The sequence below is a fragment of the Arthrobacter sp. 10L430 genome (genome assembly GCF_056395245.1).
Genome location: NZ_JBFTJD010000002.1, coordinates 286,357 through 344,027, shown reverse-complemented (window position 1 = coordinate 344,027; position 57,671 = coordinate 286,357). Strand labels below are relative to the sequence as shown.

General features: G+C 66.4%; 46 protein-coding genes and 1 tRNA gene (1 of these 47 running past the window's edge). 27 read left to right on the top strand and 20 right to left on the bottom strand.

What is annotated here, in order from left to right:
- Positions 1–176: 176 nt before the first annotated feature.
- A complete protein-coding gene (locus tag AC1DDG_RS03720; RefSeq protein WP_476874981.1) occupies positions 177–1,619 on the top strand; it encodes a PhoH family protein in 1,443 nt (480 codons plus the stop codon).
- A 275-nt stretch (positions 1,620–1,894) separates the two neighbouring features.
- Here the strand turns inward: AC1DDG_RS03720 and AC1DDG_RS03715 are convergent, their stop codons facing one another.
- From AC1DDG_RS03715 to AC1DDG_RS03705, 3 genes are all read right to left on the bottom strand, one after another.
- Positions 1,895–2,539, bottom strand: a complete 645-nt coding sequence (locus AC1DDG_RS03715; protein ID WP_476874980.1) for a GNAT family N-acetyltransferase — start codon at positions 2,537–2,539, stop codon at positions 1,895–1,897.
- A gap of 116 nt (positions 2,540–2,655) precedes the next feature.
- Complete coding sequence (locus tag AC1DDG_RS03710) at positions 2,656–3,198, bottom strand: hypothetical protein (protein WP_476874979.1); 543 nt, start codon at positions 3,196–3,198, stop codon at positions 2,656–2,658.
- Positions 3,199–3,272: 74 nt separating this feature from the next.
- Positions 3,273–4,082, bottom strand: coding sequence for a hypothetical protein (locus AC1DDG_RS03705; protein WP_476874978.1), 810 nt, complete (start codon positions 4,080–4,082; stop codon positions 3,273–3,275).
- A gap of 58 nt (positions 4,083–4,140) precedes the next feature.
- Here AC1DDG_RS03705 and AC1DDG_RS03700 point away from each other — a divergent pair, with 58 nt between their 5' ends.
- On the top strand, positions 4,141–4,698 hold the full coding sequence (locus AC1DDG_RS03700) for a prepilin peptidase (protein ID WP_476874977.1): 558 nt from the start codon (positions 4,141–4,143) through the stop codon (positions 4,696–4,698).
- A 97-nt stretch (positions 4,699–4,795) separates the two neighbouring features.
- On the opposite strand, the gene AC1DDG_RS03695 is transcribed toward AC1DDG_RS03700, so the two are convergent.
- A complete protein-coding gene (locus AC1DDG_RS03695; protein WP_476874976.1) occupies positions 4,796–6,556 on the bottom strand; it encodes an MDR family MFS transporter in 1,761 nt (586 codons plus the stop codon).
- Positions 6,553–7,245, bottom strand: coding sequence for a TetR/AcrR family transcriptional regulator (locus tag AC1DDG_RS03690; protein WP_476874975.1), 693 nt, complete (start codon positions 7,243–7,245; stop codon positions 6,553–6,555). Before AC1DDG_RS03690 ends, AC1DDG_RS03695 begins: the two co-directional genes overlap by 4 nt.
- Positions 7,246–7,382: 137 nt before the next feature.
- Here AC1DDG_RS03690 and AC1DDG_RS03685 point away from each other — a divergent pair, with 137 nt between their 5' ends.
- Positions 7,383–8,051 (top strand): VWA domain-containing protein, encoded by a 669-nt coding sequence (locus tag AC1DDG_RS03685; RefSeq protein WP_476874974.1) that lies wholly within the window; start codon positions 7,383–7,385, stop codon positions 8,049–8,051.
- Positions 8,052–8,147: 96 nt separating this feature from the next.
- On the opposite strand, the gene AC1DDG_RS03680 is transcribed toward AC1DDG_RS03685, so the two are convergent.
- The 3 genes from AC1DDG_RS03680 to AC1DDG_RS03670 all read right to left on the bottom strand — a co-directional run bounded on the left by AC1DDG_RS03680 (position 8,148) and on the right by AC1DDG_RS03670 (position 10,977).
- On the bottom strand, positions 8,148–9,569 hold the full coding sequence (locus tag AC1DDG_RS03680; RefSeq protein ID WP_230117169.1) for a class II fumarate hydratase: 1,422 nt from the start codon (positions 9,567–9,569) through the stop codon (positions 8,148–8,150).
- Positions 9,570–9,656: 87 nt separating this feature from the next.
- Entirely contained in the window at positions 9,657–10,271 is a 615-nt protein-coding gene (locus AC1DDG_RS03675) for a carbonic anhydrase (RefSeq protein ID WP_230117170.1), read from the bottom strand.
- 10 nt (positions 10,272–10,281) lie between these two features.
- Entirely contained in the window at positions 10,282–10,977 is a 696-nt protein-coding gene (locus AC1DDG_RS03670; protein ID WP_230117192.1) for a DUF4245 domain-containing protein, read from the bottom strand.
- A 193-nt stretch (positions 10,978–11,170) separates the two neighbouring features.
- On the opposite strand from AC1DDG_RS03670, the gene glpX reads away from it, so the two are divergent.
- On the top strand, positions 11,171–12,193 hold the full coding sequence (gene glpX, locus AC1DDG_RS03665; RefSeq protein WP_230117193.1) for a class II fructose-bisphosphatase: 1,023 nt from the start codon (positions 11,171–11,173) through the stop codon (positions 12,191–12,193).
- A 24-nt stretch (positions 12,194–12,217) separates the two neighbouring features.
- Here the strand turns inward: glpX and AC1DDG_RS03660 are convergent, their stop codons facing one another.
- The 5 genes from AC1DDG_RS03660 to AC1DDG_RS03640 are packed head-to-tail and all read right to left on the bottom strand — an operon-like array spanning position 12,218 to position 17,845.
- Positions 12,218–13,177: a lipid II:glycine glycyltransferase FemX gene (locus tag AC1DDG_RS03660; RefSeq protein WP_230117171.1), complete on the bottom strand. Its 960-nt coding sequence runs from the start codon at positions 13,175–13,177 to the stop codon at positions 12,218–12,220.
- A gap of 5 nt (positions 13,178–13,182) precedes the next feature.
- Positions 13,183–14,433, bottom strand: a complete 1,251-nt coding sequence (gene manA, locus AC1DDG_RS03655) for a mannose-6-phosphate isomerase, class I (RefSeq protein ID WP_230117172.1) — start codon at positions 14,431–14,433, stop codon at positions 13,183–13,185.
- A 35-nt stretch (positions 14,434–14,468) separates the two neighbouring features.
- Entirely contained in the window at positions 14,469–16,103 is a 1,635-nt protein-coding gene (locus tag AC1DDG_RS03650; protein WP_230117173.1) for an LCP family protein, read from the bottom strand.
- A 9-nt stretch (positions 16,104–16,112) separates the two neighbouring features.
- Complete coding sequence (gene purE / locus AC1DDG_RS03645) at positions 16,113–16,700, bottom strand: 5-(carboxyamino)imidazole ribonucleotide mutase (protein ID WP_230117174.1); 588 nt, start codon at positions 16,698–16,700, stop codon at positions 16,113–16,115.
- On the bottom strand, positions 16,697–17,845 hold the full coding sequence (locus AC1DDG_RS03640; protein WP_230117194.1) for a 5-(carboxyamino)imidazole ribonucleotide synthase: 1,149 nt from the start codon (positions 17,843–17,845) through the stop codon (positions 16,697–16,699). Before AC1DDG_RS03640 ends, purE begins: the two co-directional genes overlap by 4 nt.
- A gap of 244 nt (positions 17,846–18,089) precedes the next feature.
- On the opposite strand from AC1DDG_RS03640, the gene AC1DDG_RS03635 reads away from it, so the two are divergent.
- The gene (locus AC1DDG_RS03635) at positions 18,090–18,656 is read left to right on the top strand and encodes a GtrA family protein (RefSeq protein ID WP_230117175.1); all 567 of its coding nucleotides are present in this window, start codon (positions 18,090–18,092) and stop codon (positions 18,654–18,656) included.
- Positions 18,657–18,704: 48 nt separating this feature from the next.
- Here the strand turns inward: AC1DDG_RS03635 and AC1DDG_RS03630 are convergent, their stop codons facing one another.
- Positions 18,705–19,403 (bottom strand): TIGR03089 family protein, encoded by a 699-nt coding sequence (locus AC1DDG_RS03630; RefSeq protein WP_230117176.1) that lies wholly within the window; start codon positions 19,401–19,403, stop codon positions 18,705–18,707.
- Positions 19,404–19,813: 410 nt separating this feature from the next.
- Here AC1DDG_RS03630 and AC1DDG_RS03625 point away from each other — a divergent pair, with 410 nt between their 5' ends.
- Genes AC1DDG_RS03625 through AC1DDG_RS03615 form a run of 3 tightly spaced genes read left to right on the top strand, consistent with a single transcriptional unit; the run spans position 19,814 to position 25,525 of the window.
- Entirely contained in the window at positions 19,814–20,356 is a 543-nt protein-coding gene (locus AC1DDG_RS03625) for a WhiB family transcriptional regulator (protein ID WP_230117177.1), read from the top strand.
- Between the two features lie 29 nt (positions 20,357–20,385).
- Positions 20,386–23,751, top strand: a complete 3,366-nt coding sequence (locus AC1DDG_RS03620) for a glycosyltransferase family 2 protein (RefSeq protein ID WP_230117178.1) — start codon at positions 20,386–20,388, stop codon at positions 23,749–23,751.
- Positions 23,744–25,525, top strand: a complete 1,782-nt coding sequence (locus AC1DDG_RS03615; protein ID WP_230117179.1) for a DUF5719 family protein — start codon at positions 23,744–23,746, stop codon at positions 25,523–25,525. Before AC1DDG_RS03620 ends, AC1DDG_RS03615 begins: the two co-directional genes overlap by 8 nt.
- A 39-nt stretch (positions 25,526–25,564) precedes the next feature.
- On the opposite strand, the gene AC1DDG_RS03610 is transcribed toward AC1DDG_RS03615, so the two are convergent.
- Positions 25,565–26,077, bottom strand: coding sequence for a metallopeptidase family protein (locus tag AC1DDG_RS03610; RefSeq protein WP_230117180.1), 513 nt, complete (start codon positions 26,075–26,077; stop codon positions 25,565–25,567).
- Between the two features lie 120 nt (positions 26,078–26,197).
- Between AC1DDG_RS03610 and AC1DDG_RS03605 the strand changes: the two genes are divergently transcribed.
- The 5 genes from AC1DDG_RS03605 to AC1DDG_RS03585 all read left to right on the top strand — a co-directional run bounded on the left by AC1DDG_RS03605 (position 26,198) and on the right by AC1DDG_RS03585 (position 31,382).
- On the top strand, positions 26,198–26,587 hold the full coding sequence (locus AC1DDG_RS03605; RefSeq protein ID WP_253073894.1) for a DUF3499 domain-containing protein: 390 nt from the start codon (positions 26,198–26,200) through the stop codon (positions 26,585–26,587).
- Positions 26,588–26,663: 76 nt separating this feature from the next.
- Positions 26,664–26,975 (top strand): Trm112 family protein, encoded by a 312-nt coding sequence (locus AC1DDG_RS03600; RefSeq protein WP_476874973.1) that lies wholly within the window; start codon positions 26,664–26,666, stop codon positions 26,973–26,975.
- 53 nt (positions 26,976–27,028) lie between these two features.
- Positions 27,029–28,516, top strand: coding sequence for an adenosylhomocysteinase (ahcY, locus tag AC1DDG_RS03595; RefSeq protein WP_476874972.1), 1,488 nt, complete (start codon positions 27,029–27,031; stop codon positions 28,514–28,516).
- Positions 28,517–28,723: 207 nt separating this feature from the next.
- The gene (locus AC1DDG_RS03590) at positions 28,724–29,956 is read left to right on the top strand and encodes a L,D-transpeptidase (protein ID WP_230119856.1); all 1,233 of its coding nucleotides are present in this window, start codon (positions 28,724–28,726) and stop codon (positions 29,954–29,956) included.
- 175 nt (positions 29,957–30,131) lie between these two features.
- Positions 30,132–31,382, top strand: coding sequence for a TIGR01906 family membrane protein (locus tag AC1DDG_RS03585; protein WP_476874971.1), 1,251 nt, complete (start codon positions 30,132–30,134; stop codon positions 31,380–31,382).
- A gap of 53 nt (positions 31,383–31,435) precedes the next feature.
- Here the strand turns inward: AC1DDG_RS03585 and AC1DDG_RS03580 are convergent, their stop codons facing one another.
- Positions 31,436–33,139 carry a dolichyl-phosphate-mannose--protein mannosyltransferase gene (locus AC1DDG_RS03580; protein WP_230119854.1) on the bottom strand — a complete coding sequence of 568 codons (1,704 nt, stop codon included), beginning with the start codon at positions 33,137–33,139 and terminating at the stop codon, positions 31,436–31,438.
- Between the two features lie 201 nt (positions 33,140–33,340).
- On the opposite strand from AC1DDG_RS03580, the gene rsmI reads away from it, so the two are divergent.
- Together rsmI and AC1DDG_RS03570 are read left to right on the top strand one after the other, a co-directional pair.
- On the top strand, positions 33,341–34,186 hold the full coding sequence (rsmI, locus tag AC1DDG_RS03575; RefSeq protein ID WP_476875024.1) for a 16S rRNA (cytidine(1402)-2'-O)-methyltransferase: 846 nt from the start codon (positions 33,341–33,343) through the stop codon (positions 34,184–34,186).
- A 191-nt stretch (positions 34,187–34,377) separates the two neighbouring features.
- Positions 34,378–35,877, top strand: a complete 1,500-nt coding sequence (locus AC1DDG_RS03570; protein WP_230119853.1) for an NAD-dependent succinate-semialdehyde dehydrogenase — start codon at positions 34,378–34,380, stop codon at positions 35,875–35,877.
- Here the strand turns inward: AC1DDG_RS03570 and AC1DDG_RS03565 are convergent.
- The 3 genes from AC1DDG_RS03565 to AC1DDG_RS03555 are packed head-to-tail and all read right to left on the bottom strand — an operon-like array spanning position 35,874 to position 41,032.
- Positions 35,874–38,444 carry a transglutaminase TgpA family protein gene (locus AC1DDG_RS03565; protein ID WP_476874970.1) on the bottom strand — a complete coding sequence of 857 codons (2,571 nt, stop codon included), beginning with the start codon at positions 38,442–38,444 and terminating at the stop codon, positions 35,874–35,876. The genes AC1DDG_RS03570 and AC1DDG_RS03565 overlap by 4 nt on opposite strands.
- Positions 38,441–39,868, bottom strand: a complete 1,428-nt coding sequence (locus AC1DDG_RS03560) for a DUF58 domain-containing protein (RefSeq protein ID WP_230119851.1) — start codon at positions 39,866–39,868, stop codon at positions 38,441–38,443. The genes AC1DDG_RS03565 and AC1DDG_RS03560 overlap by 4 nt, the downstream gene beginning before the upstream one ends.
- Before the next feature lie 12 nt (positions 39,869–39,880).
- The gene (locus AC1DDG_RS03555; protein ID WP_230119850.1) at positions 39,881–41,032 is read right to left on the bottom strand and encodes an AAA family ATPase; all 1,152 of its coding nucleotides are present in this window, start codon (positions 41,030–41,032) and stop codon (positions 39,881–39,883) included.
- A 213-nt stretch (positions 41,033–41,245) separates the two neighbouring features.
- On the opposite strand from AC1DDG_RS03555, the gene AC1DDG_RS03550 reads away from it, so the two are divergent.
- The 5 genes from AC1DDG_RS03550 to AC1DDG_RS03530 all read left to right on the top strand — a co-directional run bounded on the left by AC1DDG_RS03550 (position 41,246) and on the right by AC1DDG_RS03530 (position 47,523).
- On the top strand, positions 41,246–42,133 hold the full coding sequence (locus AC1DDG_RS03550) for a TatD family hydrolase (RefSeq protein ID WP_230119849.1): 888 nt from the start codon (positions 41,246–41,248) through the stop codon (positions 42,131–42,133).
- Positions 42,134–42,394: 261 nt separating this feature from the next.
- Positions 42,395–43,585 carry a resuscitation-promoting factor gene (locus AC1DDG_RS03545; RefSeq protein WP_230119848.1) on the top strand — a complete coding sequence of 397 codons (1,191 nt, stop codon included), beginning with the start codon at positions 42,395–42,397 and terminating at the stop codon, positions 43,583–43,585.
- Positions 43,586–43,696: 111 nt separating this feature from the next.
- The gene (rsmA, locus tag AC1DDG_RS03540) at positions 43,697–44,584 is read left to right on the top strand and encodes a 16S rRNA (adenine(1518)-N(6)/adenine(1519)-N(6))-dimethyltransferase RsmA (RefSeq protein ID WP_230119847.1); all 888 of its coding nucleotides are present in this window, start codon (positions 43,697–43,699) and stop codon (positions 44,582–44,584) included.
- A 97-nt stretch (positions 44,585–44,681) separates the two neighbouring features.
- Complete coding sequence (locus AC1DDG_RS03535; RefSeq protein ID WP_476874969.1) at positions 44,682–45,644, top strand: 4-(cytidine 5'-diphospho)-2-C-methyl-D-erythritol kinase; 963 nt, start codon at positions 44,682–44,684, stop codon at positions 45,642–45,644.
- 49 nt (positions 45,645–45,693) lie between these two features.
- Entirely contained in the window at positions 45,694–47,523 is a 1,830-nt protein-coding gene (locus AC1DDG_RS03530; protein WP_230119845.1) for an ABC-F family ATP-binding cassette domain-containing protein, read from the top strand.
- Positions 47,524–47,859: 336 nt separating this feature from the next.
- Here AC1DDG_RS03530 and AC1DDG_RS03525 read toward each other — a convergent pair whose 3' ends face one another.
- On the bottom strand, positions 47,860–48,504 hold the full coding sequence (locus AC1DDG_RS03525) for a TetR/AcrR family transcriptional regulator (protein ID WP_354962168.1): 645 nt from the start codon (positions 48,502–48,504) through the stop codon (positions 47,860–47,862).
- A gap of 213 nt (positions 48,505–48,717) precedes the next feature.
- On the opposite strand from AC1DDG_RS03525, the gene AC1DDG_RS03520 reads away from it, so the two are divergent.
- The 7 genes from AC1DDG_RS03520 to AC1DDG_RS03490 all read left to right on the top strand — a co-directional run.
- Positions 48,718–48,789: transfer RNA gene (locus AC1DDG_RS03520), tRNA-Gln, on the top strand.
- A gap of 109 nt (positions 48,790–48,898) precedes the next feature.
- Entirely contained in the window at positions 48,899–50,392 is a 1,494-nt protein-coding gene (gene glmU, locus AC1DDG_RS03515) for a bifunctional UDP-N-acetylglucosamine diphosphorylase/glucosamine-1-phosphate N-acetyltransferase GlmU (RefSeq protein ID WP_230119844.1), read from the top strand.
- The gene (locus tag AC1DDG_RS03510) at positions 50,389–51,369 is read left to right on the top strand and encodes a ribose-phosphate diphosphokinase (protein ID WP_230119843.1); all 981 of its coding nucleotides are present in this window, start codon (positions 50,389–50,391) and stop codon (positions 51,367–51,369) included. Before glmU ends, AC1DDG_RS03510 begins: the two co-directional genes overlap by 4 nt.
- A 283-nt stretch (positions 51,370–51,652) precedes the next feature.
- Entirely contained in the window at positions 51,653–52,252 is a 600-nt protein-coding gene (locus AC1DDG_RS03505; RefSeq protein ID WP_230119842.1) for a 50S ribosomal protein L25/general stress protein Ctc, read from the top strand.
- 100 nt (positions 52,253–52,352) lie between these two features.
- Positions 52,353–52,937 (top strand): aminoacyl-tRNA hydrolase, encoded by a 585-nt coding sequence (gene pth / locus AC1DDG_RS03500; RefSeq protein ID WP_230119841.1) that lies wholly within the window; start codon positions 52,353–52,355, stop codon positions 52,935–52,937.
- Positions 52,938–53,163: 226 nt separating this feature from the next.
- Complete coding sequence (locus tag AC1DDG_RS03495) at positions 53,164–55,902, top strand: LuxR C-terminal-related transcriptional regulator (RefSeq protein ID WP_476874968.1); 2,739 nt, start codon at positions 53,164–53,166, stop codon at positions 55,900–55,902.
- On the top strand, positions 55,880–57,671 hold the 5' portion of the coding sequence (locus AC1DDG_RS03490) for a LuxR C-terminal-related transcriptional regulator (protein ID WP_476874967.1). It continues 953 nt past the right edge of the window; 1,792 of the gene's 2,745 nt are visible here — the first part of the coding sequence; its start codon is at positions 55,880–55,882; its stop codon lies beyond the right edge, outside the window. The genes AC1DDG_RS03495 and AC1DDG_RS03490 overlap by 23 nt, the downstream gene beginning before the upstream one ends.

Genomic DNA, 57,671 nt, shown 5'->3' with positions numbered 1-57,671 from the left:
TAGTCGGAGGAGATTTACGTTAAAACCATCAGCAGGCAAACCGCCGGCTGATCGGGGAGGCCAGTACATGGAGCGGAATTTTCGCACCGGTTGTATGGGAGGCCGAGCCGGCCTCTTTTGGCCGAGCCGCCTCACCAATAACAATTCCGGGCATGTGCCCCGGGGCTGGAGTCGATGTGGCTAATTCTGAACAACTGCCCGAAGTCATCACGGACCAGGGTGAGAAGGCTACCTCTCGCGCCAAGCGAGCAATTTCAAAGACCGGTGCGGCCACGAAAGACGCCGCGGCCGGTCTTGCTGTTTCCGGCCCAAGGTCAGAATCCCAGCCCGCCGTCTCGACGTTCGTCATTGACACCTCGGTGTTGCTGTCCGATCCCCGCGCCCTGCTCCGCTTTGCGGAGCACGAGGTCATCGTGCCCATCGTGGTCATCACCGAGCTGGAAGGGAAGCGGCACGATCCCGAGCTGGGCTACTTTGCCCGGACAGCCCTCCGTCTCCTTGATGACCTGCGCGTCCAGCATGGCGGGCTCGACCGGCCCATCCCGCTGGGAGACGCCGGCGGGATACTCATGGTGGAGCTGAATCACATCTCGTCCGAAGTGCTGCCGGCCGGTTTCCGCGGCGGTGACAACGACAGCCGCATCCTCGCCGTCGCCAAGAACCTCGCCAACGAGGGCCGCCACGTCACCGTGGTGTCCAAGGACCTTCCCATGCGGGTCAAGGCTTCGGCCATGGGTCTTCTCGCCGATGAGTACCGCAACGAGCTGGTCAAGGATTCGGGCTGGACCGGCGTCGCGGAAGTTGACGCCAGCGAGGAGGAGATTTCCACGCTCTACGGCCACGAGCCGGTCTTCATTCCCGCCGCCGCCGAGATGCCGGTCAACACCGGTCTCGTGCTGCTCTCCAACAGGGGCTCGGCACTGGGACGGGTAGGCCCGGACAAGCAGGTCCGCCTCGTGAAAGGCGACCGGGACGTCTTCGGCCTCCACGGACGCTCCGCCGAACAGCGGCTCGCCATCGACCTGCTGATGGACCCGGCGGTAGGCATTGTGTCGATCGGCGGCCGCGCCGGCACCGGCAAGTCAGCCCTCGCCCTGTGCGCAGGACTGGAGGCCGTGCTGGAGCGCCGGGAGCACCGCAAGGTGATCGTCTTCCGCCCGCTCTACGCCGTCGGTGGCCAGGAACTGGGCTACCTGCCGGGCTCTGAGGCGGAGAAGATGAACCCGTGGGCACAGGCCGTCTTCGATACCCTCGGCGCCCTCGTCAGCCAGGAAGTCGTGGAGGAAGTCATGGACCGCGGCATGCTGGAGGTCATGCCGCTAACTCACATCCGCGGCCGTTCCCTGCATGACGCCTTCGTGATCGTGGACGAGGCACAGTCCCTGGAGAAGAACGTGCTGCTCACCGTGATGAGCCGCATCGGGCAGAACTCGAAGATCGTCCTCACCCACGACGTCGCCCAGCGTGACAACCTGCGGGTCGGCCGGCACGACGGCGTTGCCGCCGTCGTCGAGATCCTCAAGGGCCACCCGCTCTTCGGCCACATCACCCTCACCCGTTCCGAGCGCTCGCCCATCGCCGCGCTGGTGACGGAGCTGCTGGAAGGGGCTGAGATCTAACCTGCGTGCCCGAGGGCCGCGGCCGGGTTCGCCGGGCCACGGCCCTTCGCCGTCGCGAACGCAACCGCGCGGGGTCACCTCCGCGCGGCTGTCGCGTCCCGCCGTCGCTTAGACACCTCCCGCCGCTCCGCTCCGGTCGCTGGGCGACCTCCGCTTCGCTTTGGTCGGCGATGCGCTCCTTTGCGGAACACCACAGCCGCGCTAGTGGGGAACCGCCGGTTGAGCTTGTCGAAACCCGCGAACCGGCCGCTGGTTGAGCTTGTCGAAACCGCTGGTTAGAGCCCTAGGAACTTGGCCGCGGGGGCGTGGCCTTCTACCTTGAGCTGCCAGTCGGGGCGCTTGAAGGATTCGGGGGTGAGGCGGACGCGCTGGACGGTCTCGGGCTTGCCGCCCCAGGACATCCGCGTGACGCCGTTCAGCTCGTAGCCGAGGGACCGGGAAACTCCCAAGGACGCGGCGTTCCACTCCGCCGCTTCGGATTCCGCGGCGTCGGCGTTCAGCCAGTCAAAGGCGTAAAGCGCGACGGCGGCACGCATCTCCTTGCCGAAGCCGCGGCCGTGCGCGCTCCTCCTCAGCCACGAGCCGGTGGTCACGGTCTTGAGGATGGCAAAATCCTTGGCGCCGACGTCCTGGCACCCCAGGAAGGTGCCGCCGTGCCAGATGCCCAGGATTAGGGCCCAGGACTGCGGCGTGGTGCCGGCCCGGCACTGCCAGTACCACTGGGCCATGTTCTGTCCCAGCTCGTCCGGAGGAGATTCAGCCCAGGGCGTGCTGAACGGGCTGCGTCCGCGGTCATGGATGCCGCTGGCCGCAGCCTCCACGGCGGCGGGGATGTCGTCGTCCCGAAGAGGACGAAGGATGAGCCTGGGAGTGGTCAGGGCAAGGGCGAAGGGCGGCCAAACGGAGATCAGCTCGGTCATGAGGGAAGCCTAGCCGATGGGACGTTACAGCGGCCGGACGGGAACGCAGGCCGGGCCGGACGGCCGAACGGGACGGCCGAACGGGACGACCGAACCGGCGCCGGCCCGAGCGTGGGTTAGCTGCCGGTGTGGTGCGACAGCCCCAGGGACAGCCGCGTACCGCCGGGTCCCTTCAGGACCAGGGCGATGGACTTGTCCGGCAGCTCGAAGACCATGGTCGCGTTGAGTGAGTCGCCCTGGCGAACTTCAGCCCGGGGGTTTGACGTCCACAGCGGCTTTACGTCACTGCCGCCCAGGCCGGTGACCACGTACTGGGACGAATCCAGCGTGATGCCGGCGCTTTCCAGGGCGGTGAACTGCACCAGTACGCGGACCCGGTGGGTGCCCGCGGACGCGCCCTCCTCCAGGGCCTGCACATGCTCCGGCGGCAGCCAGCCGTCCTTCTCGAGCGGGACAACTCCGTTCACCCTCGCCATTCCGCCAGAGACAGCGGCACTCGCGCCCAGCGGCACGCTTGGCTCCGGCTTCGCACTCAGGAACACATAGCCGAAGAACAATGCCAAGGCAGCGATGAGGGCCAGCGGTATCAGCATCATGCGCCTGCGCCTGCGTTTGGACGTCATTGCGGCGGGCGGCTGTTCGGTGGCAATCGAGGACATGCCCCGAGTCTGCGATGCCCAGCTTGGGAAAACCCTGCACGGGCCCCCGCATCCGGGCGGCTCCGCGGCGTTCCCTACCGGGCCGGTAGCTGCTCAGGCCCGGTTGGGCGCGGCGGCCACTGGATATGCTCGCGCACATCCGTCAGGTTCACGGGCTCGGCCACGAAGAGATCATCGAGCATGTATTCGTCGACGGCCAGGATACGGATCCAGTGGCCGGGCTGCTGCGCCCCGCCGTCGAGGGCTTCGCTGGCCACGCAGACGCCGGTTCCGGCGTCCACCCGGATCCTTGTCCGGCCCGGTCCGCACAACGGCCGCGCCGGATCCAGCGGGCGGTAGCTGGCGTTTGGCGAAACCACAGTCTCCAGGGCGCTGCGGCCCTCGTGCTCCACCTCGCGCACGGGCTCAAGCAATTCCACGGCATTGGCACGGGGGAATTCCAGGGGAACGGGCGCATTTCCCGCGAGCTCCACCGGGTCGAGGGCCGCTCCGAAGCGGCTGTTGCCGAACGACGGTTCACCGTACGCCGCTTCCGGGCGGCGCCTGACCAGCCCGCCGTCGTCGTAAACGGGGGTGACCAGATGCGCCGGCAGAAGCCATGACCGCCTGGTGGCGCTGACGTACAGGCCGTCGCGCGAGTCGTTGATGCCGGTGGTGCTGTGCAGCAGGGTTCCGTCCGTGGACTCAAGACGAAGAGCGCCAGGGCGGCGAAGCCAGGCGCGCACGGGGACCGTGCCGCCCTCGGGCGTTTCGCGGTATTCGAACCTGAGGGACTGCCACTTCCAGGGGGACGAGCGGCAGAGGTTCCGGAAGGATGCGACGGAATCCGAGGGCGTCGAGGCCCCGCCGTGTTCCTGCCGGTGCTTGGCGTCCCAGGTCCCCATATCCACAGTTTACCCGCCGGTCCAGCGGCGGACCGGGCAAATCCAGTAGCATCCGAGAGTGATCCAACGACTTGGCGAACTCTGGGAAGCAGCACCGCCGGCCTTCTGGCTGGTCCTGGCCGCGTGCGCTTATTTCGCTGTGATGGCCGCCCGGCTCACGGTGATCGATGTCCGCCACCATCTTTTGCCGAACCGGATCGTCTTCCCGTCGTATGCGGTGGCGGGCGCGCTCCTGCTCGGGGCCGTGATCAGTCTGGCCGTGTCGGCTCAGGGCAGCGGGAGCGTTCCGGCCGCCGCCGCGCAGCTGTTCGGCGTGCCTGGGCTCCGGATCCTGGCCGGGGGAGCAGTTCTGTGGCTGTTCTACTTTGTCCTGCGGCTGGTGTATCCGCCGGGGATGGGATTCGGTGACGTTAAGCTGGCGGGGGTGCTGGGCATGTACCTGGGCTATCTGGGCTGGCCGCACATTTTCGCCGGCACCTTCGCCGCCTTCCTGCTCGGGGGTTTGTGGAGCATCGGCCTGCTGGCGTCGCGGCGCGGAACGCTCAAGTCGGCGATTCCGTTCGGGCCCTTCATGCTCGGAGGAGCGGCCGCCGCAATGGTCCTGCTGCCGGCTTGAGCACCCCTGGCGGGAAACCCCTCCTCGCGACAAGCGACTAAAAGGCAGGGCCGCCGCAACACCAAAAGACTGCGACGACCCCGCAACTTCCCCCGGACTATTGCCCGGCGGAGGGTCGGCTGCGCTGGCCGGCCAGCTCGCCGTCGTCGTTCTTGGCGTTGCCGGCCGGCTCACTGTCAGCGGGAGCGTCCAGCGCCTCCGCGGATGCCGCGATGCCGACGACGGCGGCTCCACCGGCACCGTGCCGTGCAGTCTCCAGCCGCGCAGCTTCCAGCCGCTCGGCCTCCTCGCCGCCCACAGCTTCGCCGCGGGCCACCATGCCGGCCGTGTCCGAGAGCGGGATCTGCTTCAGGGTCAGTGCGAGGATCAGCGCGATGCCCAGGAACGGCAGCAGGTACCAGAACACCGGTGCCAGCGAATCGGCGTAGGCGTTCACGATGGCGTCCCGGAGCTGCTCCGGGAGCTGGCTGAGCGCCTGGGGGTCCAGCGTCCGGGTGGACTGCGTGGCCTGCTCGGCTGAGGCGCCGGCACCGGTGAAGGCCTTGCCAAGGGATTCAGACAACCGGGACGTGAAGATGGAACCGAACACGGCCACGCCCAGGGACGCGCCGACTTCGCGGAAGTAGTTGTTCGTGCTGGTGGCGGTTCCGATCTGGTCCGCCGGGACGGAGTTCTGGACCACCAGGACAATGACCTGCATGATGGAGCCCAGGCCGGCGCCGAACACGAACAGCTGGACGCAGATGACCCAGATCGGGGTGTCTGCCGTCAGGGTCGTCAGCCAGAGCATGGCACCCATGGTCAGGACAGCTCCCAGGATGGGGAACATCTTGTACCTGCCGGTCTTGGAGATCCGGATCCCCGAATAGATGGCCATGCCCATGAGGCCCACCATCATCGGAAGCATCAGCAGCCCGGACTCGGCGGCCGAGGTCCCTGAGGACATTTGCAGGAACGTGGGCACGAACGCGATGGCGGCGAACATGCCCAGGCCCAGCGTGAAGCCGATGGCAGTGGAGTTGACGAAGATCCGGTTCCTGAACAGGCTCATCGGGATAATGGGGTCCTCAGCCCGGCGTTCCACCATGACGAACGCGGCAGCAGCCACAACCAGGCCGGCACCGAACGCCCACGTGAGGGGCGAATCCCAGCCTTCGTCCTTCTTTCCGCCGAAGTCGGTGAAGAAGATCAGGCAGGTCGTGGCCGCGGAGAGCAGCACGACGCCCAGGATGTCGATCCGCTTTGCGGCCTTCTTGTTCGGCAGGGTCAGGGTGAACCAGGCGATGGTGAACGCGGCGATGCCGACGGGGATGTTGATGTAGAAAGCCCATTCCCACGTGAGGTGGTCCACGAAGTAACCGCCCAGGAGGGGCCCGGCAACGGCTGAGAGACCGAAGATGGCGCCCAGCGGGCCCATGTACTTGCCGCGTTCCTTGGCCGGGACGATGTCGGCGATGATGGCCTGCGAGAGGATCATCAGGCCGCCGCCGCCGAGGCCCTGGACGGCGCGGAACACCACGAAACCCCAGAAATCGGTGGCGAATGCGCAGCCGACCGAGGCGAGCGTGAACAGCGCGATGGCCACGAGGAACAGGTTCCGGCGGCCCAGGACGTCACCAAACTTGCCATAGATGGGCATCACGATGGTGGTGGCGAGCAGGTACGCGGTGGTGATCCAGGCCTGGTGCTCCACGCCGCCGAGTTTGCCAACGATGGTGGGCATGGCGGTGGACACGATGGTCTGGTCCAGGCTGGAGAGCAGCATGCCGGCGATGAGCGCGGAGAAGATGATCCAGATGCGCTTCTGGGTCAGGAGCAGCGGTTCGGCTGCTGCCTTGGGTATGACGGCGGTGCTCATTTGCTTCCTTCTGTGGAGGGTGATGGGGTGTCCGCGGACGGGTATGCGGGGCGGGAAAATGGCTGGGACAGCAGTAGCCTCGCACCCTCGAGATTTTCGAGCAGGTGGTCCCGGTAGGGGCGTGTGTTGCCCTCGGAGAAATAGGCCATGCTGGCGTGCCTGGCGATGCTGCCCATCACCACAACAGCCATCCTGACCACCGGATGGTCCGGGGCTACGCCTTCCCTGGCGGCGACGACGCGGGCGAAATGGGCCTCCCGTTCCTCGGTGGCGCCGATGATTTTCAGCATCAGCTGGGGTTCTTTCTTGATGACGCCGATCAGCTGCCGGGTCTCTTCTTCGGAGGCGCTCATCCTTTCAGACAGGTGCAGCGACAACTCCGCAAGATCCTGAAGCAGGCTGGCCGAGATCTCTCCCACGGGGGACGTGCTACCGCCCCGGATGAAGTCCTCGAAGAATTCCTCGGGGTGTTCATCGTCAACATGCCCCAGGATCGCGTCTTCCTTGGTGGGGAAGTAGTTGAAGAACGTGCGCCGGGAGATGCCCGCCTGTTCGCAGACGTCCTCCACGGTGTAGCCGTTCAGGCCGCGTTCCGCAGTCAGGGAACGCGCGACGGCGGTAATCGCCGCCCGGGTTGCCGCGCGCTTCCGCTCGCGAAGGCCGCCCTCAATAATTGCACTCTTGGTCACATAGTAAATGTTTGCACTACTTCGTCTGGAGTGCAACTTTTGCAATATTGTCGGTGGCCGTACCTAGCCTGTTCCTGTCCAGCACTATCGCTGGCACCAGGTGGCACCGGCGGGACCGGGGCCGGAAATGGGGAAGCATGACAGACGCAGGGCTTACACACGTTTACGTGCTCCTGGACCGTTCGGGATCCATGAGTGCCATCGCTGACGACACCGTGGGCGGGTTCTCGGCCTTCATCACGGACCAGAAGTCAGTTGCAGGCCGGTGCCGGCTGTCCCTCGCCCAGTTCGACGACACCTACGAGCGGGTGTACGAATCTGTGGATATCCAGGATGTCCCGCCGCTTGTTCTTCAGCCCAGGGGATCCACTGCCCTGCACGATGCCATGGTGCGCCTGATCGGTGAAGCCGGGGCGGAGCTTGCGGCAATGCCGGCACACGAGCGTCCGGGGACTGTGCTGGTGGCTGTCCTGACCGACGGCCATGAGAACGCCTCCCGGGAAGCGAACGGAGCCATGGTCAAGGGCCTTGTGGAACGGCAGCAGATGCAGTGGGGATGGCAGTTTACCTACCTCGGCGCGAACCAGGATGCCGTTCTGACGGCCCAGGGCCTGGGGATCAGGGCCGAGGACGCGCTGACCTATGCAGCTGGAAATGTGGACGCCGCCTTCAGCGTCCAGTCTGCCAAGACGCGCAGGCTGCGGGAAGCACGGGTCTCCGGAGCCACGCTGGAGCAGGCAGCTGCCGCGGCGGCCTACACTCCGGAGGAGCGGCGGGCGGCAGGAGGGCCGGGGGCAGCCGCATAGCCGGACTGCGCGGGGGCCGGGGGAGAACGACGCCGGCCGGCACCTTCCACTGGAAGGCACCGGCCGGCGTCGGATGCGTGGTTCTGGTAGCGGAGACTATGCCTTGTGCGGCGGGCGGGTCATGGACATGACGTCCAGGGCGGTGTCGAGCTGCTCTTCCGTCAGCTCGCCACGCTCCAGGAAGCCCATGGCTACAACGGTCTCGCGGATGGTCAGTCCCTCGGCGACGGCCTTCTTGGCGATCTTCGCTGCGTTCTCGTAGCCGATGTACTTGTTCAGCGGAGTAACGATGGACGGCGATGCCTCGGCGAGGAAGCGGGCCCGGTCGACGTTGGCGGTAATGCCGTCGATCATCTTGTCGGCCATGACGCGGCTGGTGTTGGCCAGAAGGCGGACAGATTCGAGCAGGTTCGCGGCCATGACGGGGATGCCCACGTTCAGTTCGAAGGCGCCGTTCGTTCCCGACCAGGCGATGGCCGTGTCGTTTCCGATCACCTGCGCGCACACCATGATGGAGGCTTCACAGATGACGGGATTGACCTTGCCCGGCATGATCGACGAACCCGGCTGGAGGTCCGGAATGGCGATTTCGCCGAGTCCGGTGTTGGGGCCGGAGCCCATCCAGCGCAGGTCATTGTTGATCTTCATGAAGGAGATGGCAATGTTGCGCAGCTGGCTGGAGGCTTCGATGAGGCCGTCACGGTTGGCCTGTGCCTCGAAGTGGTCGCGGGCCTCGGTCAGCGGCAGGCCGGTGTCGGTGGCGAGCAGTTCAATGACGCGCTCCGGGAAGCCAGCCGGCGTGTTGATGCCAGTGCCCACGGCGGTGCCGCCGAGCGGGACTTCGGCAACCCGGGGGAGGGAGGCATTGATGCGCTCGATGCCGTAACGGACCTGTGCGGCGTAGCCGCCGAATTCCTGGCCCAAGGTGACCGGAGTGGCATCCATGAGGTGCGTGCGGCCGGACTTGACCACGTCCTTGAACTCCACGGCCTTGCGCTCCAGCGACTCGGCGAGGTAGCCGAGGGCGGGAATGAGGTCGTTGATCAGGGCCGAGGTGGCGGCCACGTGCACCGACGTGGGGAACACGTCGTTGGAGGACTGCGAGGCGTTGACGTGGTCGTTGGGGTGGACCACCTTGTCGCTGCCGGCAGCCTTGAGGGCCCTGGAGGCAAGCTCGGCAATAACCTCGTTGGTGTTCATGTTCGAGGACGTGCCGGAGCCGGTCTGGAAAACGTCGATGGGGAAGTCGCCGTCGTACTTGCCCGCGGCCACCTCATCGGCAGCTTCGGCGATCGCCTTGGCCAGCTCGCCGTCGAGCACGCCCAGTTCTGCGTTGGCCTGGGCAGCGGCCTTCTTTACCCGCGCCAGAGCCTCGATGTGGGCACGTTCAAGGGTTTTGCCGGAGATCGGGAAGTTCTCGACTGCACGTTGCGTCTGCGCGCGGTACAGGGCGTTCACGGGGACGCGGACTTCGCCCATCGTGTCATGTTCAATGCGGAACTCTTCAGTGGAAGTCATGGGGCTAGCTTAGGGCGATCAGGGGCCGCACCGAAAACCGTGAACTGCTTGCTACGGGCCTGCTGACCGGGCGCTCCCGGCGGGGTTTTAGAGCTCGCCGATTCCGGAAACAAGGTCCGCGCGGCCCTCCGCGAGGCTGTAAGAGAGGCCGATGACCGCCGCCCGCCCCGTTTCGATTGCGTCGGAAATCACACGGGAGCTGTCCACGAGCCGCTGCGAGGTCTGCTTGACGTGTTCCACCACCATGTCGTTGACCTCGGTTTCGCCATTGCGCAGGGACGTCAGGACGGACGGCGTGATGCGCTCGACGAGGTCCCGCATGAAGCCCACGGGCATCTGGCCGGTTTCCACGGCCGACTTCGTGGCACTGACCGCGCCGCAGCTGTCATGGCCCAGCACCACGATCAAGGGCACGCTCAGCACGCTGATGCTGTATTCAAGCGATCCGAGCACGGCGTCATCAATGACCTCGCCGGCGGTGCGCACCACGAAGGCGTCGCCGAGGCCCAGATCGAAGATGATTTCTGCCGCGAGCCGGGAATCGGAGCACCCGAAGATCACCGCGAAGGGGTGCTGGTTTTCCACCAGGGAGGACCGCCGCGAGGCGTCCTGGTTAGGGTGCGAGGATTCACCGTTAACAAAGCGCTCGTTGCCTTCGCGCAGACGGCGCCAGGCCAGGGCGGGAGTCAGGTAGGTTGCCACGGCCCCTACCTTACGGCTTGGGGCTCGGTGACGGTGAAACTGTGACAACCGGGTTACTGTCGAGGGACTTTACGACGGCGGCGGCCAGTACCGAAAACTCGTCCAGTTGCGCACTCCCACTGAGGACAACGGTGGTCCCCCGGTGGTTCAGCACCATACTCCGCTCACCCTTGCCGGTGTCCCGCAGTTCCCATTCCTGCCCGCCGGCATTCCGGTTTCCGGTCACTGGGGCATTCTTCGTCTGCTGCAGGAGCCAGGTCGGGTTGGCCTTCCGCGTCTGGACCAGCCCGATGAACGCTTCTTTCGGGGTGAGGTATCCAACCTCCCAGGTGGGGACGCCTGTTCCGGTGCCGGCTTCCCAGCGGGCGTAATTTGGCTTGAATGTGTCGCCCGTTTCTGGGGCGACGGGTGTGAATCCCGCCACATCCACCGCGTGTGTGGCGACCGCGCTCACATCGATGTTGGGGCGGTAGCCGTCAGTCTTGGGTGACGGGTTCATGAGGACGATCGGCAGGAAGGCGGCGATGCTGACCACCAGCGCGACAATCATTCCGATGACGGACGCATTGGCCCGCTTGGCCGCGGCGGCGGGGATTACCGGCTTGACCGCCTGGGTAGCCGGAGCCGGGGAAGAGCCGTGGCCGGCTGCCGGGCTGGTGGGGGCGGACTGGTCCTGCGTTTCACTCACCCCTCTATAGTCGCCCATGCGGGCGCCGAACTCACATTCCCCGTGCCCGGCGGTGAGGAGTAACACGTGTTTCGCGTGGTGGTCATCCCATGACCTGGGACGCATAGCCCGACTATGATCAGTAGCAGAGGAATCACCGCAGAAGCCTCCTTCGGCACTGCGGGTCCAATGATCGCCACTCGAAGAAGAGGTTCACGTGTCACCAGCGTCAATGACCCAGAAGTATTCCACGCTTTCCCCGTCGCTCGCCGTCGGGATCGACGAGCCGGACCGCAACCTCGCACTTGAGCTTGTCCGCGTCACCGAAGCCGCCGCGATCGCCGGCGGCCACTGGGTTGGATTCGGCGACAAGAACAAGGCAGACGGCGCGGCCGTCGACGCCATGCGTTCCTTCCTCCAGACCGTCCACTTCAACGGCGTTGTGGTCATCGGTGAGGGCGAAAAAGACGAAGCTCCCATGCTTTTCAACGGTGAGCGGGTTGGGGACGGCACAGGCCCAGAGTGCGACGTCGCCGTCGACCCCATCGACGGTACGCGGCTGACCGCCCTCGGCATCAACAATGCACTGGCCGTCCTGGCCGTCGCCGAACGCGGCTCCATGTTCGATCCCTCCGCCGTGTTCTACATGGAGAAGCTCGTCACCGGTCCCGAGGCCGCCGACATGGTGGATCTGCGTTTACCCGTCAAGCAGAACCTGCACCTGATCGCCAAGGCCAAGGGCGTCAAGGTCAACCAGCTCAACGTCATGATCCTCGACCGTGACCGCCACCGTCCGCTGGTGGAGGAAATCCGCGAGGCCGGCGCGCGCACCAAATTCATCATGGACGGCGACGTCGCCGGCGCCATCGCAGCTGCCCGTTCCGGAACCGGCGTTGACGCGCTCATGGGCATCGGCGGAACGCCGGAAGGCATTGTTGCCGCCTGCGCCATCAAATCGCTCGGCGGCGTCATCCAGGGCAGGCTGTGGCCCACCAGCGACGACGAAAAGCAGAAGGCCATCGACGCCGGCCACGACCTTGAGCGGGTGCTGTCCACGAACGACCTCGTCTCCAGCGACAACTGCTACTTCGCTGCCACGGGCATCACCGACGGCGACCTCCTCAAGGGTGTGCGCTACTCCAAAGACAAGGTCCTGACGCAGTCGATCGTCATGCGCTCCAAGTCCGGCACGATCCGCTTCGTGGACGGCGAGCACCAGGCCAGCAAGTGGGAAGGCTACGCCCGCAAGAGCTAGTCCACCGACTCCATAGCGCGAAGCCTAAGTGTTCGTCCGCGCGAGGGTTTTGCGGAGTCTTTCGCGGAGCTTGCGGGCCACCTGGTAAGCCGCGTAGCGGGGCTTGTTGACGGGCAGGTCCCACGTTCCCGGGTAGGCGATTTCCCGGCCCCCGAAGGACTTCTTGAAGGCGGTGAAGCCGGCCCACTTGTGATCCGGCTGGTCAGCCGGCGCCACGCCCCAGAGGTCCACGTGCTTGAGGCCCTTGTCCTTGGCATCGGCCATCAGCGTGACCAGGAGCGGAATGCCGGCGCTGAGCTTGCGGTGGGTGTCGTCCATGGCAGCGTGGGCGTAGGTGCGCGTGTCTGCGGAATCATAGGCCAGCGCCGCCGCAATGGGGCCGCCGTGCAATTCGGCGACGAACAGGGTGGCCGCCCCGGCAGGCATCAGCGACGCCGCGACCCGGGTCAGGTACTCGTCGCTTTGCGGTTTGAAGCCATTGCGCCTGGCCGTCATGTGCAGGAAGTTCAGCAGGATGCGGATGTCGTCGGGATCCTGCGAGGCGTGGAACGTCACACCCTTCTTGTGGATGTTCCGGTAGAGGTTCCGGTTGACGGGCTTCATATCGGCCAGCACGTCCTTGAAGTCCCTGTCCAGATCCACGATCCAGCTCAGCTCGGGCTGCTGGTTGACGGGCGCAGGCTGCAGCCCGCGGCTCTTCAGTGCACCTGCGGCGGTCCCCGGTTCCAGGCCAGCCGTCACCGGCTCGATCCGGACGAAAACGGCACCGCAGGATTTCGCCACGTCCACGAGCTCAGCCAGCGCGGCGTCAAACGCGTCGACGGACTCAGCCACGGGACCATAGGGCGCATACAGCACTTTCCCGGACGGGTTTTTCTCCTCAACGGCCAGGAAGCTCCAGCCCTCGCCGGACCGCCGGTGAACCGTACGGCCGAGGGACCGCTGGAAGTCGGCCCACGCCTGGCTCTGCAGGAAGTATTCCACGGCGGTCAGGCTTTCATCGACGTGGTCACGGCGAAGGCCACGGCGGTGTCCGCGGCGCCCGAAACGGGGTGGACGTTGACAGGGGCGTGGGCTGCCGGAAGGAAGGCACTCGCGCCGCGGTTCAGCCGAAGGTCGCCCTTCGGCGAGTCCAGATAGACGGAGCCGGCAGTGACGATGATCACCGCGGCCCCCGATTGCGCCAGTGGCACCGGGCTTCCGTCCGGGAGCAGCTCGATCCTTTGGAGCTGGAATTCCCGGAAGGGCGGCTGGTACAGCTCCTGGCCGAGTTCTGAGACTTCGGCGCGGAGCATGGGCACACCCACCGACTCGAACGCGATGGTCTTCAGCAGCTCCGGTACATCGACGAACTTCGGCGTCAGGCCCCCGCGCAGCACGTTGTCCGAGGAGGCCATGACCTCCACACCCAGGCCGTGGAGGTAGGCATGCACATTGCCGGCGGGGAGGTACACGGCCTCGCCAGGCTCCAGCGAGAGCCGGTTGAGCAGCAGGGAAATCAGCACGCCGGGATCGCCCGGGTATTCGCTGTTCAGGCTCAGCACCGTGGACAGTTCCGGCTGGTACGGCGCCATGGGCGCGCCGGAGGTCAGCGCCGCGACGACCCTTAAGGTCGCCTCCGTGACGCCATCACCGCCCGCGATCAGCCGCTCGAACGCCGACCGGAGCGCCGCACGCTCCTCGGGCTGCGACAGGTCATCGATGACCTCGGTCAGGATTTCCGGAACGCCTGATCCGGAGAGCTCCAAGCACCCCGCCAGGTGAAGGAAAACGTCCCGGGACTTGGCCGGCTCGCGGAATCCGCACAGCGCGTCGAACGGCGTCAGCGCGAAGATCATCTCCGGTTTGTGGTTGTCATCCCTGTAATTCCGGTTGGCCGCGCCGGCGGGGACGCCGTCGGCATTCTCGCGGGCAAAACCGGCTCTGGCCTGCGCAAGGCTGGGGTGGACCTGCAACGAAAGGGGCTTTGCTGCGGCGAGCACCTTGGCGAGGAACGGGAGCCGGGGCCCGAATTCCGCCACCGAGGCGTCGCCCAGGAAATGAGCGGGGTCCTCGGCGATAAGTTCATTCAGGGCCACGGCCGTGCCGTCGGGCCTGCTGGCCAGGGAAGGTGAGTCCGGGTGCGCGCCGATCCACAGCTCCGCTTCCGGGCCGCCCGACTCCGGCCTGCCCAGCAGGCCGGCGATCGCCGTCGTAGATCCCCAGGCGTAAGGCCTGAGGACGTTATCGATTTCGTACACAGCCGGGTGTCCTTCTTTCTTGAAGCAGGTGTTTGTCACAAGGGTGCGCATTGGCCGTTGGTGGCCACGAGATCGCGGATAGCCTGCTCGTTTCCCTCGCGCTTGAGCTGGTTCAGCATCTTTTCGGTGATGGGCTCACCTTCCGGCGTGGTGGTCACCGGAGTGAAGTCCGACGACGACGGCGACGACGGCGACGGTTTGGTGACCGGTACGGCCGGTCCGGCTGCCGTCAGCCCGCTGCCGCCAACTGCGTATTGCAGCTGCAGCGCGTCGTCGGGCGCCGCGGCAGGTGACGGCTCTGAGCTCTGGTCGCTGAGCAGCTTCTTGACCCGCTGATGGATAACGTCAAAGTCTGGCACGGTGGAGAAGGATGCGGCAAAGTCCGGCGGCCCAATGGTGAGGCGGCTAACGTCCTTGCCTTTGGCTTTCATGGCAAGATCCACAAAACTGCCCAGCTGGCTTGAGGAAATGTTGGATTCCACCACCTTGGTTCCGGCGTTGGCGATGTCCTCGAACTTCGAGAGGAGGGTCGCAGGATCCAGCTGTTTGAGCATGGCCTGCTGGACGCACTGCTGCCGCTGGATCCGCGCGTAGTCGTCGACGAACTCCCGGGATCGCCCGTACCACAGCGCATGGAAGCCATCCAGCTTCTGGTCGCCGGCCGGAATCCAACCCAGCGGCATGCCGTGGATGCCGTTGGCCTCATCGATCATGTCGCCGCTGATCGGCACCCAGCCGCCGGCCTTGATCCTGATTCCGCCCATCGCATCAATGAGTTTCGCGAAGCCGTCCATGTCCACGAGCACGTAGGCCTGAACGGTGATGCCAAGGGTCCCCGATACCGCTTCCAAGGTGGCCTGGGCACCAGGGTCGGCAACGTCCGGATAAAGATCCTTGTACTTGTTGGTGACCTCGGTATTGATGGCGTTGATAAGGCATTCATCGCCGCAGTTGTAGCCCTCGGGGTAGATCTTCAGCATGGGGGAGCCCTCGCTGAACCGGGCGTTCTGCAGGTTGCGGGGGACCGAGATGATGGCCGTCTTGCCGGTCGTGGCATCAACGCTGAGGACAGACAGGCTGTCGGGGCGACGGCCCGTGCGGTCCGCGCCCGCGTCGCCGCCCATCATCAGGAAGTTGTAGCGGCCGTCCACGGGGTCGATGGCCGGGCCGTTGGCGTTGAAAATGCTGCCGATGGCGTTGCGGCTGACGTTGAGCAGGTACGCCGCGTAGCCGAGGGAGCCGCTGCTGGCAACCATTGCGAGAGCCAGCGCGACGCCGACCACGGGCCTCATGCGCGGCCGCAACAGCACGGGCCGGATCAGCCGCAGGGTGTTGATGAACAGCACCGCCCAGCCCACCGCCAGGGCGGTCAGGACCAGGACGATCAGCAGGGATGCCACGGGATTGGTGACAATGTTGATGAGCAGTGTCCGGTTGGTGAACAGCAACACCAGGGCGAGGATGACCAGTGCCCACACAGTCAGCGTGACCCGCAGGGCAATGCGGCCCAGCTTGCGGTCCCCGGCGGCGATCTGGGCGCTCCCCGGAACGAACAGGGTGAGGAGGATCAGCAGAAAGGCGCGCTTGGTACGGACGGGCGCAGGCGCGCTCGCCGGATGCCGGACGGGGTCCGTCAGGAGCCCCTGGGATGGCAGATCAGTGTTGGACATGAGAGTTCCTTAACGGCTGCCCCGGAGAACCACGTTTCCTTCGGAGAAGACTTCATTGACCTTCTGCCGGAGGTTGGCGCCTTTCCGGCTGGCCACGTCATTGAGTTCCTGTGCGAAGTCCAGAAGATCGGTGCGGAGGCGGACGGCGAGATCGTCCGTTCCCGAGGCCAGCATCCGCACGGCGAGCAGGCCCGCGTTCCGGGCACCGGCGATGGAGACGGTGGCGACCGGTACGCCCGCCGGCATCTGCACGATGGACAGCAGCGAATCCATGCCGTCCAGGGTCTTGAGCGGGACCGGAACCCCGATGACGGGTAGCGGCGTGACCGAGGCGAGCATCCCCGGAAGGTGGGCGGCGCCGCCGGCTCCTGCAATGATGACGCGAAGACCGCGCTCATGCGCCGTCTGGCCGTACCGGATCATCTCGGTGGGCATGCGGTGGGCCGAGACGACGTCGGCCTCGAAGGCGATGCCGAACTCCGCAAGGGCGTCGGCGGCGGCCTCCATGACGGGCCAGTCCGAATCCGACCCCATGACGAGGCCGACCAGTGGGGACGGGCTGTCCGTTCCGGGCGTGGCGGCGGGTTCGGGGCTCATGCGTTCTCCTCGGTGTTGCCTGGTCCCGCGTCGGCAGGCAGCCTGCCGTCACGGATGATGTTTGCCACGGTGGTGGCCCGTTGCCTCAGGGACTGCACATCCGCCACGGAGGCGCCCACGAGATTGACGTGGCCGATTTTCCGGCCTGGCCGCACCGATTTCCCGTAGCAGTGGACTTTCGCGGCGGGTTCCGCGGCCAGCGCTACTGGATAGGCGGAAAACAGGTCCTGGTTCTCGCCGCCCAGGAAGTTCTTCATCACCACGACCGTGCCGAGCATGTCGGTGGCTCCCAGCGGCAGGTTCAGGACTGCGCGGAGGTGCTGCTCAAACTGGCTCGTGACGGAGCCGTCCTGCGTCCAGTGGCCGGTGTTGTGCGGGCGCATGGCAAGTTCGTTGATGAGGAACCCGGCCCCGGACCCCGGTGTTTCGAAGAGCTCCACGGCCATGACGCCGGTGACGCCCAGTTCATTGGCGATCCGCAAGGCCGCATCTTCGGCGGCCGCGGCGACCTCGAGGGGGATGCCCTGCGCCGGAGCGATCACTTCGTCGCACACGCCGTCAACCTGGATGGTGTGGACCACGGGCCAGGCCCGGGATGCGCCGTCCGGCGTGCGCGCCACAAGCGCAGAGAGCTCACGGCTGAACTCCACCTTGGCTTCCGCCAGCAGAGGGCTCATGGCCTCGAACCAGTCGGCGCTGTCCGCAGCCTCTTGGGGCGATCCGACGATCCGCACGCCCTTGCCGTCATAGCCGCCCCGGGGCGTCTTGAGCACCACGGGCCACCCGGTCTCGTCGCCGAAGCGGACCAGGGCGTCCACGTTGTCCACGGACGCCCATGCCGGGTTCGGCAGTTCGAGGCGGTCGATGGCGCCGCGCATCACAAGCTTGTCCTGGGCATTGATCAGTGCGTCCGGGCCGGGCTGGACGTTCACTCCCGCCGCAATGAGGGCGTGCAGGTGGTCAGCCGGCACGTGCTCGTGGTCGAAGGTCATGACGTCAAGGCCCTCGGAGAACTCCAGCAGGGCAGCCAGATCCTTGTAGTCGCCGACGGGCGCGTTGGGCACGGCCGATACTGCGGAGACGTCTTCACCTTCGGCGAGGACGCGGAGTTCGAAGCCTAATGCTGTGGCGGCGGGGGCCATCATGCGCGCAAGCTGGCCGCCGCCAACCACGCCGATTACTGGAAAAGTCACAAGTCTCAGCCTACAGAAAAGGAACGGGGTTACCGGCTTTCATGGCAGTGAAGCCCGGGAAAGTCCCGAAATTCTACGGCGGGACAGGGCAAGGGGGAGCCGCTGGCTGCAGCCTGGTTGGGGCCGCTCCCAGCAATCCGGGCTAAAATGGGACTTTGGCCCATCGGCCCCACTATTCATACGGCCACGGAGGGTCATGATTAACACACTTGCAGAGCGCATCCGGGGACTAGCCTCGCTTTTCTGGCGCGAGGTGGCGAAATTCGGTGCCGTCGGCGGTGTGGCGTTCGTCATTGACAACGGCCTGACCTTCTACCTGATGCACGGTCCCATGACGGACAGCGAGGCCAAAGCCCGGTTCGTGGGTGCCACCGTTGCCACAATCTTTTCCTGGATTGCCAACCGCCTGTGGACTTTCCGCCACCGCCGCCAGGCCAATGTCCTCCGGGAATTCCTGATGTTCATCCTCATTAACGGCATCGGCATCGGCATCTCCACCGGCTTTACTGCCTTGGCCAAGTATTCGATGGGTGTCACCGACAAGAACATGCTGTTCGCGGCCGGTGTGGTCGGAATCCTGGTGGCAACAGTGGTCCGGTTCTTCGCCTACAGGTTCCTTGTGTTCAACCAGGAGCTGGACCAGGAGCCGGAGTTCTCGCACGACCACGAGCTCATCGAAGGCCACCACCATGCCAACCATCCGGCTGCGGGGCAGCCCGAGCCGGCGGCAGAGGATCCGGAAGTCTCCGCCCGGCAGGATTAAGCAGCGGGGGATTAGACGGCGCCGGACCAGACGGCCGGCGCTTTTCCCTCAGTCCCCGTGGACCCGTTCCGCGGCGAGCAGTTTGTCAGTGAGTTCCACGTCCCCGTGCACCAGCACCACTGAACCGTCGTTCTTCCATGCACCGAGCGCGTTGGCCAGGGCCGCCTCCAGCCCGTCGCTTGCGCGGACGAGCAGTCTGGTGCCGGACTCGTGGCCGGCCGCGAAACTGTCCAGTAGTTCCGCGTGGCGCACGGCCGCCCCGCTCGAGCTCCGGACTGCCGGATGCCCCGGATCGGGGTCGTTGTGCGCCATGAAGACGTCACCGTGCGACCGGACCTCCGCCGCGTAGTCGATCACACCGGAGGGCAAATCACCGGGCCACCTCATTGCCAGGGCGGGAAGCGGCACAGCAACCACGGCGTCGAACCCTTCTCCGGCCTGTGCCGGATCGTCAGTTGCGAGCAGGTCCGCGCCGTTGTCGTCCAGAACGACCTCCATCCCCAGCTGCCAAGCGGCGAGGGCCCAGATGATGGATTTCCAGTGCGCCGGGAGGTCCAGCCGGAGACGCATGCCGGGTTCGGCGTCGAGGTCGTCCTGCAGCAGGTTGCTCGTCTTGGCCACCCAGTTATCCAGAACGCGGCCGGAGAGTTCCACGCGTTCCGCGTCCGGGCCGTACCAGGTCAGGCGGGGTGACGTTGAGTGGCCCGAGCGCAGGGCCGTCATCAGATCAGTGGCCGGGATATTCATGGCTTCATCTTGCCACGCACGTCGCCCGTGTCCACCGGGTGCCCGGTGCTTTCCGGGCACCACCGAAGACGTCAGGTTCAAGGCGATCTATGATCTGCGACACATAAGACTTTCTAACGTCATTTGCGTTAACCCGTATTCATCTCCCGTTTTCCGCGGAATTGCGCAGATTTTATGCCAGGTAGTAAGCTTGCTGTCAAATTTCAGGCGTGTCGGCCATGGACTGCGGAAAAAATTCCCGGGCGTGGCGCGGCACCTGATCGGGTCCGGAGTTGATTATTATTCCTCGCGGCTTGACTCCCCCTAGTTACACGCGTGTAATTAGTTATCGAAAGCCACCGCGAAGTCTCGGGCACACAAACCTAGTGCCCTGAGTGTCCGGCAGGCTGCACAATTCAGGAGGGGACGCCATGGGGCAAGAGCGTATCCATGAAGATGCCGTTGTGGCCGGCCAGGCCACGGCAAAATACCGTTCACGCGGCGTGCCAAGCGATTGGTACGTAGATCCGGCTGATCCGGACGCCGCCGAGCGGTATAACCTGGACACCGCCTCGTCCCTGCAGGACCAGGCCACCGCCTTCCTTGCGGCGCACGAGGCGCTGCTGGGTGGAAGCCCGGAGCAGGATGAGGATCTCAACGATCCGCCCATGGAGCTCCGGAACCCCGGCGCCGGCACGCTCGCACAGCCCGTGTGGATCGGTCTGCCCCTTCAGCAGGACTTCGACGACGAAGGCGAGCTCGGCTGGCAGACGGATGCGCTGTGCGCGCAGACTGATCCTGAAGCGTTTTTTCCGGAGAAGGGCGGCTCCACGAGGGACGCGAAGAAGGTTTGCGGCGCCTGCAACGTGCGGTCGCAGTGCCTTGAATACGCTTTGGCGAATGATGAGCGTTTCGGTATTTGGGGAGGCCTCTCCGAGCGTGAGCGCCGTCGGCTGAGGAAGCGGGCAGTCTAATTCTTCAGGAAGTACACGTCACTGCCGTTGTGGTTGCCCACAACGGCAGTGCCTATCTCCCCAGGACCCTGGCGGCACTGGCAGGTCAGACCCGGCCGGCAGATCTGGCCATCGGCGTTGATACCGGTTCGCAGGACAATTCGGCTGCCCTCCTTGAACGGGCGCTCGGCGCCCCCAACGTCACCGGCATCAGTGCGGGCAAGACGGGAATGGGCGTCGCCGTCACGGCCGGGCTGGCCGCCCTGGCGCCGTGGAACGCGGAAGCCCCGGATGCGGCCTCAGAATGGATCTGGCTGCTGCACGACGACGCCGCACCCGCCCCCGAGGCGCTGGCCGAGCTGCTCCACGCCGTGGAGCGTGCGCCGTCAGTCACCGTGGCCGGCTGTAAGCAGCTGGACTGGGACGCAAAACGCAGGCTGATCGACGTCGGCCTTTCCACGAGCCGTTGGGCCGAACGCCTCACCCTGATCGAGGCCGATGAGCTCGACCAGGGCCAATACGACGGCCGTTCTGACACTTTCGCCGTCAACTCTGCCGGCATGCTGGTCCGGCGCGACGTCTGGGAGCTCCTGAAGGGGTTTGATCCCGCCCTGCCCGGTACCGGCGACGACGTCGACTTCTGCTGGCGTAACCGCCTTGCCGGTCACCGGGTGGTAGTGGTTCCGAGCGCGAAAATGTTCCACGTGTCGCACCGCCCCCACGCTCTGGGCAATGCCTCGGCTGCGCGCCGGGCGCAGGTTCATCTCCGGCTCAAGCACGCCCCGCTGTGGCTGGTTCCCGTGCATGCGGTGGCCGCACTCCTCGGCAGCATCTTCAAACTGGTCTTCAGTATCGCGGTCAAGGACCCAGGGCACGGTTTCTCCCAGCTCGTGGCCACGGCCGCCGCGCTGGGCCGTCCGGCAGCTGTTTTCCGCGGCCGCCGGAATGCCGCACGCACGCGCCGTGTCCCGCGGTCTCTGGTGAACAAACTGCAGACGGAACGGCGCGAGGTGTGGAGCCACCGGCGCTCCCTCATGGAGGCGTTTGGCGCTGACGACGCACAGGCTGAGGGAAACGTAGCCGATTCGCTGGCGGAGCAGCCCACCGGCGACTCGACCGACGACTTCGCCGCACTCTCCACCAACGAACGGGGCTGGATAGGCAACGGGGCCCTCGCCGCCGTCATCCTCGCCAGCGCCGCGTCCTTTGCAGGTTTGGCAGGGCTCTTCCGGGCCGACGCCGTGGCCGGCGGCGCCCTGCTGCCGGTTTCATCCCGGCTCGAAGACATCTGGCACCGGGCATCCGGCTGGTGGATCGGGCTGGGGGCCGGGCTGCCCGGCCACGGCGACCCGTTCGGCTACGTCCTCTGGGTTTTGGGCGTGCTGGGCGGCGGCAACGCCAACGGCGCCATCGTCTGGCTGCTCCTGCTGGCCATGCCACTGTCCGGGCTCACTGCCTGGTTCGCCGCCGGCGCCCTGACCTCACTCCGCAGGTTCCGGCTGGCGGCCGCCTTGGTATGGGCAGGCGCCCCGGCCCTACAGATTGCACTGAACCAGGGGCGCATCGGGGCCCTCCTCGCTCACCTCATGCTGCCGCTGCTTGTCCTCGCGCTGCTGCGAGCCACGGGGACGGCCCTTGGACGCGGCCGCTTTTCCCTGCCCGCCCCAACCGACCGGCGTTTCATGGAGAAGCCTCCGCTGAAGCCGGGCATCAACGGGACGCCGTCGTGGACGGCGGCGGCAGCGGCCGGACTTTCCCTGGCGGTAGTTACCGCTGCGGCGCCGTCCCTGCTGGTGCCGGCCGTCGTCGTCATTGTCCTTGCGGGCTTCCTGCTGCGGGGGAGGGGTCGTACCCTGTGGTGGGCTCTCCTGCCCAGCGCCGCGCTCTTCATACCCTTTGCCCTGTCCACGCTGGACCGTCCCCGCGCCCTCCTTGCGGATCCCGGACTTCCGCTGGGCTTCGATGCTGCTCCGCTCTGGCAGCAGGTTCTTGGCCAGCCGCTGAGCTTTGAGGCAGCGGACGGGCTGTCAGGGCTTGGACTTTTCGCGGATGGCCCCGTGCCGTGGGCCCTGTTGCTCGCCCTCCTGGTCGGGGCTCCCGTGCTGGCGCTGGCCGTGGCCGCACTGGTTATTCCGTCCCGGCGCACCCGCGTTGCCCGCGCCCTGTGGGTGGCTGCCCTGATCGTGCTGGCGGGCGGCTGGCTGTCCGCCCACGTGGCCACGGGCGCCACCGCGGAGGCACTCGTGGCGCCGTTCCCCGGTCCGGCGGTCTCGGCCGCCATGTTCGCCTTCCTGGGCGCTGCGCTCATCGGCGGGGAAGGGCTCTTCTCCGTCTCTGCGCATTCCAGTCCAGCCGCGGGCTTCACGGCCGGCCAGGCTGCTCAAGGCCGCGGAAGACGCGCAGTCCTGGCGCGTTCCGCAACCGCACTGGCCATGGTTCTCCTGCTGGCCGGACCGCTGGCCGGACTCGCCGCGTGGACAGCCCAGAACGTGCTCCAGCCTGCGGCCACGGCCACGGCCGCGGGCGTGGCGGAGACGCCCGGCCTGGGAACTCCCCGGAGGGTGGATGCTGCCGATCCGCGGACGCTGCCGGCCACGGCGATTGACCGGGGCGAGGGGCCGGAGCAGACACGTACATTGCTGATCAGCATCGGCGAGGACGAAAGCTACGACGCCTCGCTCATGCGGGGCGGAGGCACCACCCTCGATGGCCTGTCCGCCATCGCGTCGGCCCGCAACATCCGGGGCAACCCGGGCGAAGAATCGGTCCGCGATGATGACGAGGTGACCGCCGCGCTGCGCACCACCGTGGCCACAGTGGTTGCCGGCCACGGAGTGGATCCGCGGCCCGAACTCGAACAACTCGGTGTGGGATTCGTGGTCCTGCGGTCTGCCGACACCGCAGCCCAGCTGACAGCGAGCCGCATGGACGCCGTTCCCGGCCTCGTGGCTGTGGGCCCGACGGACTCCGGCTGGCTGTGGCGGGTAAGTCCGCTGAACCAGGCCGTCCTGCAGCCAGCCGACGTTGCACACCGCGTGCGCGTCGTTGACGGCAAGGGCGCCACCACCAACCTTCTTCCGTCCGGGCTGACCGGCGTGGACACGGCCGTGCCGAAGGGGCCGGAAGGCAGGCTGCTGGTCCTCGCCGAACGCGCGGATCCCGGCTGGACCGCCTGGCTCGACGGGCGGAAACTGACCTCCACAACATCCGGCTGGTCGCAGGCCTTTACGCTGCCCCCGCAAGCCGGTCACGTGACGGTCCGCTACGACAACCCCTGGGCGCTCTGGGCGGGTATCATCCAGGCCGGGGTGATCGGCCTGACCGTCCTGCTGGCGCTGCCCATGCCGGCCCGGCGCCCCCACACCGGCCTGTCCAGGGACGAAGGCTCCCTGCGTAAGGAAAACCAGAATGCTTAACACAGAGAACGACGGCGGCACACCGGCAGCGCCGGCACCTGCACCTGAGTTCACAGAAGGTTCCGTAGCCCGAACCGGGGAGAGGCCCGCGCCGGCGAAAAAGGGCGAACCCAAACCGGCGAAGGGCGGGCCCCAGCAAGCGAAAAAGGGCGGGCCCAAACAAGCGAAAAAGGGCGGTCCCAAACAAGCGAAAAAGGGCGGCCGGCCCGCCCGCCGGGGAATGGTGGCCGGCTTGCTGTCGGCGGCAGCGATTGTTGCGGCCGGGGGCGGCATGGTGGCGGCAGCCTCGCTTGCGCCGCAGCCTGCAGGCAACCGGCAGCTGGAAGTTCCACTGGCGTCCGTTCCGGCCGGAAGCAGCCAGGACGTTTGCCCCGGCCCGGCGAAGCTGCTCGAGGGGACGCCTGTGGGTACCGACCCGCAGTTCAGGCCCGAGTCCGCTACGGCAAGGAGCAGTGTATCCGCGGCGGTTGTCGGTGCGGCGGGGGCACTGCTCCCGGGCAGCAGACTGTCGGCACTGGATGGCTCCGAGCTGGTGCGGATCGCGAAAGACCCCGGCTCCGCAACGGCTCCCGCCGGAGCCTCGGCGCAGCTTGCCGGAACCATCGCCCAGCGGAGCGTGAAGGACGTCAGTGTCCTGAGCGCCGACGCCCTGGGCAACCGGCAGGCAGCTGCCGCCGGAGTGATGAGCTACTCGGCAACGGACGGCGATCTCCAGGGGCTGGCCGCCGCCGCGTGCCAGGCGCCGCTGAATGACCTTTGGCTGGCAGGCGCCAATACGGCGGTGGGTCGCAGCAGCGTCCTCCATCTCACCAACGCGTCAACGACTCCGGCCACGGTCAGCCTGGAACTCTACGGCAAGGACGGGCAGATCAAGGCTCCCGGCAGCCGCGGGCTCCTGGTCGCACCGGGAACCACGCGGTCCATTGTGCTCGCCGGCCTCGCTCCCGGCCAGGAGCGGCTGAGCATCCACGCCCGCAGCACCGGCGGCCCCGTGAGCGCCTTCATCCAGCAGAGTGTGTTGCGGGGGCTGACGCCTGGCGGGGTCGATTTCATAGCTCCGGGTGCGGCACCCTCATCCCTCCAGGTCATGACGGGAATCGACATCCAGGATCCTGGCGGACTGGAATCGCTCACGAAGTCCCGTGGCTTCGGCGACGCCGCACCGTCCCTGCAGATCACGGTGCCGGGACCCGTGGACGCCGTGGTTGAAGTCAAGCTCTTCGGCCGCGGCGGACAGAAAGCGCTGCCTGGCGGCGGAGTTGTCACCGCCAAGGCAGGCACCGTGACTGAGGTCCCGCTGGCCGGCGTTCCGGCGGGGCAGTACACGGTCTCCGCGAGTTCGGATGTGGCCATCGCGGCCGCGGCGCGCGTCAGCCGCGGGCTGAAGACCGCCCAGACGTTGGATTTCGCGTGGGCTCCGTCAACCGGCAGGCTCGGCAGTCAGCACATAGTCCCGGTTCCCGGTGGCGGCGAGCGGTTCCTGGTCTTCGGTGCGCTGGAAGACCGCGCCACCATCTCCTACACACCCATTACGGCCGACGGTAAAGTCCGTCCGGCGGCTACCGCGGATATCGCCGGCGGAACCACCACGTCCCTGACGGTGCCGGACCGGATTGGGAAGTCGCCGGTCGTCGCCTACGTGGTTTCGGCAGCCGGCGGTGCAGCCTACGGCACCGTGCTCCTCGAACAGGAAGACAGGAACGACGTCGCCACTGTCGCCATAACGCCAGGTGCAGAGGGCCAGGAAAAGGTGCCGGTCAAGCTGGGATACTAGTCGGAACGGGGCCGGGCCGCGTGCCTGCGCCGTTAAGGGTCAGTAGCGCCGCCGGTAGACGGGGTCCAGGGTTTCCGGCGCCACACCCAGCATTTCGGCGGTGTGTTCCACCACGACATCGTGCACCAGGTCCTGCAGCTCCTCCCGGACCGGGCACCCCTGCTCGACAACCCGGCGGTACAGCGTGATGACCGGCCCTTCGTCCTCCGTGGCGGGCGTGTAGCAGCCCATCGGAGCGGGCGAACCGTCGGCCACCAGCTGCTCCAGGTTCGGCGGGATTTCGTCGACCGCAAACCGCACGCCGTCGAGCGTCTTTCCCCAGATGTCGTGGAGCCGCTGGGCGGAGTCCATGACGAGTTCGTCGAACCGGTCAGAGCGCGTCCGGTAGGCGGGAAGCGTGGGCAGCAACAGCTCGCCGCGAAGTCCCCGTCCATGGCGGTTGCGCCTCCGCCGCGCAAAGCTCCGCCCGGCGGCCGGGCCGGCGGCTTCCTTGGGAGCCCCGGGGTCAGCCAACCGGACCGTAAAACCCGAATCATGGTGCGATGACTGCATATACCGACTCTAAACCCGCCGGATGATTTGCGCGACATAATCCACGCCGGGCGGCACGGCCGTGGCGCGTCCGCCGTCAATGTCGGAATTCGCGCCGCACCCGGAGTAGTCTGTGATGTCGTGGGTGCTATCCGTCAATGTTCCAGGTCAGCCTGCCGCCAGTCCGCGGTGGCCACTTTGACGTACGTATACGCGGATTCCACGGCGGTCCTTGGACCGCTTGCCACCTACGCCGAGCCGCACTGTTACGACCTCTGCGCGCAGCACGCGGGTTCACTGACCGTTCCGCGGGGCTGGGAAGTCCTGCGCCTTGCCATGCCGTCCCAGCCGCCGCAGCCCGGGCCCGACGACCTGCTTGCCCTGGCCGACGCCGTGCGTGAGGCGGCATCCCGGCCGGCTGCCTCCGGAACCTCGCAGGGGCAGCGCGGCGCCCATTCCGCGCTCGAGGCGCCCGCCGGGGCGGAGGGCGTGCGCCGCGGCCACCTCCGCATACTGCGCGAACCGTCCTGAACCGCAACTGGCGGTAGGCTGGAAGCTGCAAATCCGTCAGCCACAGCGCGCCTTCGCCCAGCAGGGAGCATCAACCATGCCAAAGATCAGTCCCGAACTGTTGTCCGTCCTGCGGTGCCCGGTCACAGGCTCGGCCCTGACGCAGGAGGGCGAGGAACTCGTGTCGACGGCGGCGGCAGAGGGCGGCGAAAAGCTGCGCTACGCCATCGAGGACGGCATTCCGCTGCTTCTTCCCCCGGAACTGCTCGCCGCGGCGAACGCCGCCCGGTCAGACCAGCATGACGGCCCCGCCCCCAGCCCCGAAACCGCCAGCCCCGAAACCGCCAGCCCCGAAACTGCCAGCCCCGAAACTGCCGGCCTCAAGACTCCGGCCGCGCCCCCAGCCTGAAACTCCAGCCCGCACCGCAGAAGGCAAGACGCCGGATACAGCAAAGGACTCCCATGACTCTCGATTACAAGGTTGCCGACATCTCCCTGGCAGAGGCCGGCCGCCACCAGATCCGCCTCGCCGAGCACGAAATGCCGGGGCTCATGTCGCTCCGCAGGGAATTCGGGCCGAGCCAGCCGCTGAAGGGTGCGCGGATCGCCGGCTCGCTCCACATGACCGTTCAGACCGCCGTCCTCATCGAGACCCTCACCGCACTCGGGGCAGAGGTCCGCTGGGCATCCTGCAACATCTTCTCCACCCAGGACGAGGCCGCCGCCGCCGTAGTCGTGGGCACGGGGACCGTCGAAGCCCCCCAGGGTGTTCCGGTCTTTGCCTGGAAGGGCGAAACCCTTGAGGAATACTGGTGGACGGCCGAGCAGATCCTCACCTGGCCGGGCGCCGACACGAACCCCGAGCTGGGTCCGAACATGATTCTCGACGACGGCGGCGACGCCACGCTGCTGGTGCACCGCGGCGTCGAGTTCGAGGCAGCCGGCGCCGTTCCGGCCGCCGCAGCGAACGACCCCGAGGAATACGCCATCGTCCTGGATGTCCTGCGCAGGACCCTTGCCGAGGACCCGAAGAAGTGGACCCGGCTCGCCGCCGGCATCCACGGCGTCAGCGAGGAGACCACCACTGGCGTGCACCGTCTCTACCAGCTGGCGGAACAGGGCAAGCTGCTCTTCCCGGCCATCAACGTCAACGACTCCGTGACCAAGAGCAAGTTCGACAACAAGTACGGCATCCGCCACTCCCTGCCGGACGGCCTCAATAGGGCCACCGACGTCCTCATCGGTGGCAAGGTCGCCGTCGTCTGCGGTTATGGCGACGTCGGCAAGGGCGCCGCCGAGGCGCTCCGCGGCCAGGGAGCCCGGGTGATCGTCACCGAGATCGACCCCATCTGCGCTTTGCAGGCCGCCATGGACGGCTACCAGGTGGCCAAGCTCGAGTCCGTCCTGGCTCAGGGAGACATTTTCATCACCACCACGGGCAACAAAGACGTCATCATGGCCGAACACATGATCGGAATGAAGAACAAGGCCATTGTTGGCAACATCGGCCACTTCGACAACGAGATCGACATGGCCGGCCTCGGCCGGGTGCCCGGAATCAAAAAAGTTGAGATCAAGCCGCAGGTCCACGAGTGGGTGTTCGAAGGCGACGCCCCGGCAGGTTCCGATGCCAGGTCCATCATCGTCCTTTCAGAAGGCCGGCTCCTGAACCTGGGCAATGCCACAGGCCACCCGTCGTTTGTCATGAGCAACTCGTTCGCCAACCAGACGATCGCCCAGATTGAGCTGTTCACCAAGAAGGACCAGCCTGAGGGGGAGCGGGAGTACGCAAACAAGGTTTACGTCCTGCCGAAGATCCTTGACGAGAAGGTGGCACGACTGCACCTCTATGCCCTGGGCGTCGAACTGACGGAACTGTCCAAGGACCAGGCGGACTACCTCGACGTGGACGTGGCCGGCCCGTTCAAGCCGGAGCACTACCGGTACTGAGACTCGAACCGGTTCTGATTGCCCGGTCGTTCTGATTGCTGGACCTTCGTGCCGGGAGCCCTGAGCGGGCCTCCCGGCACGAAGGCCTGCCGCGCCGCCCGGACGGGCGCGGCCCTCCTGTGCGATAAAATTGACTGGTCAGCGTTTCTGCTGGGCACAGGGATGGACGCCGATTGGCGGCCCGGCGGGGGACATGGAGAACCAGTCATGACGGAAAAGAGCACCCGTAAGATCGGCAAGATCCTCGCGGTCGCTGCGATTTGCGCTGCTGTCGCGGCCGGCGGAATCGGCGTCGCCACCGCGCCAGGGTGGGCCAACCCCGCGCCGGAATCCGAGGCCTCCACCCCGGTCCGCAACGAGCCGGGCCTCGCTGCCCCTGTGGTCAAGGCCGTGGAACTTGGTGTGACCCCCACCGACGGCGCGAAGAGCGTCAATCCCGCCGTGGCACCCTCAGTCAAAGCCGTAAACGGCAAGGTCAAGGACGTTGTCCTGGCCGCGACGGCGGGAGGCGCGCCGGTCAAAGGAAGCGTGAGCGCCGATGGCACCACCTGGACCACCCTGGATCCCCTCCAGTTCAACACGGCGTACAGCTACAGCTTCACGATCGTTGACCAGGCGGGCCGGGAGACCAGGAAGGCGCAGACGTTCACCACCGTCGAAAGCGCCAACGAGGCGGATGCCGCCGTGTACCCGGAGAACGGCACCACCGTCGGATCGGGGCAGCCCATCGACATCGTCTTCAGCGAGCCAGTTGCCAACAAGGCGGCCGTGGAGAAGGCCGTCAAGATCACTGTTTCGTCCAAGCAGCCCGTGGCCTGGCACTGGTACTCGGACCAGCGCGTGCGCATCCGCCCCGAAAAGTTCTGGGCGTCCAACAGCCGGGTCGCCCTGGACATGAAGCTCTTCGGCGTTGATTTCGGCAACCACATGATTGGCAACTTCAATGCCAAAGTGCAGTTCAAGGTGGGACCCCAGAGGCTGGCCGTGGTGGACGACAACACGAAAACCATGAAGGTGTACTTCGACGGGAAGCTCGTGAAGACAGCTCCCGTCACCCTGGGCGGTTCCGACTGGCTGTCACCTTCCGGCTTCGCGGTGATCATGGAGCAGGAACGCCGCTCCAAGTTCAACGCCGGGAGCATCGGCCTCAAACCCGGCGACAAAGGCTACTACCCGCCCCTCACCGTGGAGTACGCCAACAGGCTCACATCCTCCGGGGTGTACGTCCACCAGGCCCTCGAATCTGCGTGGGGTTACGTGGGAGTGTCCAACGTGTCGCACGGCTGCGTGGGCCTGCTGCCCGCAGACGCCGTGTGGTTCTTCAACAACATGAAGACAGGGGACGTGGTCCAGGTACTCAACACCGGCGCGGCACCCGTTGAACCGCTCGAGGGTTACGGGGACTGGAACATTCCCTGGGCGCAGTACTCCAAGCGCTAGCCGACGGCATCCGCCGCCAGGCAGCCTCGCGGGTTATAACGAAATAGCGGCATGATTCCGGCTGCGCGGGTGTCACCTCGCCGTGCCGGAGTGCCTGACGGTAGGCTCTTCAGGAGATACACAGCGTTGCCTGGTCTCGACCCGGAGCGCGGACGCCTACGGAAGTGAAGCTGCAGTGAACGACAATACTCCGACCCCGTCCGGACGGCTCGATCCGCAGCTGGATCCGCAGCCGGGAGCCGACGATCCTGCGATTGATCCTGCCAACGATTCAGACGAGCCGGCGTTCGAATGGATGACGGCTGCCCCGTCGTCCCGGCCGGCCGAAGGGCGCGGCCTCTCGGACCGCGGGAATGAAACCCGCAACGACGCAGTCCCCGCGAACGCAGCCATGGACGACGCAGCCACCGAAGGCAGCAGCCGCCGTGAAGACCAGGCGCGGGACGAACCAGCCCAGCCAGGCAGCAGGGCCGACCGCAAAGCAGCCGAGGCTGCCGCTGCGGACAATGCCACGGCTGAGGCGCCGGACACCGCCCCACCAGCATCCGGGCCCGCCTCAGGCGCCCACTTCAGCGAACCGCTGCCAACCTCGGCCCTCCAGATCCGCCCTCCGCGCGAAGACGTGGAGCGGCGCAACGCGGAGCGCGAGCAGGCGGCGAACGCCAAGCCGGTGCTGCCGCGCGTCATGCAGGTCCTGCTGGCTGTTTTCTACCCCGTGATCCTCCTGGTCCTTGCCGTGCGCGCAGTGACAAGTCCTCTCTTTCTCTGGGCGGAGTACCACCGCCCGGGCTTTCCGGGCGACGGCTATGGCTTCAATTCCGACGACCGCATGACCTACGGATCCTACGCCGTGGATTACCTGAGTAACTGGTCGGGGCCCCGGTACCTGGGCGAGCTGGTGAACCGCAGCGGGGAGAAGCTCTTCAAGGACGGCGAAGTCAGCCACATGGCCGACGTCAAGCTCGTCATCCTATCGGCGTTCGGCGCCGGAGCGCTCCTGGCGCTGGTCAGCATCGCAGCCATCATTTACCTTCGCCGCCGCAGCACGGGCGGGGTTCGGCGCGGCCTGTTCGCCGGTTCCATCGTCACGCTGGCGATCATCATCGGCCTCGGCGTGCTGGCCGTGCTGGGGTGGGAACAGTTCTTCACCGAATTCCACCGGATTTTCTTCGCCAACGGTACCTGGACGTTTGCCTTGGAGGACACGCTTATCCGGCTGTTCCCCGGACAGTTCTGGGTCGACGCCGGCATCGTCATCGCGGGGCTTGTCCTGGTCGCTGCGGTGGTTACGCTGATCCTGACGTGGCCCACGCGGCGCCGCCGCGGCCTGCCGAAGGCCGTCAAAAAGTCCCGGAAAAACGATGCCGCGGACCCGGAAACAGACGCCGAAACGCCATCAGGTGAAGACCGGCCAGTTCGACTCTAAGGCTTTCAGCAGCGAGGCCAGTCAGCCGTACAGCTGCTCGAAGCAATCGTGCCTCAGATCCAGGAAGGCATCCACATCCTGATCCGCCAGTCCTGGTACGAGATGATCTCGGCAGTCCACACGGGATAGAAGAAGGCCGAGAGCAGCACCGCCCCGACGACAAACAGGACCACCCCGTAGAGTCCTGACCGCCTGCGCCACAGCGGGTCAGTCCTTCGGCCCAGGACCAGGCCGAGGCAGTACACGAGGGCGAGGATCAGGAACGGCTCGAAGGACACGGCGTAGAAGAAGAACATGGTGCGTTCCGGATACAGGAACCACGGGAGGTAGCCGGACCCCACCGCCGCCAGCACGGCGCCGGCCCGCCAGTCCCTGCGGCCTGCCCACCAGAAGAGCAGTACCGCCAGGGAAACGGTGGCAGCCCACCAGATCAGCGGGTTTCCCACCGAAAGGATGGCCGATGTGCAGTGGGCAATATCGCAGCCGGGGGAGCCTTGCTTGGGGGATTCATAGTAGAACGACGTTGGCCTGCCCATCACCAGCCAGCTCCACGCGCTCGCCTCGTAGGGATGCTCCGAGCTGAGCCCCTGATGGAACTTGTAGGCCTCCAGGTGGTAGTGCGCGAGGGACCGCACGGAGTCCGGGAGCCAGCCCCATTCAGCGCTGGGATTCGTTCTGGCCCATTGCCGGTAGTATGCATCTGTAGACCGGAACCATCCCGTCCAGGTGGCGGCGTAGGTCACCGCGGCCACCGGGACGATGCTGAGGAACGCAAAGAGGCCGTCCTTGATGATTCCCGCGCTGATCCAGCTCCGGATGCCCGCGGTCCGGCGCGCACTCAGGTCCCAGAAGACGGTCAGGAGGCCGAAGCCGGCGATGAAGAAGAGCGCCGACCACTTGGTGCCGACGGCGAGGCCGAGGCAGACACCCGCGAGGACACGCCACCACCGGATACCAAGCCAGGGCCCGCTCAGGAGCTGCAGCCGGGACGGTCTCCCGAAGGGAGAGGCGGCCGCCTGCCGGGCCAGGCGGACCGCCAGCCGGCGGCGGCCGTCGTCGCGGTCCATCAGCAGCGCCCCGAAGGCAGCCAGGATCCAGAACATGAGGAAGATGTCCAGCAGCGATGTGCGTGACATGACCAGGTGGTGGCCGTCGACGGCGAGCAGCAGCCCCGCTGCTGCCCCCAGCACCACGGACCGGAAGAGTTTTTGGGCGATCAGCGCGAGCAGCGCAACGGACAGCGTGCCCGTCAGCGCCGCTGAAAAGCGCCAGCCCAAAGGGTTGTCCGGGCCGAACAGCCACATGCCCGCGGCGATCATCCACTTGCCCACAGGCGGGTGGACCACGTATTCCGGGGTAGTCAGGAGCACCCCCGGGTTGCCCGCGACGAATGAGTCGTTGGCTTTGTCCGGCCAGCTCCGCTCGTAGCCGCTGACCAGGAGCGAGTAGGCGTCCTTGACGTAGTACGTCTCATCGAAGACCAGGCTCCGCGGCATGTCCAGGCGGTCGAACCGCAGGACTCCGCCCACCGCGGCGGTCAGTGCCGGGACCAGCCAGAACCAGAGCCTGAGGGACGGCGGGTAATCGCGCCAGCTGCGGATGCCGCCGATAAGCCGTTGGCTCAGGGCTTCGACGTTAAACGCCTCCGAGGGCCGGCTGATCCAGCCGTGACCCTCGAGGCCGCGGCCCTCGGGTGCGGCGGAAGCCGGTGTACTGGCTGAACCGGCCGCGTCAGGCCGCACGGAGGTCTGCGTCACGTGCCCATGCTACCTTTTGCTGCCTTCTGCCGCCGTGCGTCTTCTGCAGGGGTCATTTTGCCAAGTCGTTCTGCAGGGTCTTCCTTCCGCGGGGACTTGTGCCGCGGGGCCGCTGGCCGGCAGTAGGCTGGACATGTGGACCACGAACCGAGCAAGCCGCAGACCAGCACCTCCGAACCGGCCGCGGACTCGGGGCCGGACATTTCCAGCGACCGTCACGGGCGCATCATCCTGGCGGCCACGCCCATCGGCAACGTGGGCGACGCTTCGGCCAGGCTCATCGAACTGCTGGGCTCCGCCGACATCGTTGCCGCCGAGGACACCCGGCGCCTGCACCGGCTGGTGCAGAGCCTTGACGTCACCGTGAGCGGACGGGTCGTCAGCTACCACGAGCACAACGAGGCCACCAAGACAGCAGAGCTACTGGACCAGGTCCGTTCGGGCAAGACGATTGTCATGGTGACGGACGCCGGCATGCCGGCGGTTTCCGATCCCGGGTTCCGCCTGGTTGAGGGCGCCGTGGCGGCGGGGCTCACGGTCACCGCCGTTCCCGGCCCCTCCGCGGTGCTCACCGCGCTGGCACTCTCCGGCCTCCCCACCGACCGCTTCTGCTTTGAGGGGTTCCTCCCGCGCAAGGCAGGGGAGCGGGCATCGCGGCTGGCGGATCTCGACGCCGAACGCCGCACCATGGTCTTCTTCGAAGCACCCCACCGGCTGGAACCCATGCTCCGGGCGCTGCATGAACGGTTCGGGCCGGACCGTAAAGCAGCCGTGTGCCGCGAGCTGACGAAGACGTATGAGGAAGTCATTCGCGGATCCTTGCGTGAACTGCTCCAGTGGGCGGAGACCAACGAGGTCCGCGGTGAAATCGCCGTGGTTGTGGGTGGCGCGCCGGAGCAGGCTCCGGGAACACCGGAGGATATTGTGGCCGCCGTCAACGAGCTGGTTTCGCAGGGCCTCCGGCTCAAGGACGCCGTGGCCGCCGTGGCCGAGGAGGCTCGAGTCAGCAAGCGGGAGCTTTACGCAGCGGTGCTCGCAGCGCGCTAATTCCAAGGCGGCTTGGGCTGTGCAGGTGCACAGCGGATGGGCTCACCTGTAGTGCGCGCATGCGTAGACATTGGAGAGACGCGGGCAGTACCGTGGCATTAAACCAGCCAAGAAAGCCGAAGGCAGCGGGCACCACGTCCGCTGCAGGAGCTGAACAACCCGCAACCCCAATTGCTGACGAGGGAGTCACCGTGTCTGTTATTGCACAGTCCACTGTTACCGCAGAGCGCGAAAGCGAACTGCTCGCATCTGTTCCCACTGGCCTGCTCATCAACGGCGAGTGGCGTCCCGCGGCGTCGGGCAAGACCTTCGACGTCGAGGATCCTTCCACGGGCAAGGTCCTGCTGAGCATCGCTGACGCGGGCCCCGAGGACGGCATGGCCGCCCTTGACGCGGCCGCCGCCGCGCAGGATTCCTGGGCGAAGGTCCCTGCCCGTGAACGCGGCGAGATCCTGCGCCGGGCGTTTGAGCTAGTTACCGAGCGGGCCGAGGACTTCGCGCTGCTGATGACCTTGGAAATGGGCAAGCCGCTGGCCGAGGCCCGTGGCGAGGTCACCTACGGCGCCGAATTCCTGCGCTGGTTCTCCGAGGAAGCCGTCCGTGCGTTCGGCCGATACTCGGTGTCCCCGGACGGGAAGTCCCGTCTGCTGGTCACCAAGAAGCCTGTGGGCCCGTGCCTGCTGATCACCCCGTGGAACTTCCCGCTCGCCATGGCCACGCGCAAGATCGCCCCGGCCGTTGCCGCCGGCTGCACCATGGTCCTGAAGTCCGCGAACCTCACCCCGCTGACGTCCCAGCTGTTCGCCGCCGTCATGCAGGAGGCCGGCCTGCCCGCCGGTGTCCTGAACGTGATCCCCACGTCCACGGCCGGTGCCACCACGGGCCCGCTGGTCAAGGATGCCCGGCTGCGCAAGCTGTCCTTCACGGGCTCCACCGAAGTTGGCCGCCGCCTGCTCTCGGACGCCTCCGAGACGGTGCTGCGGACCTCGATGGAGCTCGGCGGCAACGCCCCGTTCGTGGTGTTCGAGGACGCCGACGTGGATGCCGCCGTCGCCGGGGCCATGCTGGCGAAGCTACGCAACATGGGTGAGGCCTGCACGGCAGCGAACCGCTTCATCGTGCACGAATCCGTCGCGGACGAGTTCGCCGAGAAATTCGCCGCGAAGATGGCGGACATGACCACCGCCCGCGGCACCGAGGCGGACTCCAAGGTGGGCCCGCTGATCGACGCCAAGAGCCGGGACAAGGTCCACGAACTCGTCACCGATGCCCTCGCCTCCGGAGCCACTGCCGTCGTCGGCGGAGCTCCCGTCGACGGGCCCGGCTACTTCTACCAGCCCACCCTCCTCAAGGGCGTCACCGAAGGCACCCGGATCCTGTCCGAGGAAATCTTCGGACCAGTGGCCCCCATCATCACCTTCGGCACCGAAGACGAGGCCATCCGACTGGCCAACAACACCGAGTACGGACTCGTTGCCTACGTTTTCACCAAGGACCTGAACCGCGGTATCCGGATGGGCGAACGCCTTGAGACCGGCATGCTCGGCCTGAACGCCGGCGTCGTATCCAACGCAGCGGCACCGTTTGGCGGCGTCAAGCAGTCCGGCTTGGGACGCGAGGGCGGCCTCGAGGGCATCGAGGAATACCTCTACACCCAGTACATCGGCATCGCCGACCCCTACGCCGGCTAGCCTTCGCGCAACCGCCGCAGGCCGTCGCGGGCCCTGTTCCAGGAGCCCGCGGCGGCGCGTCCGGCTTTTGCCGCGACGCGGCCTGCGGCCCGGAAGGGCGCACCCGCGATTCTGCCGAAGCGGGACATGACCGACGGCGGCAGCCAGTCCGCGCGAAGCCGGCCGGGAAGGCCGGCGTTGCGGCGCAACGCCTTTCGCACCGCACGGATCTTGTCTGCCGCGGAGGGGTCCGGCAGCCGGACGGTCTCAGCGGGACCGGCCGTCTCAACCGGGCTGCCCGGCCGTCCGTACTGATGGCGTTCGAAGGCGCCAGTGAGGTCCGTCACCGCTGCCTCAGCCGTGCGATGCACCAAATCCTCCGAGGCTTCGGGCCCCGCTTTGTCGGACCGGATCAGTGCCGGTGAACCCCGGAAGCGGGCAGAAAAGGTGCGGGGCGTTTCACTGGGTACTGGCCGTACGCCATAGTCCGTGGCGAGGTCCTGAAGCTCAGCCCACGCGAGCGGTGCCATTGCCTGCCCCTTCTGCGCTGCCTGCCCGTTCCTCGCAGCCTGCCCGTTCCGGGCCGGTCCCCTCAGGCGCCGCCGCCGCAGGCTGGTTCGGAAGAGCCGCGGGGTAGCGGCAACCAGGACCAGCAGGAGCGCGGCTGCCGTACCGTAGAGCGCCGGAACCAGTTGGCTCCCGGAAGTGGTTCCCCCCGTCCCTGGAAGGGGGAGGGGTGCCGGTCCGGGCGCGGGAGCGGCAGTGGCACCACTGGTGGGCAGCAGGCCGTCGTTGTTCCCATCATTCGTGCTGGCCCCCCCGGAGGACGAAGAGTCCTGGGCATACGGCGGCACCACACCGCGCGACGGAGTGGGCTCGAACGGAACCCAGCCGAGTCCCTGGAAATACAGTTCCGGCCAGGCATGTGCGTCGCGGGCGTCCACCTCGAACTCGGGAAGTGCTCCCTGGCCCGCGACGGACACCGTGGCCCCGGTCAGTCTGCCCGGGGCATAGCCCACCGCGATCCGGCTGGGGATCCCCTCGACCCTGGCCATCACGGCCATGGCAGACGCGAAGTGGATGCAGTAGCCGCTCTTTTGTGTCAGGAAGTCCGCAAGCACGGACAAGCCGTTGCCGTCATAGCCGCCCTGGACCGGCGATTCCAGGGAATAGGTGAAGTCTCCGGCACGCAGGTACCTCTGGATTGCCATCGCCTTTTCATACGCGGTTCTGCCGTTTTGCGTTATGGAGTCGGCGGTTGTCCTGACGATGTCCGGCACGTTGGCGGGTGGTCTGATGAACTCGTCGGGGATCCCCCGCACGGGGGCCGAAGACTGGTCCAGAAGCTCCGTCGTCAGTTTCGGGGCCGAGGACCGGACCAAGTACTGCTGGTTTCTCGAGTTGGTGTCCGTGCCCTTGATGCTCAGTGTGGCAGGATCCCAGCTCCACCTGCCGGTCAGGCCGTTAACCGCCTCAGGGGCGTAGGGCACCGGAAGGTAAGGGCTGGTGAAATCCCCGGTATTGACAGCCGTGACCTCGCGGACCTGTTCCGGCGCCAGGATCTCATGGCCCACCTCCATGCGGCCGGCGCCCGCCCGTCGGGTCGAATCGCGGTCATCGGGTGACCAGGCATCGCCGTCGAACCGGTCCACGGTCACGGAGCGCAGATAGAGCGGGGTGGTCGCATTGGTGGCATACGTGATCCGGCCGTCGCCTGTCGGCTGGCGCAGGCTGTTCCCCAGGCTGATCATGGGGTTAAGGCCATTGGATGAGGCCCACGGATTCAGCCGTGAACCCTGGGGGAAGGTGCCCTCGTCGAAGCCCGGGATGACCAGCTGCAGCAGCAGTGTGGCCACCAGCGCAACGGCGCCGGTCATTGCGGCGCGCTTGACCTGGCCGGGATTCCGGGCGGTGTCAGCCTGGATGCGTGAATCCGGAGCGAACCACTGGCTGCAGGCGAGAATGAGCAGGAACCCGGCACCCGTTGCGAGGAATCCCGCCAGACCGACGCTTTGCGGCTTGATCATGGCCGGCACCACGAGTACGGCCAGCAGGCCCAGGCCGCTTGTGGCCGGCATGCCCAGTGGCAGGGCAAGCGCGTCCACGAGAATGACCACCAGCCCCAGGGCGGCGCAGGTGACGAGAACGATGCCGGCGTTCGGAGCCACCGGCGAGCTCTCGGACAGCACCGTCTCGCTGGCCCGGCGGAGATACCTGCCCAGCGCGGCCATGGTGGCGTCGGACGGGATGAAGCCCACAATGCTGTCCCGCCGGAAAAACGTGAAGGTCAGGATGAACACCAGCGAAACGAAGGCCCCCAGGGTGACCAGCAACGGCTGGGACCTCAGGGCGCGGAGTCCGGCCACGGCCAGGGAAACCACCACGATGGTCGTGAGCACGGGCAGGTACCAACCCCAGCCCCTGAGCACGCCGTTGAGGGACAGTGCCGCCCCGGCCACGGCGAACGCCACGGCTCCTGACATGGCCCACGGGTAGGCGCCGGCACCGGGCCGCCGCGGGCTCCGGCCGGGCGAGACTGGGGACGGCCGGGAACTGGCGTCCGTCTGGCGCTGGGGGGCAAGCGTCACCGCGCCACCCCCGCACCCCGGCGTACGTCGGCAGCCGCGGCTGAAAGGGCCCCTCCGCCTTCATCGAAGAAGGTCCACGCGGCGGGCAGTGATGTGGAGGCATCCACTGCGACGGCTCGCCAGCCGCCGAGGCGCAGGGCCTCAAGTGCATCGTGGGACTCCGCGGGCCTGTCGCTGATCACGATGGCGAAAGCGTTTGCGGCGTAGCCCGCGGCGGGCGCCAACGACCGGGCCTCGGCCAGCGTAATTTTGCCGAGGACCGCCAGAACCGGACCGCGCATTCGGTGGGCTGCGAGCTTGTCAATGAGCCGGTCGTCGAAGACAGCCTGCCCGTATTCGGTGCTCCCGGCATGCTCCCTGCGGGCCGTGTCATGGTCCCGGCGCATGTGGTGCGGGCCGGACAGCTGGATGGCGGCCAGGCTTTCGGCGATGGACTGGAGTCCGCCTGCTCCGCTGTATTCCTCATTGTCGGGTTCGGGTGCGGAGGGTGAGCGGTGAAAGGCAGGTTCCCCCGCGGCGTCCAGGAACCGGAGGGCGTAATTGCGCTCGGCGAGGTGCGCGCTGACGGACATGGTGGCCGTGACAGCCCACTCGAAGGTGTCACTTGTGACGAGGTCGTGGCCGTCATCACCGCCGGCACCGCTGAATACCGACCCGAAGCCGGTGGAGTACGCGATGAACCGCTGGTCCAGGATGATCGTCGCCTCCGGCGTGGTGACCGATTCCTCCTGCCTGACCATCAGAACGCCGTGGCGTGCGGTCGCGGGCCAATGGACCCGCCGCATCGGATCACCGTGCCGGTACTCCCTGGTCATGACGTCGTCGTCACTGGGATTGGCCCGGATCCGGGTTGCCGTGATGCCGTCGTTTCCCCGGGCCCCGGCCAGTCCCGTCGCAGGAAGTTCGACGGCGGCCGGCGTCACGGTAAGTGTGTCGCCGTCGTCAATGGTGTGCCTGTGCAGCGACAGCCCGAACGGATCTGTGAACTCGGCCGTCACCGGGCCGATCAGGAACTGCCCCCGCTTCCCGGAGCGGAGCCGGTACTCGTAGCGGCTCGTTCCGCCGCTGGCGGACCTGGCGGGAAACCGGAACGCCGGCGATTCCCCAAATCTCGTCGGAAGTCGTTCCTCCATGATCACCCTGCCAACTCCCGGGCCTGTCCTGGCAACGGCCAGCCGCACGGTGGTGATGGAGGCTGTTTCGACAGTGGACGGGCTGAACTCGCGGTACACGCGGAACCGGGGCTTGACCAGCCTGATGCCGGCGAGGGAAATAAGGGGCAGCACCACCAGCAGCACGCCCAGGGCGAGGAGATCCCGGCGGCCCATGAGTTGGGCGCAGAGCAGGGAAATGACACCGGCGGCGAGGAGTCCCCAGCCGCGGGAGCTGAAAAGGTGGCGGGGGAGGCTGTCGAGCAGTGCCACGGCGAATCCTGACTAGCGGCTGGGCCGCAGTTCGGGGGACGGCCGCGCGGTAGGCGCGCCCGGGGATCCGGCCGCCCTGGCTTGCCGGGAGGCGTGGGCGGACTCGGTCATCTCCTGACTGACGGGAAGCTTGGCGAGTACTCCGCGGATCACGCTCTGCGGCGTCTCGCCGGTGCTGGCTGCTTTGCGGTCGAGGATGATCCGGTGCGCCAGCACCGATTCTGCAACGGCGACGACGTCGTCCGGCAGCACGAAGTCCCTGCCGTCCAGCGCCGACGTGGCCTTGGCCGCGCGAAGCAGCTGAAGCATGGAACGCGGGCTGGCCCCAAGGCGCAGCATGGCGCTGTCCCGGGTTGCCCGCCCCACTGCAACGGTGTACTCCTTGACGGACTGCGAAACGTACACCCGCTGGACCGTGGCAATCATCGCGGCGACGTCCGCGGACGTAACCACGGAAGACACACGGGCCAGCGGGGACGTGGCCTGGTGCGTTTCCAGCATTTCGATTTCGGAGTCCTTGTCCGGGTAACCCATGGAGATCCTGGCCATGAAGCGGTCCCGCTGGGCTTCCGGAAGGGGATAGGTCCCTTCCATCTCGATCGGATTCTGGGTGGCCACCACCATGAATGGTTCAGCGAGTTTGTATGACTTTCCGTCCACCGTCACCTGGTGCTCCTCCATGCATTCGAGCAGGGCGGACTGCGTCTTTGCCGAGGCGCGGTTGATTTCGTCACCGATGACGATATTCGCGAAGACCGCGCCGGGACGGAACTCAAACTGGCGCGACGACTGGTTATAGATGGACACGCCGGTAACGTCGGAGGGAAGAAGGTCCGGAGTGAACTGGATCCGGCTGACTGAGCAGTCGATCGTGCGCGCCAGCGTCTTGGCGAGGAGCGTCTTGCCCACGCCGGGCACGTCCTCCAGGAGCAGGTGGCCCTGGGCGAGCAGGACCGTGAGTGCGAGCTTCGCTGCCTCGGCTTTGCCGTCGATCACCGTATTAATGGCGTCCAGGATGCGTTCGGTCGCGGCGCGGAAGGCCGCGGCGTCCAGGGCTGACTGTTTGTGGCCGTTAAGCTGGTTTCCGCCCTGCGCAGCAGTTCCTGCGAAGCCTTGCCCGCCCGGGAGTACTTCATCCATCGTGGTGCGTCGGTGCGGTTCCATCGGCAACCTTTCATCCCTGGGTGGCGCGCGGAACGGAGCGGCGGAAGTCTGCCGTTGCCCGTCTTGGGCGTTAACATCTGTCCGTACCAGCGTACTAACACAACTGCCGTACCTGACAGAGAGTTCCGGGTAAATCTGCACCCGCTGCCTGGACGGCCCGGGGCCGCCTCGGCTCTTCCGCGGGCTTACGTCCGCCGCAGCTAGGCTGGAGGGATGTGTAACTCCCTGACTCCCCGCCCCTATCGCGAGCCCGGCAGCGACGGTTCCGGCAAGCAGGGCTACCCGCCTGCGCCCGCGCCCCTGCCCGTTCCCGTGATGGACAACCACACGCATCTCGACTTCCCAGGCGCCGACATCCAGGTAGAGGTCGGCGCTGCCCTGGACGCCGCCGAGGCGGTAGGGGTCCGCGGTGCCGTGCAGGTTGGCACCGACCTGGAATCCTCCAGGTTCACGGTTCGTGCCGTTGACATGGATGCCCGGTTGCTCGGTGCCGTGGCGATCCACCCTAACGATGCCCCCGAGTATGCCCGGCGGGGTGAGTTGGAGGCTGCGCTGCGGGAGATCGAGGATCTCGCCTCCCATCCCCGGATCCGGGCGATTGGGGAAACCGGTCTGGACTTCTTCCGCACCGAGGGAGAGGGGCTGGTCCACCAGCGCTATTCGTTCCGGCGGCATATCGACATTGCCAAACGGCTGGACCTGACCCTGCAGATCCATGACAGGGACGCCCACGAGGACGTCGTGCAGGTCCTGCGGGAAGAGGGCACCCCGGACCGGGTGGTGTTCCACTGTTACTCCGGCGACGAAGACCTGGCCAGGATCTGCAACACGGAAGGGTGGTTCATGTCCTTCGCCGGAACGCTCACCTTTAAGAATGCGGGAAACCTCAGGGCTTCACTGGCTGCTGCGGATCCCGAACTCGTCCTGGTCGAAACCGACTCGCCCTTCCTCACCCCGCACCCGCACCGGGGACGGCCCAACGCGAGCTACATGGTCCCCTACACAGTGCGGGCCATGGCCGAATTGACAGATTCGGACCTCGCCGGCCTGTGCAGTCAAATCAGCGCCAATACCCTGAGGGCATATGGATCCTGGGACTGACCGCTCGGCCTGAAGAAGCCCCCTTCTGCATACGCGGTATGTGATAATTTGGCCGCTTTATAACGGATCGATTACAGTGAAGAACTATTAGCCGGGGTCGGGGAAGGCCTCCGGATGATGTCACTCACAGGGCAGGGCGCCTCTGGTGCCCTGCCCTGTGAGTGTGGCGGCGCACATGCCTGCTGCAGACCTCCGGCCTGTCCGGATCCACCCTTGGGGTGACTGCCGCGGAGAGCTCTGTGCGTTTTTCCCCGTGCCCGGATGGTTCAAAAGATACGGGCAATCGTGATCAAGTTCTTCACGTCGGACGGCAAGTTCAGTTTCGTCAAGGTAGCCGCCCAAATGGTGGTGCTCTCGGCGCTCGTGCTGGGGCTGGTTGCCTTTGTGGGCAACAACAAAACAGTCACCCTGAACGTTGACGGCAAAGTGAGTTCCGTTCAGACGTTTGGCGGCACCGTGGCCCAGGTGGTCAGGGGCGCCCAGGTGGAGCTGCACGCCGCCGACCGCGTGTCACCGTCGCCGGAGGCGCACGTTGAGAACGGCTCGGTGATCAACGTCAACCTGGCCAAGGCAGTGAAAGTGAGCCTGGACGGCGCTGAAAAGACTGTCAGCACCACTGCCCCGGACGTTGCCGGACTCGTAACCCAGCTCGGGGTGGCCAGTGCTTCCGAACTTTCGGTTCCGAAGAGCGCCCACCTGTCCGTTGACGGCTCCTTTGTCGCCATCTCCACGCCGAAGACGGTGAGTATCCTTGCCGACGGCAAGGCCGCCAAGACCACCACCACGGCCACTAACGTTGGAGAGGTGCTCAAGGACGCCGGCGTGAGGCTGGCAGCCGCAGACCGCACCTCCCAGCCGGCCAACGCGCACGTGGTCAACAACATGGTGATTAAGGTTTCCAGAGTGGACACCAGCAAGACCGCCACCGTCACCGAAGAAGTTGCCTTCAAGACGCTGACCGTGGAAAGCGCCGACGTTCTCAAGGGCGAAGAGGAAGTCACGCAGGAGGGCGTTCCCGGGACCGTGACGAAGAAGTTCAAGCTCGTGCTGGTCGATGGCCGCGAAGCCTCCCGCACGCTTGTCTCCACGACGGCAACTCTTGAGCCGGTAACGGAAAAGATCACCGTGGGCACCAAGGAGAAGCCCAAGCCCGCAGCCGCCGCGAAGACGGAAGCCGCCAACTCTGGTGCGGCGGCCCCCGCCATGATGAATGAAGCCATGTGGGACAAGATCGCGCAGTGCGAATCGACCGGCAACTGGTCGATCAACAACGGCAACGGTTACTACGGCGGCCTGCAGTTCGACATCCAGACCTGGATCGGCGCCGGCGGCGGAGCCTACGCCCCGAACGCCAGCCAGGCCTCGAAGGCGCAGCAGATCGACGTCGCCAACCGCGTCTATGCAGAGCGCGGCCTCTCGCCGTGGGGCTGCGGCTGGGCAGCCGGCAGCTGACCACGGCCGCTGAGGCCACGAAAGGCCGGGTCCGGAGTCTCCGGGCCCGGCCTTTCGTGGCCTGCCAGCTGCCGAACCGCGGCGGCACCCGCCGCGGGATAGGATACCTAGGTGACTGACCCGACTCCTTCCGCCCCCGGTACCGCGCCTGCTCCTCTGTTTGGTGCGTCAGATATCCGCAGGCTGGCCGAGGAAATCGGCGTCCGTCCCACGAAGACGCTGGGCCAGAACTTTGTCATCGACGGCAACACGATCCGCAGGATTGTGGCGGCAGCGGGCGTCGGGCCGGACGAAACGGTCCTCGAAATCGGGCCTGGTCTCGGTTCGCTGACGCTGGGGCTGCTGGATGCCGCGAAGTCCGTTGTCGCCGTCGAAATTGATCCTGTGCTGGCGGCCAAGCTGCCTGAAACTGTCAGGCAGTGGAGGCCGGAGGCTGCCAGCGAATTCCACCTCGTGCGCGCCGACGCCATGAAGGTCACCGAGCTCCCGGTGGAGCCCACGTCGCTCGTGGCGAACCTTCCGTACAACGTCGCTGTTCCCGTGGTCCTTCACCTCCTGCAGCATTTCCCATCGATCCGTCATGGTCTGGTAATGGTTCAGGACGAGGTGGCGGACCGTCTTGCCGCCGGTCCCGGTTCCAAAATTTACGGTGTGCCGTCCGTCAAGGCCGCGTGGTACAGCACCATGCGCAAGGCCGGAGTGATCGGCATGAACGTGTTCTGGCCGGCCCCCAAGATCCAGTCGGGGCTCGTGGCCTTTACCCGCCGGGAGCCACCGGCCACCACCGCCAGCCGGGAGCGCGTCTTTGCCGTGATCGATGCGGCCTTTGCCCAGCGCAGGAAAACCCTTCGCGCGGCCCTGGCCGGGTGGGCCGGCAGTGCGGCCGAGGCGGAGCGCTGCCTCGTCGCGGCCGGGGTGGACCCCACGGCCCGCGGTGAGGTCATCGACATTGCCGCTTTCGCCCGGATCGCCGAGGCCCGCCAGGCCGCGGACGCTTGACCGGCCGGGGCAAGCGGCCGGCGACAGCGTCCCTGGGTGACGCCAGGAGGCCGCGTCCTTCTTGGAGCCGGGCGTCGCCATGCCCTAGCTTGGAGTCATGAACGCAGTGAGAGGGCGCTTTGCGGCAAGGACCGTCCGGGTCAAAGCTCCGGGCAAAGTGAACGTCTCGCTGGACGTGGGGCCCTTACGGGCGGACGGGTATCATTCCGTGGCCAGCGTGTACCTGGCCGTCTCGCTGTATGAGGAAGTGGCCGCCACCAGCACCGCCAATGACGGCATCACCGTGAGCATCAGCCCCGCCAGCACACTTGACCTCGACGGCGTGAACATCCCGCTCGACGAACACAATCTGGCCTACAAGGCTGCCGCCATCATGGCCGAAGTGTCCGAGCACTCCACCGGAGTGCACCTGGAAATCACCAAGCGCGTGCCGGTTGCCGGCGGCATGGGCGGCGGATCCGCCGACGCCGCGGCCACGCTGCTGGCCTGCGACGCGCTGTGGAACAGCGGACTGTCCCGGGATGAGCTTGCCCATCTGGCCGCGGAGCTGGGGGCGGACGTCCCCTTTGCGCTGCTCGGAGGCACGGCCGTGGGACTTGGCGTGGGAGACGACCTCTCCCCGGCCCTGGCCAGGGCGCAGATGGACTGGGTCCTGGTCACTGCAGAGTTCGGGCTTTCGACGCCGGAGGTGTTCCGGACACTGGACCGGTTGCGGGACGCCGAAGGGGTGGAGATCGATGAACCCACGGCGGTGGATCCGAAGATCCTGCAGGCCCTGCGCAGCGGTGACCCCGATGCACTGAGCCGGGTGCTTGTCAACGACCTCCAGCGGGCCTCCATCGAACTCGCGCCCAGCCTCCGCGACACCCTCGGCCTGGGGGAGTCCTGCGGAGCCATCGCAGGGATCGTTTCGGGCTCCGGCCCCACCATCGCCCTCCTGGCGCACAACCCGGAGGCTGCCGAGGGACTCGCCGAGGAGCTGCAGCACAAGGGCCTCACGGCGTTGGCCGTCCATGGACCCGTTCCCGGTGCCCGCATCATCTCCGATACCCTCCTTTAATACCCTTCCAACTTTCTGCCCCCCTGTTTGCAGAAGAAAGCAGTTCCCAGTGGCACACCTGCTCGGCGGCGAGAACCTCATGGTCTCGTACGCAACCCGCACCGTTCTCGATGGCGTAACTCTCGGACTCGAGGAGGGCGACCGGATCGGCATGGTGGGCCGGAACGGCGATGGCAAGTCCACGCTCATGCGCCTGCTTGCGCTGCGGTCCACGCCTGATTCCGGCCGGGTCACCAAGCGCGGGGACGTCAACATCGGCTACCTGGATCAAAGCGACGTGCTCGACGGCGACCTCACGGTCGGTGCCGCCATCGTCGGCGACCAGGCGGACTACGAATGGGCCCGCAACCCGCAGATCCGCGAGGTCATGGGCGGGCTCGTGTCGGACGTCGACTGGCACGCCAACGTCCACGCGCTCTCCGGCGGCCAGAAACGGCGCGTGGCGCTGGCGAAGCTCCTCATCGAGGACCACGACGTCATCATGCTTGACGAGCCCACGAACCACCTCGACGTCGAAGGCGTCGCATGGCTGTCCCGGCACCTGAAGACCCGGTGGCGGGCGAACCAGGGCGCGTTCCTCGTGGTCACCCACGACCGCTGGTTCCTCGACGAAGTCTGCACCAAGACGTGGGAAATCCACGACGGCATCATGGACCCGTTCGACGGCGGTTACGCCGCCTACGTGCTGGCCCGCGCCGAGCGCGACCGCTCCGCATCGGTGGTGGAAAGCAAACGCCAGCAGCTCGTCAAGAAGGAACTGGCCTGGCTCCGCAGGGGCGCCCCGGCCCGCACGGCCAAGCCCAAGTTCCGGATCGAGGCCGCCAACGCCCTGATTGCGGACGTGCCCGAACCGCGTGATTCGACGGCGCTGAGTAAGATGGCCACGGCGCGCCTTGGCAAGGACGTCCTGGACCTTGAACACGTGTCACTGGATTTTCTGGGCGGCGACGCCGGCCAGAAGCTGTTCGACAACATCACCCTCCGCCTCGCGCCGGGTGAGCGGCTGGGGCTCGTGGGCGTCAACGGGGCCGGCAAGACCACCCTGCTGAAACTGCTCAACGGCGAGATCCAGCCCAGCTCCGGGAAGGTCAAACGCGGCAAGACGGTCGTCACCGCGGTCCTCACCCAGGAAGTCAAGGAGCTCGACGACGTCTCGGACCTGCGCGTGATCGAAGTGATCGAGCGCGAAAAACGCTCCTTCAACGTCGGCGGCAAGGAATTCACCGCCGGCCAGCTTGTGGAGCAGCTCGGTTTCACCAACGAGAAGCAATGGACCCCGGTCAAGGACCTCTCCGGTGGCGAACGCCGGCGCCTCCAGCTCCTGCGGCTGCTGGTGGGGGAGCCGAACGTGCTGATGCTGGACGAACCGACCAACGACCTCGACACCGACACCCTCGCCGCCGTCGAAGACGTGCTCGACGGCTGGCCCGGCACGCTCGTCGTTGTCAGCCACGACCGCTACCTGCTGGAGCGAGTCACGGACCACCAGATGGCCCTGCTGGGCGACGGCAAGATCCGTGCCCTGCCGCGCGGAGTGGACCAGTACCTCGAACTCCGCGAGTCCGCCCTCGCCGGTTCCACGGTCACCGGCGGCGGAAACCCTGTCACGTCGGCCAGCTCCGCCCCGGCCCAGGCCGTCTCGGGAGCTTCGGAAGCCGAAAAGCGCGACGCCCGCAAGGCCAAGAACCGCATCGAACGGCAGCTGGGCAAGATCACCCAGCAGGAAGAAAAAATCCACGCCCAGATGACGACGGCTTCCGCGGACCCCTCCGCCGTCGGTCAGCTCGCGGAACTGAACAAGAAGCTCAAAGACCTCTCCGCAGACCGCGAAGCCCTGGAGCTCGAATGGCTCGAGGCGCTCGAAGTCCTGGGGGAGTAGCTCCGGGCGGGGTGCAGCTTGGGCGCCGGACGGCGGCCCTTCCGCGTCGCTTAGACACAGGGCAAAAGGGACGCTTCGGTCGCTGGGCGACCTCCACGTCCCGATGCCCTGCGATGCGCTCCTTTCGGAAGAACCGCCGTTCGGCCGTTAAGCGTCCAACTCACCGGACGTCCCCGAACGGAACGATCGGCAATAGTGGTGCGGGGGACCTTCGCGTAGGAGCGCATCGCGAGCCATCGGGCCCTCAAGGTCGCTCAGCGACCGTTGGGCCCCTATGGCTCGTGTCTAAGCGACGGCGAAGGGCCGCTGCAGCGCGGAGGTGACCACGGCGAAGGCTCACGGCTCGCTGCGCAGCTCGGGTTCCTTCTTGAGGCCGGTCAGGCCGTTCCAAGCGAGGTTCACGAGGTGCGCAGCCACAGCGTGTTTGTCGGGCTGCCGGCCGTCCTGCCACCATTGGCCGGTCATGGCGACCATGCCCACCAGCATCTGGGCGTACATGGCGCCGTCGGCGGCGCTGAATCCGCGGCGGGCGAATTCGTCGGACAGGATGTGCTCCACGCGCTCCGTAATGTGGGACAGCAGGGTGGAAAAGGCGCCTTCCGGCTGCGACGGGGGAGCGTCGCGCATGAGGATGCGGAAGCCGTCGGTGCGGTCCTCGATGTACGTCAGCAACGCCAAGGCAGCACGTTCCACCAGGACCCGGGGCTTGGCTTCGTCGGCGAGGGCGTCGTTGATGGAGGCCAGCAGGATCCTGAACTCAAACTCCACCACCTGGGTGTACAGACCTTCCTTCGAGCCGAAGTGCTCATAGATCACCGGCTTGGAGACACCTGCGGCAGCGGCGATTTCCTCGATCGTGGTGCCGTCGAGGCCACGCAGCGCGAACAGTCCGCGCCCCACGTCGACCAGCTGGGAACGCCGTTGGGGTCCGGTCATCCGGGACCGCGGGATGCGCGCCGGAGCGGCATCCGCCTTCGCCATCGGGTTCCCCGCGCCCTCGGCTGTCCCTGTGCTGTTGCTCACCGTCCAATCATGCCTTACGCCAACACGGACGCTGGTGGTCCTGGGCGGGTGCTGCCCGCTGTGCAGGCCGCCTCTTTGACGGGGCTGGCGGCACGCGTTGGCCGAGGTCGCACGAGCCTCGGCGTTCGTGGCAGAATTGGTTCTCGTGCCTTGGCTTCGTGCCTGGCATGATCCGCCCTGGTGTAATGGCAGCACCCCGGCCTTTGGAGCCGTGGAGTATAGGTTCGAATCCTATGGGCGGAACTGCTGCATCAGAGGTGTCCAGTAGGATAAGCCTGTTGCCGGCTCCGGGCACAGGCTCGGACGACGCCGCGCATGTAGTACCGCGCAATCGACCAAGGAGAGCCTGTACGTGAGCCCCGAGAAGTCCGGCCCAGCCGCCGTAATCGTCTTAGCTGCAGGTGCCGGTACCCGGATGAAGTCCCGTACCCCCAAGATTCTCCACGAAATCGGCGGCCGTTCGATGGTGGGACACGCACTGCTGGCCGCGCGCAGCATCAGCCCGCAGCGGCTGGCCCTCGTGGTCCGTCACGAGCGGGACCGTGTGGCCGCCCACCTCGCAGAGCTGGACCCGAGCGCCCTGATCGTCGACCAGGACGAGGTTCCCGGCACCGGACGGGCCGTCGAAGTCGCGCTGGAGGCCCTGGATGCTGCCGCCCCTGTCGCGGGAACCGTTGTGGTGACCTACGGCGACGTGCCGCTGCTTACCGGCGAGATGCTCGCCGAACTTGTTTCAACCCACGAGTCCGAAGGCAACGCCATCACGGTCCTGACCGCGCTGCTCGATGATGCCACGGGCTACGGCCGCATCCTGCGCGGAGCCGACGGAACGGTGACCGGCATCCGCGAGCACAAGGATGCCTCCGACTCCGAGCGCGAAATCCGTGAAATCAACTCCGGAATCTACGCCTTCGACGCAGCAGTGCTGCGGGACGCCCTCCGGCACGTCACCACCGACAACTCGCAGGGCGAGAAGTACCTGACCGACGTCCTCGGGCTGGCCCGCAAGGCCGGCGGCAGGGTTGCCGCGGTGGTCACCGCGGACCGCTGGCAGGTCGAAGGCGCCAATGACCGTGTGCAGCTTGCGGCCCTCGGCGCAGAGCACAACCGCCGCATCGTGGAAGCATGGATGCGCTCCGGCGTCACGGTGGTGGATCCCGCCACAACCTGGATCGATTCCACCGTCACCCTGGCTGAGGACGTCCGGATCCTGCCCAACACGCAGCTGCACGGCAGCACCACCGTGGCGAGGGACGCCGTCGTCGGCCCAGACTCCACGCTGACCGATGTCCGCATCGGCGAGGGAGCCAAAGTGACCCGCACGCACGGTTCCGGTGCGGTCATCGGCGCGGCGGCCACTGTTGGTCCGTTCACTTACCTGCGCCCCGGCACCGTCCTGGGGGAGACCGGCAAGATCGGTGCCTTCTACGAGACGAAGAACGTCACCATTGGCCGCGGCTCCAAGCTGTCCCACCTGGGCTACGCCGGCGACGCCGAAATCGGCGAGGACACCAACATCGGCTGCGGCAACATCACTGCCAACTACGACGGCGAGAAGAAGCACCGCACGGTGATCGGCTCGGGCGTCCGCACCGGTTCCAATACAGTATTCGTCGCTCCTGTCACGGTGGGGGACGGCGCCTACAGCGGCGCCGGTGCCGTGATTCGTAAGGACGTTCCCGCAGGCGCCCTGGCGCTGTCCATGGCCGCGCAGCGCAATGCCGAGGGTTGGGTTACCGCCAACCGTCCGGGCTCGCTCTCCGCGGACCTGGCGGCGGCAGCCGGCAAAGCCAGCAACGACTCCTCAATTTCCCCGGCATCTACAGAAGAGGGCAAGCAACCATGACCGAAATTACGGCTCGCGGCGAAAAGAAGCTGGTGCTCGCCGCAGGGCGTGCGCACCCGGAGCTTGCCCGGGAAATCGCCAAGGAGTTGGGCACGGAGCTGCTGCCCGTGGACGCCTACGATTTCGCCAACGGTGAGATCTATGTCCGCGCCGGTGAAAGCGTCCGCGGAACCGACGCCTTCGTCATCCAGGCGCACCCGGCACCCCTGAACAACCACCTCATGGAACAGCTGATCATGATCGATTCGCTGAAGCGGGCGTCCGCCAAACGGATCACCGTGGTTTCGCCGTTCTACCCGTACTCCCGCCAGGACAAGAAGGGCCGCGGCCGGGAACCGATCTCGGCCCGTCTGGTGGCGGACCTGTACAAGACGGCCGGCGCTGACCGCATCATGAGTGTGGACCTGCACACCTCGCAGATCCAGGGCTTCTTCGACGGCCCGGTGGACCACCTCATGGCCATCCCGCTCCTTGCGGACTACATCCGCACGCGGGTCGCCGCGGACAACATCACAGTTGTCTCGCCGGACACCGGCCGCGTCCGCGTGGCCGAACAGTGGGCTGAGCGCCTCGGCGGTGCGCCGCTAGCGTTCGTGCACAAGAGCCGTGACCTCACTGTTCCGAACCAGGCTGTGTCCAAGACCGTGGTGGGTCAGATCGAAGGACGCACGTGCGTCCTGATCGACGACATGATCGACACCGGCGGAACCATCTCCGGCGCTGTCCAGGTGCTGAAGAACGCCGGGGCCAAGGACGTCATCATCGCGGCGACCCACGCTGTCTTCTCCGATCCAGCGGCCCGCCGCCTGTCCGAGTCGGGCGCCCGCGAAGTGGTAGTCACCGACACGCTGCCCATCCCGGCCGACAAGCGCTTCCCCGAGCTCACCGTACTGTCCATCGCACCCTTGATTGCCCGCGCCATCCGTGAAGTTTTCGACGACGGTTCCGTCACCAGCCTGTTCGACGGCAACGCCTGACTTCCCGCCTTAGGGCGCTGGTGGGACCGGCGTTGGGCCCGTTTTCAGGAATCGGGCCCAACGCTGGTAAGATTTTCCCGATACCTTGGCGAGGGAGAGCACCTCCGGACATCCGGACTGCTGGTCTCCGTTATCGACTGGGTCTGTACCTCCCTTCTGGAAGGGCCGCCGACAGGCGCCCGGCGTTGAAGGTCGCTTCAGACCTCCGCCCTTGCTGAACAAAGAAAAGCTTGCTGAACACCGAAAAGCTTGCTGAACACCGAAAAGCCTCCAGGAGATGCACATGTCTGAGCAGAAGCTCGCAGCAGAAGTACGTACCGAATTCGGCAAGGGTTTTGCCCGCCGCGCCCGCATGGCCGGCCTGATTCCCGCCGTCATCTACGGCCACGGCGCCGAGCCCATCCACATCACGCTTCCGGCCAAGGCCACCACGCTGGCCGTGCGCACCGCCAACGCCCTGCTGTCCCTGGACATCAACGGTGAAGGTCACCTCGCCCTCGTCAAGGACATCCAGCGCGACCCGATCAGACAGATCATCGAGCACATCGACCTCCTGACCGTCCGCCAGGGCGAGAAGGTTACCGTTGACGTTCCCGTTCACCTCGTCGGCGAACTGGCTCCGGGCAACGCTTACAACCAGGAGATGACCGTCATCTCCCTCGAGGCCGAGGCAACCCACCTGCCCACCGGCATCGAGGTCGACATCGAAGGCCGTTCCGCCGGTCAGCACATCCACGCGTCCGACCTCGTGCTGCCCAAGGGCTCGGTTCTGCTTGCGGACGCTGACGCTCTGGTCGTCCACATCTCCGAGGCCACCGAAGTTACCTCGGAAGAGGCCTCCGAGGAAGCCACTGCCCAGGCTTCCGTGGCCGCAGCCGAGTAATTACGGTTCCTTATTCGCGTACCGCGTTTACCGCATCGCACCAGTGGCCGGGCCCCGTTTGGGCCCGGCCACTGCCGTTCCCGCTCACTAGGATTGATCCATGACTGATACCTGGCTCATCGCAGGCCTTGGAAACCCCGGGCCCGAGTACAGCCGCAACCGGCACAACGTGGGCCAGATGGTCCTCGATGAACTCGCCGCGCGCATCGGCGGAAACTTCAAGGCCTCCAAATCCCGCGCACAGGTCCTCGAGGGGCGGCTGGGAATCGGTGGGCCGCGCCTCGTGCTGGCCAAACCTGCCACCTACATGAACGTTTCCGGCGGACCGGTGTCTGCCCTGGCCAGGTTTTACGACGTTGACCTGTCCCGGGTTGTGGCGGTCCATGACGAAATCGACATTCCCTTTAATACTGTGAAGCTCAAGATCGGGGGTGGCGAAGGCGGCCACAACGGACTCCGGGACATCTCCAAGGCGCTCGCCACCAAAGACTACCTTCGGGTCCGTGTGGGGGTCGGCCGGCCGCCCGGACGGATGGACACCGCGGACTACGTGCTCCGCGACTTCACCCCTGCGGAAAAGAAGGAACTGCCCTTCCTGCTCGACGACGCTGCGGATGCAGTGGAGCTGCTGGTCCGGGAGGGACTGACTGCTGCCCAGCAGCGCTTCCACTCGGCCAACGCCTGACGGCGGGTGCCGAGCATACTGCTGCGGAGGCGCTTTCCCGCCTCTTTCTGCCGCGCGTGTCGGGAATTAATCCAAACAATTTGATAATCCGCCAGCCAATTAAGCATCTCGATGAAATGTGAATGGTTTGCCCTGTTTTAGGGCCGGGGTGACGGGGTAGTCTTTCACCTAAGCGGGGGAGGCGATGGGGCCTTGATCCTGCAAAGCGGGATGTAAGGAAAAGTTCATGTCAAATGAGCCACTGAGCTGGGGACGTGGGTCTACAGCGGGCGTGCTGGCCGGGCCCGCGGCTGCCACTGGCGGAACGGACCTTCAACGATGGTCCGTTCCGGCGCGCAGCGCAGACCTTGAAGCCATCCGCAATGGTCTGACGGATCCTGATTCCCTGGGCGTAGTTATTACCGGCTCCCGCGGCGTGGGCAAATCGTCGCTGGCCCGGACCGCGGTGGCAGAACTCGGACCTGATGTCTGGGCGCTCCAGCTCCGCAGTCCCCTGACCGGCTCGCAGACCTCCTACGGGTGCCTGGCGTTCCTCTTGGCGCGGCTTCCCCAATCGGCGATGGGATCGCCAACCGCCATCCTCCAGGGCATCACGTCCCTCATCCGAAGCGACGCCGCCGGCAGGGACTGCATCATCACCCTGGATACCACGGGCATGATCGACGACATGAGTGCCGGTGTCCTCCTGAACATCATGCTGACCCGCACCGCACGCGTTATCGCGATTGCCCCCGGTACCAGCGACCTGCCGGCAGACTTCCATTGGCTGCTCACCGACCGCCGTCTCACTGAGGTGCGGCTGGAAAACCTGAACGAACTGCAGACCCGGCAGGTGCTGCTGACCCTGCTGGGCCACCGCGTATCGGCCTCCCTGGTGAGCACATACCACAGCATTGTGGGCGGCAATCCGCTGCTGCTCAAAGCACTTGTTACGGAGCAGCAGCAGTCGGGGAACCTCGTGCTGTCTGACTCTGTATGGACATTGCGGGACAAGGTCGTCCTCGACGGTGCAACGGGACTGGACGATATTGTCCGCTCGCGCTGGTCCCGGGAATCTCCGGAAAGCCGCGAGGTCATGGAGATGCTGGCCTGCGCGCGCAGAGTGTCCCTCTCGCGGTTGACCGACATCTACGGCGCTGAAATCGTGGCCGATATGGAGGATGCCGGACTGCTCAAGGTGGGTGACACCGAGGCCCGCTGGGTCTCCCTGCGGGAGCAATACCTTGGGGATGTTGTCCGGTCCTGGTTGAGCATCGCGCGGAGGCGGGAGCTCCGGAGCCAACTGCTGGGCGAAGCGGAACCCGAGCTTTCGAAGCTGAGTCTGGAAGAGCGCATTGAGTTTGCCGCTTGGACTCGTGAATGCCAGGCCGAGCTTAGCCCTGCCATGGCTGTGGCCGCCGCCGAAGCGGCCATACAGATGTTCGATCCCCGCTTTGCGCTCAGCTGTGTCGACGGGCTCAAGAGGACCGACGCGGAGTGGGTGGTCGGACAGCAGCACAAGGGGACGGCCTACCTGCTGCTGGATCTGCCCGTGCAGGCCATGGACGCCCTGAACGACATTTCCCAGGCACAGCTGGACCAGCTCGGTGCAGAGGACTTCGCCAGGATTGTAGCCGCCAAGTGCAGGGTCATGGTGTGGCTGCCTGAGCAGTGCGACAAAGTCCCGGATGAGATTGCCAAGGCGCGCCAGCGTCTGGGTGTCGCTCCGGGCGCCGCGAGCACCTGGCCTGATGCCCTGGGCGCAGCCGCGAACGTCATCACGCTGGCGGAATTCGAGTACCGCTCCTTCATCGGCGACTATGCACCTATGGTTGCGGCTCTGGAGGAAGCAGCCGATCCGGCGCTCAACAAAGACACCGGGTTCCGCATCCAGGCTGCCCTGATCCTGATGCCTGTTCTTTCGGCTGTCGGCAGGGAAATGGACGCGCTTCAGCTGATGAGGAGGGTAGGCGGCCAGCTCTCCGATTCGGGCCACATGACCGGTCTGCGGGAGCGGTTCGCCATGACCGCCGTCAACGTGCTGCTGCAGGCTGGCCAGTGGCGGCGGTGCCTGGACCTCGTCGGGCCGCCGAAAGGGCATGAGGAACGACGCCTGGCTCACCGGACGTCCGCCATGGAGCTGGTTACCGGCGTCACGTACGTCTACTCGGGCCGCGGCGCCGTCGCCCTGGATTCGCTGCTGTCCGCCGTGGCCCAGCTGGAACTCCGTCCCGTCGTGAACATGCTCCAGGCAGCCTATGCCGCCACGGCGTTCGCCTACGCACAAATCGGCAACGCAGGCCAGGCGCACAAGTACCTTGACAAGCTGCGTGGGGCGCGCGGGCACTGTAACTTCCGCACCCAGAACATCACGGATTTCTGCGCCGACATGGCAGGGAGATGGCTGGGAGACACCGATGCCGTGAGGCGGCTCCTGGACTCAGCCCGCGTCGACATTGCGGCAGGGCGATACACCCTCGCCGGGATCAGCCTGCTGGGTGCCACCGTGAACGGTACGGACGACGACTTCCGCCTGATGGAGGAGGTCGCGGGCCACCGGCAGGGAAAGCTGGCCGAGATTTCCCGCCTGATCGCTGTCGGTAGCCGCACCAAGGATGCAAAGGTCCTTTTGGAAGGCGCGCATCTGGCCGCAGAGCTCGAACTGGATGCCGTGGAAGCCCGGTGCGTAGCGCTCGCGGTGGACTTTGCGAGGCATTCCGGGGACTCCGCGTCGGCCCGCGTCGCCCAGGCCCGGCTGGACACCCTCACGGCCACCGTCCCCAGTCTCCCGATCGTCCCGAGCAGCGGCAGCCCGCTGCTGACCGCACGGGAGCGCCAGATCTCCCGCCTGGCCGGGCGGGGAGTGTCCAACCGGGACATCGCCCTGGAAATGGGTGTTTCCGTGCGGACAGTGGAAGGGCACCTGTACCAGGTCTTCACGAAGCTTGGTGTGACGTCCAGGGGTGATCTGCCTGGACTCGTCTAACGGCCGCCCACAGACACCGGAACCGGAGACTGACGACCGGCAGCTTACGGGGCGGCGTGAAGTAATAGACCACGTCTGCAGCATCATCCGCAGCCGTGCGAGCCAGGCTGTGTTCCTCATGGCCGGCCCGGGGATCGGGAAGTCTTCCGTGACGGACGCCGTCAGCGAGGAGATGAGCACTGAGATGACAATCCTTCGGATCCACGGGAGCTCATCGCTCGCCAAGGTCCCCTACGGTGTGCTCGCCCCGTACACGGCGGACCTCCCTCCAGAAGAAGCAGACTCGCCCGTCGCAGTGCTCAGGGCGGTCTGGACCTATTTCCAGGAACTCAAGGCCGGCAAGGACGTGCCCTTGCTCCTGGTAGTCGATGACGCCCACCACCTCGATGAAGCCACCGCGAACATGGTGGTCGACATGATGTCGGCGGGATGGGCCCGCGTGCTGGCATCCGGGCGCCCGCGGCCCGGACTGCCGCAGGCACTGAACCAGCTGTGGTACGACGGCCAGGCCGAGCGGATCGATCTGCGGCCGCTCAACGGAGACCAGGTGACGGAGGTCGTGGAGCACACACTCCACGGGACAGTCCCCGCCGGCACGGTGCAGTCTTTGTGGTCTGCCTCCGGTGGCAACCCCCTGCTCCTGAACTGCCTGCTGGGTGATGCGGTCGAAGCGGGCATACTGGCGAAGCGAAACGGGATCTGGCTGCTCCTGGGCCTCCTTCCGGCTGACGGCCCCAGGCTTTCCGACGTTGTTGTCAAAGACCTCCTCCGCAGGACCACGGAAGAGCAGGACGCGTTGAGGCTCATCGCCTTGGCTGAGCCCGTCCACCGCAGCCTCATCGAAGATGTGTGCGGGGGCGCGGTGGTCCGGTCTCTCCTGGACCACCAGATGGTCAGCGAATCCACCGGACGGCACACGGAATTGCGGATTTGGCACCCCATCCTCGGCGAATCCATGAGGCACCAGGTGTCTGTCTCCCGGAGCCTGCAGCTCCGGCAAAAACTGGACAGCTACCTCGACACGCGGACGGCAGGCGCCGAGGGCAGGCTGCGGATGGTGGAGTGGTCGCTGGAATGCGGTTTGGAAGTGCCTGATCCCGAACTGCTTGACGCTGCCCTGCTGGCAGTGACGATGTTCAACAACTCAGGTGCGCGGCTCATGGCCGGGCATGTCCGGGCGCCGGAACTGCAGGCCCATGCACAGTCGATCACCGCGAGGGCGCTCTTCAACGAGGGCAAGTACCGGGAGGCTGCGGCTCTCCTGGACGGTTGCTGGCTGGAACTGGCCGGGGAACCCGAAGCCCCGCACATTCTTATGCTCAGGGCGTCGGCGCATCTCGCGCTGGGGAAATCCACCGGGTTGCTGCGGGCCGAATCCCGCCACCAGCTCGCGGACGCCGGGAAAGAGGTCGCGGCTTCCTGGCAGGACAGGATCCACCATTTGCTTGAGATGGCCGATGCCGGCGATCACGAGGGGATAAGGACTCTTATAGCCTCAACCGGAGAAGCGATGGCCGGGGCAGCCGAACAGGGTGAGACGGTCCTGCAGCGCGCCCGGGCAGACCCCAGCACGGCAACTGTGGCCGAAGCCACTCACGCCGTGGCACATGCGTTGCTCGCCCAGACCCTGGTGTCTGCAGGTCAGGCCCACCAGGCACACACCGCCGCCCTGGCAGCAGCGCCGTCCTTGCCGGCGCTCCAGGACGGTCTGTACTTCTTCAATGAGTTCGTCCTGACGCGCCTTGTGTCAGCTTCGCTCGCCGCCGGTA

What these genes read in the sequence shown, in the direction of transcription:
- AC1DDG_RS03715 (WP_476874980.1), bottom strand. Translation starts at nt 2,539, where the DNA reads ATGACCGAGCTGATCTCCGTTTGGCCGCCCTTCGCCCTTGCCCTGACC.
- AC1DDG_RS03710 (WP_476874979.1), bottom strand. Translation starts at nt 3,198, where the DNA reads ATGTCCTCGATTGCCACCGAACAGCCGCCCGCCGCAATGACGTCCAAA.
- AC1DDG_RS03705 (WP_476874978.1), bottom strand. Translation starts at nt 4,082, where the DNA reads ATGGGGACCTGGGACGCCAAGCACCGGCAGGAACACGGCGGGGCCTCG.
- AC1DDG_RS03695 (WP_476874976.1), bottom strand. Translation starts at nt 6,556, where the DNA reads ATGAGCACCGCCGTCATACCCAAGGCAGCAGCCGAACCGCTGCTCCTG.
- AC1DDG_RS03685 (WP_476874974.1), top strand. Translation starts at nt 7,383, where the DNA reads ATGACAGACGCAGGGCTTACACACGTTTACGTGCTCCTGGACCGTTCG.
- AC1DDG_RS03680 (WP_230117169.1), bottom strand. Translation starts at nt 9,569, where the DNA reads ATGACTTCCACTGAAGAGTTCCGCATTGAACATGACACGATGGGCGAA.
- AC1DDG_RS03670 (WP_230117192.1), bottom strand. Translation starts at nt 10,977, where the DNA reads ATGGGCGACTATAGAGGGGTGAGTGAAACGCAGGACCAGTCCGCCCCC.
- glpX (WP_230117193.1), top strand. Translation starts at nt 11,171, where the DNA reads ATGACCCAGAAGTATTCCACGCTTTCCCCGTCGCTCGCCGTCGGGATC.
- AC1DDG_RS03650 (WP_230117173.1), bottom strand. Translation starts at nt 16,103, where the DNA reads ATGTCCAACACTGATCTGCCATCCCAGGGGCTCCTGACGGACCCCGTC.
- purE (WP_230117174.1), bottom strand. Translation starts at nt 16,700, where the DNA reads ATGAGCCCCGAACCCGCCGCCACGCCCGGAACGGACAGCCCGTCCCCA.
- AC1DDG_RS03640 (WP_230117194.1), bottom strand. Translation starts at nt 17,845, where the DNA reads ATGATGGCCCCCGCCGCCACAGCATTAGGCTTCGAACTCCGCGTCCTC.
- AC1DDG_RS03635 (WP_230117175.1), top strand. Translation starts at nt 18,090, where the DNA reads ATGATTAACACACTTGCAGAGCGCATCCGGGGACTAGCCTCGCTTTTC.
- AC1DDG_RS03630 (WP_230117176.1), bottom strand. Translation starts at nt 19,403, where the DNA reads ATGAATATCCCGGCCACTGATCTGATGACGGCCCTGCGCTCGGGCCAC.
- AC1DDG_RS03625 (WP_230117177.1), top strand. Translation starts at nt 19,814, where the DNA reads ATGGGGCAAGAGCGTATCCATGAAGATGCCGTTGTGGCCGGCCAGGCC.
- AC1DDG_RS03615 (WP_230117179.1), top strand. Translation starts at nt 23,744, where the DNA reads ATGCTTAACACAGAGAACGACGGCGGCACACCGGCAGCGCCGGCACCT.
- AC1DDG_RS03610 (WP_230117180.1), bottom strand. Translation starts at nt 26,077, where the DNA reads ATGCAGTCATCGCACCATGATTCGGGTTTTACGGTCCGGTTGGCTGAC.
- AC1DDG_RS03600 (WP_476874973.1), top strand. Translation starts at nt 26,664, where the DNA reads ATGCCAAAGATCAGTCCCGAACTGTTGTCCGTCCTGCGGTGCCCGGTC.
- ahcY (WP_476874972.1), top strand. Translation starts at nt 27,029, where the DNA reads ATGACTCTCGATTACAAGGTTGCCGACATCTCCCTGGCAGAGGCCGGC.
- AC1DDG_RS03590 (WP_230119856.1), top strand. Translation starts at nt 28,724, where the DNA reads ATGACGGAAAAGAGCACCCGTAAGATCGGCAAGATCCTCGCGGTCGCT.
- AC1DDG_RS03555 (WP_230119850.1), bottom strand. Translation starts at nt 41,032, where the DNA reads ATGGAACCGCACCGACGCACCACGATGGATGAAGTACTCCCGGGCGGG.
- AC1DDG_RS03550 (WP_230119849.1), top strand. Translation starts at nt 41,246, where the DNA reads ATGTGTAACTCCCTGACTCCCCGCCCCTATCGCGAGCCCGGCAGCGAC.
- AC1DDG_RS03545 (WP_230119848.1), top strand. Translation starts at nt 42,395, where the DNA reads ATGGTTCAAAAGATACGGGCAATCGTGATCAAGTTCTTCACGTCGGAC.
- AC1DDG_RS03535 (WP_476874969.1), top strand. Translation starts at nt 44,682, where the DNA reads ATGAACGCAGTGAGAGGGCGCTTTGCGGCAAGGACCGTCCGGGTCAAA.
- AC1DDG_RS03525 (WP_354962168.1), bottom strand. Translation starts at nt 48,504, where the DNA reads ATGGCGAAGGCGGATGCCGCTCCGGCGCGCATCCCGCGGTCCCGGATG.
- AC1DDG_RS03510 (WP_230119843.1), top strand. Translation starts at nt 50,389, where the DNA reads ATGACCGAAATTACGGCTCGCGGCGAAAAGAAGCTGGTGCTCGCCGCA.
- AC1DDG_RS03505 (WP_230119842.1), top strand. Translation starts at nt 51,653, where the DNA reads ATGTCTGAGCAGAAGCTCGCAGCAGAAGTACGTACCGAATTCGGCAAG.
- pth (WP_230119841.1), top strand. Translation starts at nt 52,353, where the DNA reads ATGACTGATACCTGGCTCATCGCAGGCCTTGGAAACCCCGGGCCCGAG.
- AC1DDG_RS03495 (WP_476874968.1), top strand. Translation starts at nt 53,164, where the DNA reads ATGTCAAATGAGCCACTGAGCTGGGGACGTGGGTCTACAGCGGGCGTG.